The sequence below is a fragment of the Sphingomonas echinoides genome (assembly GCF_029623395.1).
Taxonomy (GTDB): domain Bacteria; phylum Pseudomonadota; class Alphaproteobacteria; order Sphingomonadales; family Sphingomonadaceae; genus Sphingomonas; species Sphingomonas echinoides_A.
In genome coordinates, this window is record NZ_JAPYKK010000012.1 from 1 (window position 1) to 57,507 (window position 57,507).

The 57,507-nt window shown below is 65.3% G+C and carries 52 protein-coding genes, 1 tRNA gene and 1 pseudogene (1 of these 54 only partly in view); 32 read left to right on the top strand and 22 right to left on the bottom strand.

Annotated elements, in window-relative coordinates:
• Positions 1–363, top strand: a 363-nt coding sequence (locus QBJ92_RS09180) for a GcrA family cell cycle regulator (RefSeq protein WP_277969388.1), incomplete at its 5' end; no start/stop codon positions are given.
• Between the two features lie 179 nt (positions 364–542).
• On the opposite strand, the gene QBJ92_RS09185 is transcribed toward QBJ92_RS09180, so the two are convergent.
• Complete coding sequence (locus QBJ92_RS09185) at positions 543–1,379, bottom strand: outer membrane protein (RefSeq protein ID WP_277969389.1); 837 nt, start codon at positions 1,377–1,379, stop codon at positions 543–545.
• 162 nt (positions 1,380–1,541) lie between these two features.
• On the opposite strand from QBJ92_RS09185, the gene QBJ92_RS09190 reads away from it, so the two are divergent.
• Positions 1,542–3,524 (top strand): DNA topoisomerase IV subunit B, encoded by a 1,983-nt coding sequence (locus tag QBJ92_RS09190; protein WP_277969390.1) that lies wholly within the window; start codon positions 1,542–1,544, stop codon positions 3,522–3,524.
• Between the two features lie 29 nt (positions 3,525–3,553).
• Complete coding sequence (locus QBJ92_RS09195; protein ID WP_277969391.1) at positions 3,554–4,789, top strand: hypothetical protein; 1,236 nt, start codon at positions 3,554–3,556, stop codon at positions 4,787–4,789.
• 47 nt (positions 4,790–4,836) lie between these two features.
• Here QBJ92_RS09195 and QBJ92_RS09200 read toward each other — a convergent pair whose 3' ends face one another.
• From QBJ92_RS09200 to metZ, 6 genes are all read right to left on the bottom strand, one after another.
• Positions 4,837–7,287: a PhoX family protein gene (locus tag QBJ92_RS09200; RefSeq protein WP_277969392.1), complete on the bottom strand. Its 2,451-nt coding sequence runs from the start codon at positions 7,285–7,287 to the stop codon at positions 4,837–4,839.
• 148 nt (positions 7,288–7,435) lie between these two features.
• Positions 7,436–7,699 (bottom strand): hypothetical protein, encoded by a 264-nt coding sequence (locus tag QBJ92_RS09205; RefSeq protein WP_277969393.1) that lies wholly within the window; start codon positions 7,697–7,699, stop codon positions 7,436–7,438.
• Positions 7,696–8,226 (bottom strand): GNAT family N-acetyltransferase, encoded by a 531-nt coding sequence (locus tag QBJ92_RS09210; RefSeq protein WP_277969394.1) that lies wholly within the window; start codon positions 8,224–8,226, stop codon positions 7,696–7,698. Before QBJ92_RS09210 ends, QBJ92_RS09205 begins: the two co-directional genes overlap by 4 nt.
• Positions 8,223–9,029 (bottom strand): LysR family transcriptional regulator, encoded by an 807-nt coding sequence (locus tag QBJ92_RS09215; protein WP_277969395.1) that lies wholly within the window; start codon positions 9,027–9,029, stop codon positions 8,223–8,225. Before QBJ92_RS09215 ends, QBJ92_RS09210 begins: the two co-directional genes overlap by 4 nt.
• A 25-nt stretch (positions 9,030–9,054) precedes the next feature.
• Positions 9,055–9,453 carry a Co2+/Mg2+ efflux protein ApaG gene (gene apaG, locus QBJ92_RS09220; protein ID WP_277969396.1) on the bottom strand — a complete coding sequence of 133 codons (399 nt, stop codon included), beginning with the start codon at positions 9,451–9,453 and terminating at the stop codon, positions 9,055–9,057.
• Between the two features lie 40 nt (positions 9,454–9,493).
• A complete protein-coding gene (gene metZ / locus QBJ92_RS09225) occupies positions 9,494–10,699 on the bottom strand; it encodes an O-succinylhomoserine sulfhydrylase (RefSeq protein ID WP_277969397.1) in 1,206 nt (401 codons plus the stop codon).
• Positions 10,700–10,758: 59 nt separating this feature from the next.
• Between metZ and QBJ92_RS09230 the strand changes: the two genes are divergently transcribed.
• Positions 10,759–12,078 (top strand): phospholipid carrier-dependent glycosyltransferase, encoded by a 1,320-nt coding sequence (locus QBJ92_RS09230; protein ID WP_431358383.1) that lies wholly within the window; start codon positions 10,759–10,761, stop codon positions 12,076–12,078.
• A 330-nt stretch (positions 12,079–12,408) separates the two neighbouring features.
• On the opposite strand, the gene QBJ92_RS09235 is transcribed toward QBJ92_RS09230, so the two are convergent.
• Positions 12,409–12,678, bottom strand: a complete 270-nt coding sequence (locus QBJ92_RS09235) for a hypothetical protein (protein ID WP_277969399.1) — start codon at positions 12,676–12,678, stop codon at positions 12,409–12,411.
• Between the two features lie 173 nt (positions 12,679–12,851).
• Complete coding sequence (locus QBJ92_RS09240) at positions 12,852–13,853, bottom strand: NAD(P)H-quinone oxidoreductase (RefSeq protein WP_277969481.1); 1,002 nt, start codon at positions 13,851–13,853, stop codon at positions 12,852–12,854.
• A gap of 96 nt (positions 13,854–13,949) precedes the next feature.
• On the opposite strand from QBJ92_RS09240, the gene QBJ92_RS09245 reads away from it, so the two are divergent.
• The 13 genes from QBJ92_RS09245 (at position 13,950) to QBJ92_RS09305 (ending at position 29,937) form a co-directional block, all read left to right on the top strand.
• Positions 13,950–14,147: a DUF1192 domain-containing protein gene (locus QBJ92_RS09245; RefSeq protein WP_277969400.1), complete on the top strand. Its 198-nt coding sequence runs from the start codon at positions 13,950–13,952 to the stop codon at positions 14,145–14,147.
• Positions 14,148–14,272: 125 nt separating this feature from the next.
• Complete coding sequence (gene clpA / locus QBJ92_RS09250; protein ID WP_277969401.1) at positions 14,273–16,588, top strand: ATP-dependent Clp protease ATP-binding subunit ClpA; 2,316 nt, start codon at positions 14,273–14,275, stop codon at positions 16,586–16,588.
• Between the two features lie 672 nt (positions 16,589–17,260).
• Positions 17,261–18,607: a GGDEF domain-containing protein gene (locus QBJ92_RS09255; protein ID WP_277969402.1), complete on the top strand. Its 1,347-nt coding sequence runs from the start codon at positions 17,261–17,263 to the stop codon at positions 18,605–18,607.
• 31 nt (positions 18,608–18,638) lie between these two features.
• Complete coding sequence (locus QBJ92_RS09260; protein ID WP_277969403.1) at positions 18,639–18,839, top strand: hypothetical protein; 201 nt, start codon at positions 18,639–18,641, stop codon at positions 18,837–18,839.
• A gap of 82 nt (positions 18,840–18,921) precedes the next feature.
• Positions 18,922–20,628: a long-chain-fatty-acid--CoA ligase gene (locus QBJ92_RS09265; RefSeq protein ID WP_277969404.1), complete on the top strand. Its 1,707-nt coding sequence runs from the start codon at positions 18,922–18,924 to the stop codon at positions 20,626–20,628.
• 134 nt (positions 20,629–20,762) lie between these two features.
• On the top strand, positions 20,763–21,374 hold the full coding sequence (locus tag QBJ92_RS09270; protein ID WP_277969405.1) for a glutathione S-transferase family protein: 612 nt from the start codon (positions 20,763–20,765) through the stop codon (positions 21,372–21,374).
• An 87-nt stretch (positions 21,375–21,461) separates the two neighbouring features.
• A complete protein-coding gene (locus QBJ92_RS09275; RefSeq protein WP_277969406.1) occupies positions 21,462–22,364 on the top strand; it encodes a UDP-2,3-diacylglucosamine diphosphatase in 903 nt (300 codons plus the stop codon).
• Between the two features lie 5 nt (positions 22,365–22,369).
• Complete coding sequence (locus tag QBJ92_RS09280) at positions 22,370–23,407, top strand: glycosyltransferase family 4 protein (RefSeq protein WP_277969482.1); 1,038 nt, start codon at positions 22,370–22,372, stop codon at positions 23,405–23,407.
• 183 nt (positions 23,408–23,590) lie between these two features.
• Positions 23,591–24,271 (top strand): DUF1013 domain-containing protein, encoded by a 681-nt coding sequence (locus QBJ92_RS09285; protein WP_277969407.1) that lies wholly within the window; start codon positions 23,591–23,593, stop codon positions 24,269–24,271.
• Positions 24,272–24,390: 119 nt separating this feature from the next.
• Positions 24,391–25,536, top strand: a complete 1,146-nt coding sequence (gene tgt, locus QBJ92_RS09290; protein WP_277969408.1) for a tRNA guanosine(34) transglycosylase Tgt — start codon at positions 24,391–24,393, stop codon at positions 25,534–25,536.
• A 15-nt stretch (positions 25,537–25,551) separates the two neighbouring features.
• The gene (locus tag QBJ92_RS09295) at positions 25,552–25,740 is read left to right on the top strand and encodes a hypothetical protein (protein ID WP_277969409.1); all 189 of its coding nucleotides are present in this window, start codon (positions 25,552–25,554) and stop codon (positions 25,738–25,740) included.
• Between the two features lie 219 nt (positions 25,741–25,959).
• On the top strand, positions 25,960–28,785 hold the full coding sequence (locus QBJ92_RS09300) for a M16 family metallopeptidase (protein WP_277969410.1): 2,826 nt from the start codon (positions 25,960–25,962) through the stop codon (positions 28,783–28,785).
• A gap of 258 nt (positions 28,786–29,043) precedes the next feature.
• A complete protein-coding gene (locus QBJ92_RS09305) occupies positions 29,044–29,937 on the top strand; it encodes a cell wall hydrolase (protein WP_277969411.1) in 894 nt (297 codons plus the stop codon).
• A 117-nt stretch (positions 29,938–30,054) separates the two neighbouring features.
• Here the strand turns inward: QBJ92_RS09305 and QBJ92_RS09310 are convergent, their stop codons facing one another.
• The 3 genes from QBJ92_RS09310 to QBJ92_RS09320 all read right to left on the bottom strand — a co-directional run bounded on the left by QBJ92_RS09310 (position 30,055) and on the right by QBJ92_RS09320 (position 33,002).
• The gene (locus tag QBJ92_RS09310) at positions 30,055–31,968 is read right to left on the bottom strand and encodes a S9 family peptidase (protein WP_277969412.1); all 1,914 of its coding nucleotides are present in this window, start codon (positions 31,966–31,968) and stop codon (positions 30,055–30,057) included.
• 63 nt (positions 31,969–32,031) lie between these two features.
• Positions 32,032–32,445: a holin family protein gene (locus QBJ92_RS09315; protein WP_277969413.1), complete on the bottom strand. Its 414-nt coding sequence runs from the start codon at positions 32,443–32,445 to the stop codon at positions 32,032–32,034.
• A gap of 17 nt (positions 32,446–32,462) precedes the next feature.
• Positions 32,463–33,002 carry a glycoside hydrolase family 108 protein gene (locus tag QBJ92_RS09320; protein WP_277969414.1) on the bottom strand — a complete coding sequence of 180 codons (540 nt, stop codon included), beginning with the start codon at positions 33,000–33,002 and terminating at the stop codon, positions 32,463–32,465.
• Between the two features lie 216 nt (positions 33,003–33,218).
• Between QBJ92_RS09320 and QBJ92_RS09325 the strand changes: the two genes are divergently transcribed.
• Positions 33,219–37,052 carry a PAS domain S-box protein gene (locus QBJ92_RS09325; protein ID WP_277969415.1) on the top strand — a complete coding sequence of 1,278 codons (3,834 nt, stop codon included), beginning with the start codon at positions 33,219–33,221 and terminating at the stop codon, positions 37,050–37,052.
• A gap of 3 nt (positions 37,053–37,055) precedes the next feature.
• Positions 37,056–37,778 (top strand): response regulator, encoded by a 723-nt coding sequence (locus QBJ92_RS09330; protein WP_277969416.1) that lies wholly within the window; start codon positions 37,056–37,058, stop codon positions 37,776–37,778.
• A gap of 44 nt (positions 37,779–37,822) precedes the next feature.
• Here QBJ92_RS09330 and QBJ92_RS09335 read toward each other — a convergent pair whose 3' ends face one another.
• Complete coding sequence (locus QBJ92_RS09335; RefSeq protein WP_347342789.1) at positions 37,823–38,449, bottom strand: response regulator transcription factor; 627 nt, start codon at positions 38,447–38,449, stop codon at positions 37,823–37,825.
• 113 nt (positions 38,450–38,562) lie between these two features.
• Here QBJ92_RS09335 and QBJ92_RS09340 point away from each other — a divergent pair, with 113 nt between their 5' ends.
• A complete protein-coding gene (locus QBJ92_RS09340) occupies positions 38,563–39,960 on the top strand; it encodes a hypothetical protein (protein WP_277969417.1) in 1,398 nt (465 codons plus the stop codon).
• A gap of 3 nt (positions 39,961–39,963) precedes the next feature.
• On the opposite strand, the gene QBJ92_RS09345 is transcribed toward QBJ92_RS09340, so the two are convergent.
• From QBJ92_RS09345 to QBJ92_RS09360, 4 genes are all read right to left on the bottom strand, one after another.
• Positions 39,964–40,338 (bottom strand): hypothetical protein, encoded by a 375-nt coding sequence (locus QBJ92_RS09345; RefSeq protein ID WP_277969418.1) that lies wholly within the window; start codon positions 40,336–40,338, stop codon positions 39,964–39,966.
• Between the two features lie 359 nt (positions 40,339–40,697).
• Positions 40,698–40,774: transfer RNA gene (locus QBJ92_RS09350), tRNA-Pro, on the bottom strand.
• Between the two features lie 42 nt (positions 40,775–40,816).
• Positions 40,817–41,524, bottom strand: coding sequence for a hypothetical protein (locus QBJ92_RS09355; protein ID WP_277969419.1), 708 nt, complete (start codon positions 41,522–41,524; stop codon positions 40,817–40,819).
• Between the two features lie 43 nt (positions 41,525–41,567).
• Positions 41,568–41,879, bottom strand: a complete 312-nt coding sequence (locus QBJ92_RS09360) for a putative quinol monooxygenase (protein ID WP_277969420.1) — start codon at positions 41,877–41,879, stop codon at positions 41,568–41,570.
• 139 nt (positions 41,880–42,018) lie between these two features.
• Between QBJ92_RS09360 and yajC the strand changes: the two genes are divergently transcribed.
• From yajC to QBJ92_RS09385, 5 genes are all read left to right on the top strand, one after another.
• Positions 42,019–42,360: a preprotein translocase subunit YajC gene (gene yajC / locus QBJ92_RS09365; protein WP_277969421.1), complete on the top strand. Its 342-nt coding sequence runs from the start codon at positions 42,019–42,021 to the stop codon at positions 42,358–42,360.
• A 4-nt stretch (positions 42,361–42,364) separates the two neighbouring features.
• A complete protein-coding gene (gene secD / locus QBJ92_RS09370) occupies positions 42,365–43,951 on the top strand; it encodes a protein translocase subunit SecD (RefSeq protein WP_277969422.1) in 1,587 nt (528 codons plus the stop codon).
• Positions 43,952–43,964: 13 nt separating this feature from the next.
• Complete coding sequence (gene secF, locus QBJ92_RS09375; RefSeq protein ID WP_277969423.1) at positions 43,965–44,918, top strand: protein translocase subunit SecF; 954 nt, start codon at positions 43,965–43,967, stop codon at positions 44,916–44,918.
• Positions 44,918–45,298, top strand: a complete 381-nt coding sequence (locus QBJ92_RS09380) for an Mth938-like domain-containing protein (RefSeq protein WP_277969424.1) — start codon at positions 44,918–44,920, stop codon at positions 45,296–45,298. Before secF ends, QBJ92_RS09380 begins: the two co-directional genes overlap by 1 nt.
• 92 nt (positions 45,299–45,390) lie before the next feature.
• Positions 45,391–46,572: a DUF3089 domain-containing protein gene (locus QBJ92_RS09385; protein ID WP_277969425.1), complete on the top strand. Its 1,182-nt coding sequence runs from the start codon at positions 45,391–45,393 to the stop codon at positions 46,570–46,572.
• Here QBJ92_RS09385 and QBJ92_RS09390 read toward each other — a convergent pair.
• From QBJ92_RS09390 to mutM, 4 genes are all read right to left on the bottom strand, one after another.
• Positions 46,558–47,730, bottom strand: coding sequence for a glycosyltransferase (locus QBJ92_RS09390; RefSeq protein WP_277969426.1), 1,173 nt, complete (start codon positions 47,728–47,730; stop codon positions 46,558–46,560). The two genes, QBJ92_RS09385 and QBJ92_RS09390, sit on opposite strands and share 15 nt — an antisense overlap.
• Positions 47,731–47,823: 93 nt before the next feature.
• Positions 47,824–49,227 carry a chromosomal replication initiator protein DnaA gene (gene dnaA, locus QBJ92_RS09395; protein ID WP_277969484.1) on the bottom strand — a complete coding sequence of 468 codons (1,404 nt, stop codon included), beginning with the start codon at positions 49,225–49,227 and terminating at the stop codon, positions 47,824–47,826.
• Positions 49,228–49,695: 468 nt separating this feature from the next.
• Positions 49,696–49,959, bottom strand: a complete 264-nt coding sequence (gene rpsT, locus QBJ92_RS09400; RefSeq protein WP_277969427.1) for a 30S ribosomal protein S20 — start codon at positions 49,957–49,959, stop codon at positions 49,696–49,698.
• A gap of 107 nt (positions 49,960–50,066) precedes the next feature.
• Complete coding sequence (mutM, locus tag QBJ92_RS09405) at positions 50,067–50,876, bottom strand: bifunctional DNA-formamidopyrimidine glycosylase/DNA-(apurinic or apyrimidinic site) lyase (protein ID WP_277969428.1); 810 nt, start codon at positions 50,874–50,876, stop codon at positions 50,067–50,069.
• Between the two features lie 56 nt (positions 50,877–50,932).
• On the opposite strand from mutM, the gene QBJ92_RS09410 reads away from it, so the two are divergent.
• The 4 genes and pseudogenes from QBJ92_RS09410 to coaBC all read left to right on the top strand — a co-directional run bounded on the left by QBJ92_RS09410 (position 50,933) and on the right by coaBC (position 55,641).
• Entirely contained in the window at positions 50,933–51,664 is a 732-nt protein-coding gene (locus QBJ92_RS09410) for a class I SAM-dependent methyltransferase (RefSeq protein WP_277969429.1), read from the top strand.
• A gap of 139 nt (positions 51,665–51,803) precedes the next feature.
• On the top strand, positions 51,804–53,336 hold the full coding sequence (ubiB, locus tag QBJ92_RS09415; RefSeq protein WP_277969430.1) for a 2-polyprenylphenol 6-hydroxylase: 1,533 nt from the start codon (positions 51,804–51,806) through the stop codon (positions 53,334–53,336).
• On the top strand, positions 53,327–54,463 hold the full coding sequence (locus tag QBJ92_RS09420; RefSeq protein WP_277969431.1) for a hypothetical protein: 1,137 nt from the start codon (positions 53,327–53,329) through the stop codon (positions 54,461–54,463). The genes ubiB and QBJ92_RS09420 overlap by 10 nt, the downstream gene beginning before the upstream one ends.
• Positions 54,460–55,641, top strand: a pseudogene (gene coaBC, locus QBJ92_RS09425) (bifunctional phosphopantothenoylcysteine decarboxylase/phosphopantothenate--cysteine ligase CoaBC). The gene QBJ92_RS09420 and the pseudogene coaBC overlap by 4 nt, the downstream one beginning before the upstream one ends.
• 52 nt (positions 55,642–55,693) lie before the next feature.
• On the opposite strand, the gene QBJ92_RS09430 reads toward coaBC, so the two are convergent.
• Positions 55,694–55,921, bottom strand: a complete 228-nt coding sequence (locus tag QBJ92_RS09430; RefSeq protein ID WP_277969432.1) for a DUF3072 domain-containing protein — start codon at positions 55,919–55,921, stop codon at positions 55,694–55,696.
• 144 nt (positions 55,922–56,065) lie between these two features.
• Here QBJ92_RS09430 and dut point away from each other — a divergent pair, with 144 nt between their 5' ends.
• The 3 genes in view from dut to QBJ92_RS09445 are tightly spaced (at most 11 nt apart) and all read left to right on the top strand, a layout consistent with a single transcriptional unit that may run on beyond the window.
• Entirely contained in the window at positions 56,066–56,515 is a 450-nt protein-coding gene (dut, locus tag QBJ92_RS09435; protein WP_277969433.1) for a dUTP diphosphatase, read from the top strand.
• Positions 56,512–56,904, top strand: a complete 393-nt coding sequence (locus tag QBJ92_RS09440) for a hypothetical protein (RefSeq protein ID WP_277969434.1) — start codon at positions 56,512–56,514, stop codon at positions 56,902–56,904. The genes dut and QBJ92_RS09440 overlap by 4 nt, the downstream gene beginning before the upstream one ends.
• Before the next feature lie 11 nt (positions 56,905–56,915).
• Positions 56,916–57,507, top strand: partial view of a HesA/MoeB/ThiF family protein gene (locus QBJ92_RS09445; protein ID WP_277969435.1) — the 5' portion only. 161 nt of this gene lie beyond the right edge of the window; the window shows 592 of its 753 coding nt (coding positions 1–592); its start codon is at positions 56,916–56,918; the stop codon falls past the right edge of the window.

The window sequence follows — 57,507 nt, forward strand, 5'->3', positions numbered from 1 at the left end:
CCCGCAGCCCCGCCACGTCCGGCCCCGCCGATCCTGCGCTCGGTCGGCCCAGGTGGGTTCCTTCGCCAGGCGCCCGGCGAACAGCAGGCACCGATCACGCCCGCCCCGCCGCGTCGCCTCGTCCCGGCCAAGCCGTCCGCCGACATGGTCGGCAAGACGACGTTGCTCGATCTGAGCGACAAGATCTGCAAATGGCCGATCGGCCATCCGGGCGAACCCGACTTCCACTTCTGCGGCGAGAAGGTGAACCCCGGCTTCCCGTATTGCGTCGGGCATTGCGGCCACGCCTATCAGGCGCAGCTCCCGCGCCGCGATCGTCGCCCGGCGCCGCCGCTGCCGTTTGGTGGCCCGCGCGCACGCTGAGCCACGACGGCAGGCACGAAAAAGGGGCCGCGCACCATTAGGTGCGCGGCCCCTTTTTGTTGTCTGTTGCCGCATAACGGCACCGTTCTCCCGCGAAAGCGGGAGCCCAGGGTTCCAGACGCTCCGCCCGTAACCCTGGGTCCCCGCCTACGCGGGGAAACAGAGGTGCCCGACCTACCTTAGAAGCGGAACTGCGCGGTCGCGCGGACGCTGTGCCAGCGGAACTTGTCGTCGCTGCGGCGGAAGTCGGTGCCGACCGTGTTGGGCGCGAGGACGAACGGGTTGGTCGCCGGCGCGGACCCCTGCGTCACGCGAACCCGCGCGCCATCGTCCTTATACTGGTTGTACAGATACTCGAGCCCGATCGAGAAATGCTTGCCGAGCTTCTGCTCGACACCACCGCCCGCGACGAAACCCCAGGCATCGTCGTCGCCACCCGCGGCAAAGGCATTCGCGCCATTGCTCGTCTGGAAAGTCGAGTCGATCTTGGCATAAGCGACGCCGCCGGTGCCGTAGAACAACGTGCGGTCGAGCGCATAGCCAGCGCGCGCGCGGACGTTGGCGTTATAGTCGACCTTGCGCGTCATCGTGTACGACGCGGGCGTCGTGCTGAACCCCGACACGCTGTCGCGGACTTCGCTCTTGCCGAATTCCCCGACCACGCCGACGACGATGTTGCTGAACTGCTTGTCGAACCCGACGCGGCCCGAATAGCTGATGTTGTCCTTGTCGTTCCGGCAGTTGGCATTCGCGCTCGATCGCGCTGCGCCGTTGCAGAAGCCCGGCGAGAACGCATTGCCGCCCGCCGCGGTCGTCACCGTGTCGCCGAAGCGGCCATCCAGGTTGCGATCGAACAGAATCGAGGACCCAACGTCGTTCGGTTGCGCATCGAAGCCCACCGTGCCGCCGACATAGACGCCGTCGAATGGCTTTTCGTCCATGTCCTGCGCGAACGCGGGCGCGGCAAAGGATGCCAGCGCGACGCCAGCGGCCGCGAGCAAATAGGTCTTACGCATTGAAAACTCCCTGTTGTGCTTACACAAAGCAGCACAGGAACGTCCCGAAACGGGGATAGAAGCAGCGGACACATTACCTTACAGCAATCGTCCAAACGGGCAAAAGTCGGCGGGCCGCGATGCCGCTTGGCAGTCCTGCCTTGCGCGCCGTATAGCGGTTGCATGTCCGAAGACCTGTTCGCTGCCCCCCCCAAACATATCCCGACCGACTATGACGCAGCGTCGATCGAAGTCCTCGAAGGGCTGGAGCCGGTTCGGCGGCGGCCGGGCATGTATATCGGCGGCACCGACGAGCGCGCGTACCACCATCTCGCCGCCGAAGTGCTCGACAATGCGATGGATGAAGCGGTTGCGGGGCATGCCACGCGGATTGAGATCGAGCTCGCGCCGGGCAACCGGCTAACCGTCTCGGACAATGGCCGCGGCATCCCGGTCGACCCGCATCCGAAGTTCCCTGGCAAGTCCGCGCTCGAGGTGATCCTGTCGACGCTCCATTCGGGCGGCAAGTTCGATGGCAAGGCCTATGCGACCAGCGGCGGGCTTCACGGCGTCGGGGTCAGCGTCGTCAACGCGCTGTCCTCGGACACGGTGGTCGAGGTGGCGCGCGGTCGCGAATTGTACCGCCAGAAGTTCGCGCGTGGTGAGACGCTCGGCCCGCTCGAGCATGTCGGTGCCGCCCCCAACCGGCGCGGGACGACCGTCGCCTTCACGCCCGATACCGAAATCTTCGGCCCCGACATGGGGTTCAAGCCAGCGCGGCTCCACCGGCTGGCGCGGTCGAAGGCGTATCTGTTCGCCGGCGTCGAGATCCGCTGGAAATGCGCGCCCGAGCTGATCAGCGACGACACGCCCGCCGAAGCGGTGTTCCAGTTCCCCGGCGGCCTCGCCGATCACTTGCGCGAGCAACTGGGAACGCGCGAATGCGCGACGACCGAACTGTTCGTCGCGCGACAGGACTTCCCCGGCACCGCGGGCCGCGTCGAGTGCGCGGTCGCCTGGCCGCTGTGGAGCGACGGGTCGTACAGCTGGTATTGCAACACCATCCCCACCCCCGACGGCGGCACCCACGAAACGGGCCTGCGCGCCGCGCTGGTCAAGGGGATCCGCGCGTTCGGCGATCTGGTCGGCAACAAGAAGGCGAAGGACATTTCCGCCGAGGACGTGATGACGGGCAGCGAGCTGATGCTCAGCGTCTTCATCCGTGATCCGCAATTCCAGAGCCAGACCAAGGACCGCCTCACCTCGCCCGAAGCAGCGACCTTGGTCGAGCGCGCGGTGCGCGATCACTTCGATCATTTCCTCAGCGACAATATGGACCGCGGCAAGGCGCTGCTAAGCTACGTCGTCGAGCGGATGGACGAACGCCTCGCGCGGAAAGCCGAGCGCGAGGTCAAGCGCAAGACTGCCACCTCCGCGCGCAAGCTGCGGCTCCCGGGCAAGCTGACCGATTGCTCCTCCAACGGACCCGAGGGCACCGAGATCTTTATCGTCGAGGGCGACTCGGCCGGTGGCTCCGCCAAGCAGGCGCGCGACCGCAAGACGCAGGCGATCCTCCCCATTCGCGGCAAGATCCTCAACGTCGCGTCGGCGACCTCGGCCAAGATCCACGCCAACCAGGAAATCGCCGACCTGATCCTCGCGCTTGGGTGCGGAACGCGCAAGGACTGCAACCCCGAGCATCTCCGCTACCAGCGCGTCGTCATCATGACCGACGCAGACGTCGACGGCGCGCATATCGCGACGCTGCTGATGACCTTCTTCTTCCAGGAAATGCCCGAGATCGTCCGCGCCGGAAACGTCTTCCTCGCGCAGCCGCCGCTATACCGGCTGACCGCGGGGACGAAGAGCCTCTACGCAATGGACGATGCGCACCGCGCCCAGCTCGAGGCTACCGAGTTCAAGGGCAAGAAGGTCGAGATCGGGCGATTCAAGGGCCTCGGCGAGATGAACCCGATGCAGCTGCGCGAAACCACGATGGACCCCAAGACCCGCTCGATGCTGCGGATCACGCTGCCGCAGGAATATGAGGCGCGTGCGGGGGTGAAGGATCTGGTCGACCGGCTGATGGGCACCAACCCAGCGCATCGCTATGCTTTCATTCAGGAAAATGCCGCACGGATGGACGAGGACGCGATCGACGCCTAGCCTTCCTCCCGAATCAGGGAGTCCGGGCGATGGTGGCAACGCGGTGGTCGATAGTCGGGGTCCTGCTCGCGGCGACGCCGCTGACGGCACAAACCACCCCGCCCCCGGCCTTGCGGGGCGCCGCCACCACCGGGCGCGACATCGTCGTCGTCGCCAGCCGTGCGCCCGACCTGCGCAAGCGCCTCGACACCTGCATCGCGCAAGGCTGTCGCCCCGATCAGGACATTGCGATCACGCTCGATCTTGCGCAGGCGCAGTTTGAGGCGGGGCATTATGAAGACGCGGAAGCATCCCTGCACGCCGCGCGCCAGCGCACCGCGCGCTTTGCCAAGGACTATCCGGTCGCGGTCGCCAACCTGTTCCACGCGAGCAGCGTGATCTCCGCGCACCTCGGCTATCCCGAGCCGGAATGGTCGAACGCGCTCAACATGGTGAGCGCGATGAAGGCGGGCATGTCCGAAACGGATCCGCGCGTGTTCATCGAGCGGATCCAGCTGGGCGACGCCTATGCCCGCGCCGGACGGTTCGACGAAGCCAGCGTGCAATATCGCGAGGTCGCTGGCCGCGCGCACAAGCTCGGGATGATCGAGACCGAGGGGTTGGCGCGCGTGCGCTACGCAACGCTCAAGACTCGCCTCGCCGAACAGGTCTATGCCCATTACGCACCGGTCGCGCGCAGGGCGATCGACGCGATCCTCGAACGGCGCGAACCCGCAATGCAGCCGATGGTCGAAAGCGCGCGCCAGCTGAAGATCCAGCTCGACGCGATGACCGCGAGTGACGCCGAGCGCGACCAGCTGATCGCGCACTATCCGACGCAGGCGGAGGGCGCACCGTCGGTCTTATTGTACGCGCCACCGGTGCTGATGACTCCGACCGGGCAGCGCCGCCCCAATGGTACCGCCGCCGACAGGTACACGCTGTTCAAATTGAACCCGACGACGCTCTTCCTGGAGTATCTGGACTATCTCTGGATCGACGTCGCCTACACGATCGGCACGGACGGTCGGGTCCACGACGCGCACGTCGCGCGTCGTGGCAAACATGTTCCCGAAACCGGGGACTGGCCGGACAAGATCGTGGAGTCGATCGCCGCGCGCCGGTACGCAACCCAGGCGAGCTCCACGAACGGACTCGAGCGCTACACCTTCACGTCGAACATGGCGGTCAAGAAAGCGACGCGCATTCCCAGCCGCAGCGGCGTGCCCCGGCTGCTGCGCGCCGATCTCGACCCCGACACACCGCCGCCCGAACCCCAGTCGTGAATCGCGCGGGATCGGCGACGCGCGCGTCGCCGATCCCGCGCGGTGCCTTACAGCGCGACCACGCCGCCGTCGTTCTTGGTGATCACCACCGTGGCCGAGCGCGGGCGGATCGTCGCCGCGGCGGTGCCGGTCGCCTGCGTGTCGGGCCAGTGGCTGGTGATGTTCGACGGGTTCCCGTTCTCGCCCGGATGCTGGATGTTGACGAACAGCGTCTTGCCGTCCGGGGTCGAATCCACGCCGGTGATCTCCGCCTCGATCGGGCCGACGAGGAAGCGGCGGAGCGTGGTGCCCGGTGCCTTGCCGACGCGCGTTGCCTGCGTGCGCCCGGCGTTGGTGACGGTCTTGACGCCGCCGTCGTTGACCGGCCCCGGCATCGCGGCGAGCATCATGCAGTTGGTGACGTCGGTATAGGCGCTGTCGTCGGTCTGGATCCACAGCACCGGCGTCACCTTGCCCGATGCGTTGGACGATCGCCCGAACCACAAGCCGTCGGGGCTCGAGAAATCGTTGGTCGCATCCAGCCCCGACAGGTTGATGTTGGTCGGGTCGAGATCCGACCCCGCGCCGAACGCGTAGATATCCCAGGCGAAAGCGAGGGCCTCGGACGTGTCCCCCGTCTCGCGCAGACGGATGATATGCCCGTTGCGGTTCGACACCGACGTGCTGGGCGGATCGAGATAGGCGCGCGGGTTGGCCGCGTCGGTGTTCGCCGCGGTGCGCGAGCTGTTGTTGGTCAGCGTCAGATAGACTTCGCCGCTGACCGGGTTGACCGCGGTCCATTCCGGACGGTCCATCTTGGTCGCGCCGAGCGCATCGCCCGCAAGGCGAGCGTTGGCGAGCACGTCGGCCTGGTCCGCGAACGCATAGGTCGCATTCCCAGCCGTCAGCGGCCCGCTGCCGAAGGTCAGCGGCGACCAGCTGCCCGATCCGTCGGCGTTGAACTTGGCGACGTAGAGCGTGCCGTTGTCGAGATACTTGTCGCCGATCGACAGCCGGTCGGCGGCGGTTGCATCGGCTTCGGCCCAGGGCGTGGCGGACACGAACTTGTAGAGATATTCGTTCTGCGCATCGTCGCCCATGTACCAGGCGGGCTTGCGGCCGACGACGAAGTTGGACGGCCAGCAGCCCTCATGGTTGAACCGGCCAAGCGCGGTGCGTTTGCGCGGCACGCTCGCCTTGTCATACGGATCGATCTCGACCACCCAGCCGAACTGATACGGCTCGTTGCGGAAATCGTCGGTCGCGGTCGCGCCGGAAACGCGCGCGTCCCAGCGGCGGTAAAGCGTGTTGGTGCTGTCCGCGGGCACGACCGTTGACCAGCCGTAATTGCCGCTCGCGCTCGTCACACCGAAGCGCGTCAGCGCCACGACTTCGCGCGGGGTACGCAGCGCATTGTCGGTCGCGGTCGGGCGGCGGAAATAACCTGCCCAGTTTTCCTCGCACGTCAGGTTGGTCGCCCATGGCGTATAGCCGTTGGCGCAATTGTTGATCGTGCCGCGCCCCGCCACGCCGGTCGGCGAGAAGGCGGTCTTGAGCAGGTTGCTCCCCTTGACCGGGCCGTTGAACACCGTCGGCGTCAGCGGCGTGATGCGGCGATTGAGCGCGCCCGCCTGGACGTAGCTCCACGCGCCTGCGCTGCTGCGCGTGACTTCGACGACGCTGAGGCCGTGGCACTCCATTTCCTTGAGCGCCTCGGCCTCGGGGCGAACGCCGCCCGCATTGGTTGCGCCGCCGACATGGAGATACGGCTGGTTGATGTTCTCATGGTTCATCACGAGCAGCCCGCGCGTGCTGCTGGTGTCGTCGCGGGTCGATCCGGCGGCGGCGAGGCCGAACCAGTGCAGCGCATCGCCATGATCGCCCGCACGAGTCGCGTAGCTCGTGTCGGTCCCGTCGTTCTTGTACGCGGGCGTCGCCGCATCGATCGGGTCACCGAGCCGGTAGAGGACCGAGACGGTATAGCCCGCGGGAACCGTGACGACGTCGAGCTTGTTCTTCGACACCGCGGCGAAGCCGAGCGTGGCGGGGGTGATCGAGACCGACGTGTCGGTCGAGAAGGTCAAGCCTTTGCTATCGGTGGCGGTGTAGCGGAACACCAGCATCGTCGCCGCCGCCACGCTTGGGGCGATGAAGGTGGTCCCCGTCGCGCCTTGCGTCAGCGCGACCGGCGGGCCGGACACCTGGCTGAAGGCGCCTTGCGCAGTCCCGGCGGTATTGCTGGTCGAACCGGTCAGCGTGACGACCCGGCCCGAGCTGGTCTCGCCAGAGGATCCGGCGGTGATGGTCGGCCCGGCATCTTTGGACTCGTCTTCGCCGCATGCCGCCAGCACCGCGCCGCCGAACACCGCGAACGCCGCCGCCTTGGTCCCGCCCAGCAACGCCGCACGCCGCGAATAGCGCCGGTCGATCAGCGCGTTGAGCGAATTGCCGCCGGTGCTGGCGTTGGTGTCGATATCGCCGTCGTCATAGCCCATCGTGATGCTGGTCGAGTCGGTCATGTTGCTACCCCCGTCGAACGCGCTGTTCGCGTCGCTTCGGGACATGCCATGCAGCGCTAAACTGACGGGGAAATGTCATCCCGGCGACAGAATGGAGACGGCGCCGTGACGAAACGATGACGGACGCACCGTTTCAGGGGGGAAAGCGTCACCCTTCGGGGTGCATCCGCTTCTGATGATATTTCACCCGGACGACCACCGCGGCGATCATGTGCAATGCGGCCACGCCCAGCAAAAACAACGGCAGCACCATCGGGATCTGCGGCGCATAGCGCGCGCGCACCAGCGCCAGCACCGCCGCAAGCACCGCGATCACCACGCCCAGCCATCGTACTGGCCGCGCGACCATCCGCAACTCGCGCTGATACGCGGCGCGCTCGACCGGGTCGGTGAGATTGGGCGGAGGGGTCATCGGTCGTTCCATTCGGTCGCGAGCAACCCCCATAGGAAGGTGTCGCGCACGCCGATATGCGTCTCCCACTCTGCCCGCAAGCGTCCCTCCAGCGTGAAGCCGAGCGATTCGAGCAGTGCGTTGGAGCGGATATTGTCCGGATCGGTATCGGCGAAGACGCGGCGCTGGCGCTCCGTAACGAACAGATGCCGGATCACGCCCGCCACCGCCTCGCGCGCCAGTCCCGTGCCCCAGTGCGAGCGCGCGAGCATATAACCGATTTCGGATACGGCCCCTTCCCGCTTCTCGCCGACCGAGACGAAACCGATCGCGGTATCGTCGTCCGGAAGCGTCATCGACCAGGCACGCCAGGTCCCGGACGGCTCGGCGAAGTACGCGCGGACCGCGTCGACCGATTCGAACGGTGCATGCGACCAATAGGTCATGGCGTCGGGATCGGAGAGCGTCGGAAGCAGCGCTTTGGCGTCGTCGACCGTCCGGGGGCGCAGCCGCAGCCGCGCGGTCGCAAGCACTGGGACCGGTGTCATCCGGTCAACGCGGCGACGAGCGTCTTGACCTTCTTCTGCCGCCATTGCGGGAGCGGTGCGACCAGCCAATAGCCGAGCCGATTCGCCTTCGCGTCCCCCACCGCGACGATCCGCCCCGACGCGAGATCCGCCGCCGCGAGCAGTTCGGGCACCGTCGCCCGGCCAAGCCCCTGCGCCGCCGCATCGATCGCAAGGCCAGCGTCACCGACCCGGACGAGCGAGCTGGTATCGTCCTCGACGCACCCCGGCCACGCGATCCACGTATCCGCGCCGCCGCCCGGCCGCTCGACCGTGACCATCCCGGCGGACGCGATCGCTTCGCCTTCATGCTCGCCCGGGCCATCGCCCCAGCGGATCGCGAGATCGAGGTTGGCCTCGGTAAAATCGATCGCAGCGCTGGCGTTGGACGCGTCGGCGGAGATCAGCACGAAGCGCATTTCGGGATCGTCGCGCGCGATGTCCGCAAGGCGCGGCATCAGCCACTTCTCGGTCAGGTCGCGCGGGGCGGCGATCGTCAGCGACTTGCTCGTCTGCCCCGCCTGCATCGCGCGGACCGCTTCCTCGAACTGGAGGAAGCCGTGCCGCAGTGCCGCGAGCCCGCCCTCGCCTTCCGGCGTCAGTTCGAGCCCCTTGGTGGTCCGGCGGAACAGCACGACGCCGAGCGTATCCTCCAGCGCGCGGATCTGCTGCCCGACCGCGGCGGGCGTCACCGCGAGTTCGTCCGCTGCGCGCGTGAAGCTCAGGTGGCGCGCGGCGGCATCCAGCACGCGCAGTCCGTTGAGGGGCAAATGCGTGCGCTTCATCGGCGGTATGTCCCGGTGCCGGGTGTCATGCGCCCACCGCCGGCGCGATCAGCGAGAAGCGCGGGATATCGACGTCGAACCCCGCCCCGTCCTCGCCGAGCATGTGATAGCTGCCGACCATCGCCCCGGTCGGCGTCGCGAGCGGGCAGCCCGAGACATAGTCGAAGCTTTCCCCGGGGGCGATCATCGGTTGCTCGCCGATGACGCCCTCGCCCTCGACCGAATGCCGCGCGCCGCGCCCGTCGGTGATGATCCAGTGGCGCGTGAGCAACTGGACCGTCCGCTCCGAGTCGTTCTCGATCCGGATGTGATACGCCCAGAACCACCGTCCCCGCTCGGGCTCGGACTGTTCGGGCAGGAAGCTGACCGACACGCGAACCACCACCCCAAGCGTTTCCGCGACATAGGGGAACAGCGCCTTCACGACGCGATCCTTCGATCCCGTGCGCCGCCGCACCGCACGCTCAAAGCCCCGCCGCCGTCAGCGCCTGGTCGATGTCCGCGATCACGTCGTCCGCGTCCTCCAGCCCGACGTTGAGGCGGAGCAGCCCCTCGGTCACGCCCATTTCGAGCCGCTTGTCCTCGGCGACGCCGGAATGCGTGGTCGACGCGGGATGCGTCATCAGCGAGCGCGAATCGCCGATGTTGTTCGAGATATCGACCAGTTCGAGCGCATCGAGCAACGCATGCGCCTGCGTGCGCCCCGCCACTTCGAACGCGAAGATCGGCCCGCAGGCGTCCATCTGGCGCATCGCCAGTTCGTGTTGCGGGTGGCTCGGCAGGAACGGATGGAGGATCCGGGGCACGCGCCCTTCGATGAATTTCCCGACCTTGAGCGCATTCTCCGACTGGCGGCGAATGCGCAGGTCGAGCGTCTCGAGCCCCTTGAGCACGACCCAGGCGTTGAACGCGCTGAGCGTCGGCCCGGTGTTGCGCGTGAAGGGCAGCAACGTATCGTTGATGAACGCTTCCGTCCCGCACACCGCGCCGGCGAGCACGCGCCCCTGCCCGTCCATCATCTTGGTCGCGCTGTATGCGGTGACATCCGCGCCGAATTCCATCGGCCGCTGGAGCGCGGGCGTGGCGAAGGCGTTGTCGACCACCGACGTGATCCCGCGCGCGCGCGCGATGTCGCACACCGCCTTCAGGTCGACGACGTCCATCGTCGGGTTGGCGGGGGTCTCGAAGAAGAACACCTTGGTGTTGGGGCGGCACGCATCCTCGAACTGCTGCGGGTCTCGCGCGTCGATCGTGGTCGTCTCGATCCCGAACTTGGGGAGCAGCGTATCGACCAGCCAGCGGCACGATCCGAACGCCGCGCGCCCCGCGACGACATGGTCGCCCGCCTGGAGCTGGCACAGCAGCACCGCGGTCATCGCCGCCATGCCCGTCGCCATCGTGCGGCACGCTTCCGCGCCCTCCAGAAGGGCGATGCGGTGCTCCAGCATCTCGACCGTCGGGTTCTGCAACCGCGAATAGGTCATGCCGGTCTGTTCGCCGGCAAAGCGCGCGGCGGCGTCTGCGGCGCAGTCATAGGCATAGCCCGAGGTGAGGAACAACGCCTCCGACGTCTCCCCCCATTCGCTGCGCGCGGTGCCGCCGCGCACGGCTTGGGTTGCGGGGCGCCACTGGCGGGTGATGCTCTGGTCTTGTCCGGTGCGGCGTTTCATGCGGCACGCTTTGCCGGTTGGCGGCGGGGCACGTCAATGCCCGTTCCCTGCGACAGCGCTTGAAAGCGGTTCCTTTCGGCTGGATAGAGGCGGACGTGAGCCACGCGCGCCCCCACCCTTACCGTGCAGCGGCGGCGCTCGCGCTGCTCGCGCAGACGCTGTTCAGCTATCGGCTGACGATCCCGACCAAGCCGATGTTCGACGAAACGCATTACGTGCCCGCCGCCCGCACGCTGCTCGCGCTCGCCGGGCCGACCAACATCGAACATCCGCTGCTCGCGAAGGAGATCATCGCCGCGGGCATCCTGTTGCTCGGCGATACGAGCCTCGGGTGGCGGTTCTTCTCGACGCTGGCGGGGACGGGCGTCGTGCTTGGCGTATTCGCGATCGTCTGGCTGATGCTCGGCCGCGTCCGCCCGGCAGTGTTCGGCGCGCTGTTCGCGCTGTTCAATGGGACGGTGTTCGTCCAGGCGCGGATCGGGATGCTCGATGGCTTCATGGCCGCGTTCGCGATCCTCGGCCTCGCCGCGTTGCTGTGGGCGATGCGCGCCGAACGCGGGCGCGAAGCATGGTCCCGCTGGATCCTCGGCGCGGTCCTGCTGGGGCTGTCGGTCGCGGCGAAATGGGCGGCGGCGCCGCTGATCGGCTTCGCCGCGCTTGGCTTCGTCGCATTGCGGCTGGAGGACGCACGCCGGAGCGGACGTTCGGTCTTCGGTGCGCTCAACGCCGGCGGGCAGCGCCATTGGCCGCAGATGGCGGCGATCCCCGCGATGCTGGTGCTGGGCGGGGTCAGCGTCACGGCCTATTTCGCCACCTTCGCCCCGGCGTTCTTCTACACGCACGATCCGCTGACCTTCGGCACGCTCTTCTCGTTCCAGCAGCGCATGTACGACCGCCAGACGCTGCCGTTGCCGTCGCATCCCTATCAGTCGGCCTGGTGGTCCTGGCCCGTGATGGTGCGACCGATCTGGTATCTGTACGAGCGCGTCGACGGGGCGCAGCGCGGCGTGTTGCTGATCGGCAATCTCGCGATCCTGTGGGGCGGGCTGATCGCGGTGGCGGCGTGTGGCTATGGCGCGATCCGCGACCGCTCGCCGCCGCTGCTCGCCGCGGCGGCGCTGTGGGTGGCGAGCTATGCGGTGTGGATCGTGATCCCCAAGAAAATCGGCTTCTTCTATTATTATTATCTGCCGAGCATCGCGCTCTGCATCGCGCTGGCGGTGGCGTTCGACCGCTTCCCGGCGGCGCGGCGGCGTGACACCGCGTTTCTGGCAGGGGTGATCGTGCTGTTCGCGGTGTTCTATCCGGTGCTGTCGGCAGCCCCGCTCCCCGGGCCCGGGGCGTTCCACTATTGGACGTGGCTTCCCAGCTGGGTGTGAGCGGCAACGTGCGCGGTCCCCCTTGCCTCATCCCCGCCCCCACCCGTTCGTCCTGAGTAGCGACCGAGTAGGCGGAGCCGTATCGAGGGCGCGTATCGAAGGACAGGTTGTCGCGTGCGGTTCTTCGATACGCCCCCTCGATACACCCTGAAGAAGGGCTACTCGGTCGCTACTCAGGACGAACGGAAAGAGAGAGAGAGAGGGAGAGAGAGAGAGAGAGAGAGAAGGAGCTGCATCACCCCGCCCCCCAAAAACAAAAGGGCGCCCGGGTTTCCCCGGACGCCCCACCAGTTCGAGCTGCGCTTGGGAACAGCCCGATCTGTTCCGTGATTACATGCCGTTCGACAGGTTCGTGTCGGCATCGTTGGTGCGCATGTCGGTTGCCTGGTTCTGGCCCGTTGCGCGCACTGCGTCCGCCTTGTTCTCGAGCATTGCTTCGCCTGCCGGGGTCGCTGCGTTGTCTGCTGCTTCCTCGAGGTTGTCTGCAACGGCTTCGGTGTTGGCTTCGATATTGTCAGCAGCCTGCTCGCGCGGGGTCGAGTTGCAGGCAGCCAAAGAAACGAGGCCAGCAGCGGCTGCGAGAACGAACATCTTCTTCATCGTGATATACCCTTTTCGAACGGCTCGAAGGCCGAAGGCAGATAAGACATAACGCCGTGATTTGTTCCGAAAACCACGAAAACTTTCTTACTATTTCACAAATGTCATTGTAAACAAAGAATAAGTATTTGGCGCGACCCTGCCGCAGTTGACTCTGCGGCGGGATCGAACGCTCAGTCGAGCGTCAGCACGATCTTGCCGACATGGTCGCCTGCCTCCATCCGGCGGTGCGCCGCGGGCGCCTCCTCCAGCGAGAAGGTGCGGTCGAGCACCGGCTTGAGCTTCCCGGCCTCGACATGCGGCCAGACGGTGCGATGCAATTCGTCCGCGACCAGCGTCTTGAACGCGGTGTCGCGCGCGCGCAGCGTCGACCCCGTCAGCGTCAGGCGCCGCCGCATGATCTCGAACAACGGCACCGTCGCGGTCGCACCGCCCTGCACCGCGATCGAAACGTGGCGCCCGTCCTCGGCGAGGCATTGCAGGTTGCGCGCGACATAATCGCCCCCAACCATGTCGAGCACGACCGCGCATCCCGCGCCGCCGGTAATGTCCTTGACCCGCGCCACGAAGTCCTCGGTCTTGTAATTGATCGCGTGCGCCGCGCCGAGCGCCTTGGCGGAAGCGCATTTGTCGTCCGACCCGGCGGTGACGATGACCGTCAACCCGAAGATTGCGCCCAGCGCGATCGCCATGGTTCCAATGCCGCTGGTGCCGCCGTGGACCAGCACGGTGTCGCCCTCGGTCGCGTACCCACGCTCGAACAGGTTGGTCCACACCGTGAACAGCGTTTCCGGGAGCGCTGCCGCCTCGACCATCGACAGCGCGTTCGGCACGGGCAGCACTTGCCCCGCGGCAACTGCGACATATTCGGCATATCCCCCGCCGGCGACCAGCGCGCAGACTGGTTGGCCGAGCAGGTTCCCGCCGACGTCGGCCCCTTGCAACACGACGGTGCCCGAAACTTCCAGCCCGAGGATCGACGGCGCGCCCGGTGGTGGCGGATAGCCGCCCTTGCGCTGGAGCACGTCCGGGCGGTTGACGCCGGCCGCGACCACCCGGATCAGCACTTCATGCGGCGCAATCGTGGGCACAGGCCGTTCGACGACCACCAGAACCTCCGGCCCACCCGCCTCGCTGGGGTCGATCGCGCGCATCGTTACCGGCAGATCCTGCATCGCTTCCAAGCCCCGTTTTACGCGGCGTTCGGACAAGTCCCGTTTCGCCAGCGCGCCTTATTGACATCCCCTGCGCGTGGGTCAACGATCCTCCCCATGGACATCGACGAGATTCTCCCGAACAAAGCGGGCGATCCGCTCGCTGCGGTCATCGCACAGGACCTGGACCCGCTTTCGGTCAAGGAACTCGACGATCGCGTCGCCGCGCTCGAGCGCGAAATCGTTCGGACTAGGGAAAAACGGGATAGTGCCGTTAACCACCGCGCAACCGCAGATATGCTCTTTAAGTCGTAAAGTGACTGGTTCCGGAACACAGGAACACCGAGAGTCGTTTTCAAGAGGTTGATGCGGGCGACCTGCCTTCCGACATAGCTGGAAAGGGTCGCTCGTCTTACGTGGCCCGCATGGAGTAACTACAGATGCCATCCTTCGCCTCCGCGCTGGAAACCACGTTGCACAAAGCCCTTGAGGCTGCGTCTTCGCGCCGGCACGAATATGCTACGCTAGAACATCTGCTGCTCGCCTTAATTGATGACGAGCATGCATCGAAGGTGATGCAGTCCTGCGGCGTCGATACCGCCGAGCTGACCTCGACCGTCAAACACTATCTCGATACCGAACTGGAAGCGTTGAAAGTCGACGCGGCGACCGATCCGTCGCCGACCTCGGGGTTCCAGCGTGTCGTCCAGCGCGCGATCCTGCACGTCCAATCGTCCGGACGCGACGAAGTGACTGGCGCAAACGTGCTGGTCGCGCTGTTCAGCGAGCGGGAAAGCTATGCCGTCTACTTCCTGCAACAGCAGGATATGAGCCGGCTCGACGCGGTCAGCTTCATCAGCCACGGTGTCGGCAAGGGTGGCGCTGCCCCCGAGGCGACCTCGCCCAAGGGTGCCGAGGAAGAGAAGCCGCAGAAGCCCGGCGAGAAGGGCAAGGAAAGCGCGCTCAAGCAGTTCTGCGTCGACCTCAACGAGAAGGCCAAGAAGGGAAAGGTCGATCCGCTGATCGGTCGTGGCCCCGAGGTCGATCGTACGGTCCAGATCCTGTGCCGCCGTTCGAAGAACAACCCGCTGTATGTGGGTGATCCCGGCGTCGGCAAGACCGCGATCGCCGAAGGTCTCGCGCGCAAGATCGTCGAGGGCGACGTGCCGGAAGTGCTGCTGCCGGCGGTAATCTACTCGCTGGACATGGGCGCGTTGCTCGCAGGCACCCGGTATCGCGGTGACTTCGAGGAGCGGCTGAAGGCGGTCGTTACCGAGCTGGAGAAGATGCCCGACGCGATCCTGTTCATCGACGAGATCCACACCGTGATCGGTGCCGGCGCGACCAGCGGCGGCGCGATGGATGCGTCGAACCTGCTGAAGCCGGCGCTGTCGGGCGGGACGATCCGCTGCATCGGCTCGACCACCTACAAGGAGTTCCGCAACCACTTCGAGAAGGACCGCGCGTTGCTGCGGCGCTTCCAGAAGATCGACGTCAACGAACCCACGATCGAGGACACGATCAAGATTCTGGCCGGTCTCCGGACCGCGTTCGAAGACCATCACAAGGTGAAATATACCCCCGACGCGATCAAGTCGGCGGTGGAGCTGTCGGCGCGCTACATCAACGACCGCAAGTTGCCGGACAAGGCGATCGACGTGATCGACGAAGTCGGTGCGATGCAGATGTTGGTGCCGCTCGCGAAGCGCAAGAAGACGATCACCAGCCGCGAGATCGAGCAGGTCATCGCGACGATGGCGCGCATTCCGCCGAAAAGCGTGTCTACGGACGACACAAAAGCGCTCGAATCGCTCGAAACCGACCTCAAACGGGTAGTGTTTGGACAAAATGCGGCGATCGAAAAGCTCGCTTCCGCGATCAAGCTGTCGCGCGCGGGTCTGCGCGATCCCGAGAAGCCGATCGGCAACTATCTGTTCACCGGCCCCACCGGCGTCGGGAAAACCGAGGTTGCAAAGCAGCTTGCGACGATCATGGGGATCCCGCTCCAGCGCTTCGACATGTCCGAATACATGGAACGCCACTCGGTCTCGCGACTGATCGGCGCGCCCCCGGGCTACGTCGGATTCGACCAGGGCGGCCTCCTCACCGACGCAATCGACCAGCAGCCGCACTCGGTACTGCTGCTCGACGAGATCGAGAAGGCGCATCCCGACCTGTTCAACATCCTGCTGCAAGTCATGGATAACGGGCGCCTTACCGACCAGCACGGCAAGACGGTCGACTTCCGCAACGTCATCCTGATCATGACGACGAACGCAGGTGCCGCCGATATGGCACGCGAGACTCTGGGCTTCGGCAACCTCACCCGCGAGGGCGAGGACGAGCAGGCCGTCCAGAAGATGTTCACGCCGGAGTTCCGTAACCGTCTCGATGCGATCGTACCGTTCGGCTATTTGCCGACCGAGGTGGTGGCACGGGTCGTGGACAAGTTCATCCTTCAGCTCGAATTGCAGCTGGCGGACCGCAACGTTCACATCAACTTGGACGACGAAGCTAAGACATGGCTGACCGCCAAGGGGTATGACAAGCTGTACGGTGCCCGCCCGATGGGCCGTTTGATCCAGGAAAAGATCAAGCAGCCGCTCGCCGAGGAACTGCTGTTCGGCAAGCTGGTCCATGGCGGTGAAGTGACGGTGAAGATGAAGGAAGGTGCGCTGTCGTTCGAAATCACCTCTGCCCCACCGAAGAAGCCGCGGCGCAAGACGACGAACAAGGTCGACAGCACCGCAAAATAAGTGGGCCAGTCGGTTACAAAATCAGCGCGGGTTCGGCGATGCCGGACCCGCGCTTTTTTTGTTCTTCGAAGTCGCGACCTTGCGCCCATGCCGTTGGTCGCTCGCCTCGCTTTCGGGCAAAATCAACCGATTCGCTCGCATGGCCAAGGCATCGCTTGCGGCACACCAATTGCCGTACGTCGCGTGTGCTACCACCCCGTTAACCACCGTGTGCGTGGACAATCCGCCACAATCAGTCCTTGAAAAGCAAATCGAACGCCAAATTTTACTTTCCGTTCGTCATCATGGAGCTAGGAATCGAGCATGCGTCCAACGCCCCGCTCTCGCCTGTGCGCCCTTCTCCTGATGTGGTGCGCCATGTTTCTCGCGGGCGAGTCGGCTGGGGCAGCCATCACAAGCGCTGGGGAGCCGATCAGGGCGTGTATCACACGCGACCGCGTGGGGCTTACTGCGCACGCGCTTTTGCTCCCCTCGGCGCCTTTTAGGTGCGAAACCGATCAGCGCACGCTCGGTCCCGGCAGTTACTGGCTTCGCTCGGCGCCGTTGCGTCGCAGCGGAGCGGTCAACGTCCGAAGCGCAAGCCTTTGGCAAGGAACGGTAACGCTCTATGCCGTGTACGCGGACGGCGTAATCCTTCGTCAAAGTGTGGACCAACAGGGCGCTTCGCGTCGTATGCAGTTGGGTGCGATGGTCGAAGTCGCCTTGCCGCACCGTCCGGCCCCGCTGGTCCGGCTGCTGTGGCACGTTGCCGGGGCCGCCAACCTGCGTGGCATCCTGCGCGACGTTGAGCTTACGACCGTAGACGAGAGCAGGCAGGCCAATCTCGTGCTTGGAGGGCTTTATGCCGCCTTTGCCGGGCTGTGCATGGCGCTGCTGTGCTATAACTTCGCGCTTTGGGTGGCACTGCGGCACCGCTTTCAGCTCGCCTATTGCGCGATGGTTCTGAGCCTGCTGGCGTACGCCATATCGTCCTCGGGCTATCTCTCCTGGATGTACCCGGACATCGCCAACAATGATCGGATCCGGTGTAACTACCTGTCCCTGGGCATCGCCACCGTTTCCGCCTTCGCCTTCGCCCGAGCATTTTTCGAAGAACGCGTTTTTGCCGGCTGGATGGGCCGATCCGTGCGGATCGTCAGCGCAATCACCGTTTTGGCGTCGCTTGCCTTTTTCCTGTTTGCGCCATGGAACGTCTGGTTCTTCGATCGGCTATATTCGGTTGCCTTCGTCGCTCAAATGGCAATGGTCCTTCCGCTGTTGTGGCGCGCCTGGGCGCTGCGGAGCAACTACCTGTGGGTGTTCGCCCTTGCCTGGGCCGTGCCGATCATCATGGCCACCGTGCGCGTCGTCAGCGCGTTCGGCTTGATCGGGTGGAACTTCTGGCTCGACAATTCGACGATCGTATCGATGACGGTCGAAGCGCTGCTGTCGAGCGTCGCCATCGCGTATCGCATGCGTTTGTTGAGCAACGAACGCGACGAAGCCCGCGAACGGGAGATCGCCGCGCGGTTGCTGGCCGATACCGATCCGCTGACCGGATTGCTCAATCGCCGCGCTTTCCTGCACCATGCGATCGGACGCGAGGGCGAGCAAATCCTGATGATTGCCGATCTCGACCACTTCAAGCAGGTCAACGAAACCATCGGTCACGACGGCGGAGACGAAGTCCTGCGCGTCTTCGCCCGAACGCTGTGCCAGTCCGTCCCAGCCGAGGCGCTGGTCGCGCGCATGGGTGGAGAGGAATTTGCGGTCGTTACGGCGGCGGAGACCGCGTTCGACCCTGAAAACATTTTGGCGAGTCTGCGAGCCGAACGGATGCCGTTCGACGTGACCATCACCGCGAGCATCGGGGTTTGTATTGGTGCACTCGAACGCGAGCAGGATTGGAAGGCGCTCTACGGATGCGCCGATCGCGCCCTGTTCGAAGCCAAGTCCGCCGGTCGCGATCGCGCGCGGGTACGCCTCTTGAGCCATCACCATCCGGTTCAGGCGCCCACGCTTGCTGCCCTTCGCCAGTAAGGCTATAACGGTTGCGTAAGGAGACGGCCTGGTGCGCAATCGGAATATGGTCATCGCGATCTGTGCTCTGTTGGTCGTAACAGCAACGGTGAAGAACCATCCGACCGCGGACATTCGTGTCCTGACGCACGACGCGTCCGATCCGATGCCGCATCAGATCAAGGCAGCGCTCGATCTGGGTTTGCTGGGCATCTCCGTCCTGTACACCTGGACGGCACGCCCGATCGGCTGAACGGCGGTTCCGTCGCAAGCGCGCGACGGACGCGGTTTGCAACGGCTTGCAGGCAACGGATGCCTTGCTTACACCTTTGTCAATGAACAGACCCGAAGCGCTCTGGCGCGAATCGTATCGTCATCCCGCTGCCTGGGACAGCGCCTTCCCGCCCCTATCGATGGCGACGCTATTCGACGAAGCCGCCGCCCGGAGCGGGCAGTCGCCGCTGATCGATTTCCTCGGTCGCCATTACTCGTTCGCCGAAACACTGGACGGTGCGAACCGCGTCGCCGCCGGCCTGTCCGCGCTTGGATATGGCCCGGGAGACCGGATCGGTTTGTTCCTGCCCAACGTGCCCCATTATGTCGCGGCGTATTACGGGATTCTCAAGCTCGGCGCGACGGTGGTGAATTTCTCGCCGCTCTACACCGCAGCCGAACTCGCGCATCAGGTCGAGGATTCGGGTACACGACTACTGTTCACGCTCTCCGCCAACCAACTGCTCCCAACGGCGCTCGACGTGCTGGACCATAGCGGTCTGGAACGGTTGGTCGTCGGGTCAATCGCCGGCGCCTTGCCGACGGCAAAGTCGCTCCTGTACCGGATGTTCAAGGGCGGCGAAGTGACGAAGCGGCCGGACGATCCCCGGATCCTGGCATTTTCCAAGTTGATCGCAAACGATGGTGCCTTTCCGCGTCCCACCCTGTCGCCCGAAACCGACGTCGCCCTGATCCAATATACCGGGGGCACCACAGGAACCCCGAAAGGCGCGATGCTGACGCACCAGAACCTTGCCGCCAACGCGCGGCAGGTGATGGCGATCGACCCGCATCCAGCCGCGCCAGACCGGATTCTCGGGGTGCTGCCGATGTTCCACGTCTTCGCCAACACCTGCGTGCTCAACCGAACGGTGCTTAACGGCGGCTGCATCGTGATGCTCCCGCGGTTCGAGGCGGGGGCGGTGCTGGCGGCAATCGCGCGGACCAAGGCGACCGCGCTCCCCGGCGTGCCGACGATGTATCAGGCCCTGCTCGACCATCCCAAGATCGGTGCGACCGACTTCTCTTCGCTGAGAATCTGCATTTCGGGCGGCGCGCCGCTCGCACCCGAATTGAAGGCGAAGTTCGAGAAGCTGACGGGTGCGACCGTGGTGGAGGGCTATGGCCTGTCCGAGAGCTCGGGCGTACTCTCCGCCAACCCTTATGAGGCCGAGGGAAAGACCGGGACGATCGGCCAACCGCTTCCCGCCACGCAGCTTCGACTGGTCGACAAGGCCGACCCGACACTGGATGCGCCCGATGGTGAACCCGGCGAGATTGTCGCCCGGGGGCCGCAGATCATGAAGGGCTATTGGAACCGCCCCGACGCCGACGAAGACGTCTTTGTGACCACCGCGGATGGCAAATGGCTGCGCACCGGCGATGTCGGGACGATCGATGCGGACGGCTTCGTCAAGATCGTCGACCGGCTGAAGGACATGATTTCGGTCTCGGGCTTCAAGGTCTTCCCAAGCCAGATCGAAGCAGTCCTGTATCATCATCCCGCGATCAAGGAGGCGCTCGTAGTTGGTCTGCCCGATCCGTATCGCGGCGAGCATCCCCGCGCCTATGTCACGCTCAACGACACGACGGACATCAGCGGCGAAGCGCTGCGCGACTGGCTCAACCCGCAAATCGGCCGGCATGAACGCGTGGACGAAGTAGTGGTGCGGTTGACCATGCCCAAGACGATGATCGGCAAGCTCAGCCGCAAGGACCTGATTGCGGAAGTAATGGCGGAAGGTACCCGGGCGACCCGAGAAAAGTAAGCTTCAGACGCCGTTTCGCGCAGCTGCGGCGGAGGGACGAAAAGACGGCGGATGTGTGCGCCGTCTCGATCTCTAGGTGAAATTGCGTTTCTTTCGCGGCATATCTTGTAGACCGACTGTCTGGGAAACGCCGCATGACCGACCTGATCCTGCACGAATATGCCGCGTCCGGGAATTGCTACAAGATCCGCCTGACCGCAGCTCATGCCGGCATCCCGTTGGAACGGCGGGAATATGACATCACGGCGGGCGCGACGCGGACACCTGCCTTTCTCGAACGAATCAACCCCAATGGGCGAATCCCGGTTCTGCAGGTCGGCGACGACTTTCTGCCCGAAAGCGGTGCCGCCTGCCTGTACCTGGCGGACGGGTCGCCTTTGATCCCGCAGGATCGGTTCGATCGCGCCGACATGCTCCATTGGATGTTCTGGGAACAATATCATCACGAGCCGAACATCGCGACGCTACGCTTCTGGCGCACGACGATCGGCGAGGCGGGCCTCGACGATGTGCAGCGTGCCCTGCTTCCGGTGAAGCGCGCTGCCGGGGAGGCCGCGCTGGCAGTGATGGACACACATCTCGCGCGGACCCCATTCCTGGCGGCGGGCCGCTTCACCGTCGCCGACATCGCGCTCTATGCCTACACCCATGTTGCGGAAGACGGCGGTTTCGCGCTGCGTCTTTACCCTGCAATCCAGGCGTGGTTGCGCCGTGTCGCGGCGCTCCCCGGGCATATTGCCATGTGACAGTTGGATGAAGGTCGATCCGTGCGATTGTAACATTGGCGAGGCATAGAACACAGTCATCCACAGGCTTTGCGGGATGGCGGAACGATGGACGCAATTACCAGGATCGCTCTCGATGGTCTGGTTGGCCAAGGCACGGTCGCCGACTTCGCGGATTTCGCGCATTCGAACCCGGTCATTCCGGAACGGCCGATCGATTTCCGCCGGAAGTATCGCACGATCTGGATTTCCGACATTCATCTCGGCACGCGTGGCTGCAACGCTCGAATGCTGATCGACTTCCTCGACCATGTCGACAGCGAGCGGATGTACCTGGTCGGTGACATCATCGACGGCTGGCGGCTCAAGAAGAAATTCTACTGGCCGGTCGAACACAATGACGTGGTGTGGCGGCTGCTGAAGCGCGCCAAGCGCGGCACCGACGTGATCTACATTCCCGGCAATCACGACGAGGTGATGCGGCAGTTCACCGGGCTCGACTTCGGCGGCGTCGCGATCCGGCGCAAGGCGATCCACGAAACCGCGGACGGTCGCCGGCTGCTCGTTCTCCACGGCGACGAATTCGACGCGATCACGCTCGCGCACCGCTGGCTCGCGCATGTCGGCGACGTTGCGTACACCGTGCTGATGGCGCTCAACCGCTGGGTTAATGCGTATCGCCGCTATTTCAACTTGCCGTATTGGTCGCTGTCCAAGCACGCCAAGGCGAAGGTCAAGAACGCGGTCGAGTTCATTTCCAATTACGAGGAAGTGATCGCGCAGGCGGCTGGATCGCGTGGGGTCGACGGGGTTGTCTGCGGGCATATCCACACTGCGGAATTCCGCGACATCGATGGCATAGCCTATTATAACGACGGCGACTGGGTGGAGGGCTGCACCGCTTTGGTCGAGCATTTCGACGGTCGCATGGAGTTGCTGCATTGGGCGGACGAGATTGCGGCGCGGGAGAAGGCACAGGCGAGCGCGAAGATCGCGCAGCTGGCGGCCTGACGCCGGTGCGCATCGCGATCGTCACCGACGCGTGGAGCCCGCAAGTGAATGGCGTGGTGCGTACGCTCCAGGCGGTCCGCGCGGAGCTCGAGCGGCAGGGGCACGATGTCCTGATCGTCTCGCCCGACCTGTTCTATTCGATGCCGTGCCCGACCTATCCCGAGATCCGCCTCGCCTTCGCCCGCACCGCCGCAGTCGGCAAGATGCTTGCGGACTTCGTGCCGAACGCGATTCACCTGGCGACCGAGGGGCCGGTGTGCCTCGCTGCGCGGCGCTGGTGCCTGTCGCGAGGCTTTCCCTTCACCACGGCGTATCACACGCAATTCCCGGATTATGTGTCAGCGCGGACCGGGGTGAACCCGGAGTGGGTGTGGCGCTATATCCGCTGGTTCCACTGGCCCGCGCAGTCGATCCTTGCGTCCACGCCGTCGATCGCTGCCACGCTGAAGGCACATGATCTGACCCGGGTGCGGCACTGGGGCCGCGGGGTCGACCTGTCGACGTTCGGCCCGGACATCCCGCCAGCCCCGACGATCCGCGCACTCGCTGACGGGGGCATGGGTCCGATCCAGCTTTATGTCGGGCGCGTGGCGGTCGAGAAGAACATCGAGGCGTTCCTTGCCGCGCACACGCCGGGGGTAAAGGTGATCGTCGGCGACGGACCGGCCCGCGCTACGCTCTCCGCAAAATACCCGGACGCGCATTTTCTCGGCCCGCTCTTCGGGGACGACCTCGCGTCTGCCTATACCGCCGCCGACGTGTTCGTCTTCCCCAGCAAGACGGACACGTTCGGTCTGGTGATGATTGAAGCGATGGCGTGCGGCGTACCGGTCGCGGCCTATCCAGTTACGGGGCCGATCGACGTCCTTACCGCGAAGGTCGGCGCGATGGACCCGGACCTGAACGTCGCGATCGCCACCGCGCTGACGTTGGACCCTGCGGATTGTGCTGCCTATGGGCAAAGCTTCACCTGGTCGGCGAGCGCGCGACAATTTCTGGGCGCGCTGGTACCGGTCAATCATCCCGAAGCGATCGCGGCCTAGAAGCTGGTCGCGACGGCAGGCCCACTGCTGTAAGCAAAACTTCCCGATCAGCGGCTTCGACAGCCCCCAAAAGCGCGTCTGAACCGCGCTTGCCACTTCCCCCCATCCGTTCTACACCTAAGGTCAGCACAAGTGGCCGCTCCGAAAGGGGCGGCCCTTTCCGTTTCTGAAGGAGTTCACCGCATGGCTCAGCCGCTTATGCCCCATGCCACCGCATCGTGGCTCGTCGACAATACCGCGCTCAGTTTCGAGCAGATCGCGGATTTCTGCGGTCTCCATATCCTTGAAATTCAGGCGATTGCGGATGATACCGCCGCGACCAAGCTGACCGGACGCGACCCGATCCGCGCGCATGAGCTGACGCAGGTCGAGATCGACAAGGGTCAGGCCAATCCGGACTACCGGCTGCAGATCCTGAAAGGGCCGGAGCAGGTTCGCCGCACCAAGGGCCCGCGCTACACGCCGGTATCGAAGCGGTCGGACAAGCCCGACGGCATTTCGTGGATCATCCGCAACCATCCCGAGATCACCGACGGTGCGATCAGCGCACTGATCGGCACGACCCGCACGACGATCGCGGCGATCCGCGACCGCAGCCACTGGAATATCGCGAACATCACGCCGAAGGATCCGGTGACGCTCGGCCTGACGACGCAGCGCGAGCTCGACGCCGCGGTTGGAAAGGCCGCCAAGGCCGCCGGGATCGAAGCGCCGGTCGACACGCGGCTCGAGGGGGATCGCGAGGCGCTCATCACCGAGTTGCGCGCCAACCGCGATCAGCTCGCGCGTGACACCGAAGCCGCCGAGCACGGCGAGCCAGCGCCGCGCGCCGAGCCGACGGCCGAGACGCTGTTCAAGCGCTAATGCCTGCTCCCCTCTCTGGAAGGGAGGGGCTGGGGGTGGATCGCTCTGAAACCGGCACCACGCCCGCCACGGGCCAACCCACCCCCGACCCATCCCTTCCAGGGAGGGGAGGAACTAAGATGACCAATTCCCCCCGTTTCGCCTTCACCATCGCCGCGACCGACGGCAAGGCGCGCACCGGCGAAATCGCGATGCGCCGCGGCACGATCCGCACCCCCGCCTTCATGCCGGTCGGCACCGCCGCGACCGTCAAGGCGGTGAAGCCCGCCGACGTCCGCGCGGCGGGCGCGGACATCATCCTCGGCAATACGTACCACCTGATGCTCCGCCCGGGCGCGGAACGCGTCGCGCGGCTCGGGGGCCTGCACGATTTCATGGGCTGGGACCGCCCGATCCTCACCGACAGCGGTGGCTATCAGGTGATGAGCCTGAGCGACCTGACCAAGCGCGACGAAAATGGCGTGACCTTCAAGTCGCACCTCGACGGCACGCGCCGCACATTGAGCCCCGAACGCTCGATCGAGATCCAGCGCCTGCTCGGGTCGGACATCGTGATGGCGTTCGACGAGCTCGTCCCCACCACCTCCACCCCCGAAGTCCAGGCCGCCGCGATGGCGCGATCGATGCGCTGGGCGAAGCGGTCGCGCGATGCGTTCGACGGCGGCGGCACGCATGCCGAGGGTGCCGCGATCTTCGGCATCCAGCAAGGCGCGCTCGACCAGACGCTCCGCGGCGACAGCGCGGGCGCGCTGATCGAGATCGGGTTCGACGGCTATGCGGTCGGCGGGCTTGCGGTCGGCGAGGGGCAGGAAGCGATGTTCGGCTGCCTCGATTTCGCGCCCGACCAGTTGCCGGTCGACAAGCCGCGCTATCTGATGGGGGTCGGCAAGCCCGACGACATCGTCGGCGCGGTCGAACGCGGGATCGACATGTTCGATTGCGTGATGCCGACGCGGTCCGGGCGCACCGGCCAGGCCTTTACGCGGCAGGGCCCGATCAACCTGCGCAACGCGAAGTTCGGCGAGGATCAGGGCCCGCTCGATCCCGTCTGCGGTTGCCCGGTGTGCGGCACCTGGTCGCGCGCGTACATCCATCATCTCGTGCGATCGCAGGAAATCCTTGGCGCGATGCTGATGACCGAACATAATCTGTGGTTCTATCAGGGGTTGATGGCGGACCTTCGCGCGGCGATAGCGGAAGCACGCCTTAAAAGTTTCGCGGATGCGTTCCGACAGGCGTACAAGGCGGGGAACGCGCAAGCGTAAAGTCGAGAGGGAAACATGGCTGAAATCAACGAAATCGAAGCGGCAGCCCGCGATCACAAGCGAGTCCGCGACGCCGCAGAGGCCGCCCGCGGCGCGGTTAAGGACAGCTGGCCGATCGTTCCGATCGCGATCGGCGTTGGAGTTGGTTCGGCCGCGCTCGCGGCAGTGCTAATGTACACCAACCGGGATCGCGAAAAACCCTGATAGGGGATTGACGGAACGGCGTACACTGCCCTTCCCGTCAAACCGGACTACTCTTGGTATCCACCGCGCCGCATGTCCTGCTAGCCGCAGGACGGAAGCCGGTGGATCCGGCCCGGATGACGCCGTGGCAAACCACATGCTGTCCTCCCTGTCCGATTGACATACCACACCTCCCGGCAACACAGTGCAGCATCAGCCTGCACCGCCGGAGTCTCCCCCATGCGTTTGTCCCGTGCCGCCCTCCTGTTGGGCGCCGCCCTGCTGCCCGCGACTCTCGCGCAGGCGCAACCGACCGCCCCCGCCCCAGCCGTCAAGCCGATCGCCTTCACCGAACGCACGCTCGCCAACGGCCTACGCGTCTATGCGATCCGCGACACCAGCACCCCCAACGTCTCGGTCCAGATGTGGTACGACGTCGGCTCGAAGGACGATCCCGCCGGCCGCTCGGGCTTCGCGCACATGTTCGAACATCTCATGTTCAAGGCGACGCGCAACCTGGTGTCCGAACAGATGGACCGGCTGACCGAAGACGTCGGCGGCAACAACAATGCGTCCACCAACGACGACTACACCGAATATCACGAGACGATCCCCGCCAACCACCTTCAGCGCCTGCTGTTCGCCGAAGCCGACCGGATGGCAAGCCTGGTGGTCGAGCCCAAGAGCTTCGCCTCCGAGCGCGACGTGGTGAAGGAGGAACTCCGCCAGAACACCAACGCCCGCCCCTACGGCAAGCTGTTCTCGCAATATTTCCCCGCGATCAGCTACACCCGCCACCCCTATGCGCGCGGGACGATCGGCAGCATCGACAATCTCGACAGCGCGCAGATCGACGACGTCCGCGCGTTCCACGCGACCTTCTACCGGCCAGACAATGCGGTGCTGGTGGTGTCCGGCAATTTCGATCCCGCGCAACTCAACCAGTGGGTCGACCAGTATTTCGCGAAGATCAAACGCCCCGACCGTCCGATCCCGCGCGTCACCACGACCGAGCCGCCGCGCACGCAAGCCGTCAGCCGCACGGTCTATGAAGCCAACACCCCGCTCCCCGCGGTCCTGATCAGCTACCCGATCCCCGCCGATCGCGATCCCGACAGCGCAGCGCTCGCGGTGCTCAACACGATCCTGTCGCAGGGCGAAAGCTCGCGGCTGTACGAGAGCCTCGTCTATCGCGACCAGCTTGCGCAGTCGGCGGAGACCTATCTCGACGTCAAGCAAGGCCCCGGCAACTTCGCGGTGATCGCGATCATGGCCGGCGGTAAGGACGTCGCAATCGGCGAGGCCGCGCTGCGGCGCGAGATTGCGCGGATGCGCGACACCGCGGTCAGCCCGGCTGAGCTGGCGAAGGCGAAGAACCAGATCGTCACCGCCGAACTGCTCGGTCGCGAAACCGCCGAGGGCAAGGGCCGCACGATCGCGCAAGCGACGATCATCGACGGCGACCCGCACGCCGCCGACCGGCAACTCGCAGCAATCGGCCGTGTCACCGCCGCCGACGTCCAGCGCGTTGCGCGCAAATATCTGCAGGACAATCGTGCCGCGACGATCCGTTACCTCCCCGCCGAAAGCGCGAACGGCGCGAAAGGCGATACGATTGCAGTCGCGGACAGCGTGATCGCGCAGAAGCTCGTCACCCCGCCAGACGTCCAGATCGTCACCCCTGCCAGCGTCGCCGACCGTATCGCGCCTCCCGCCCCCGCCGCGACGGTTCAGGCGAGCAGCCCGAAGCCGGTAGAATTCGCGCTTGCCAACGGAATGCGGGTCGTGGTGGTCGAAAAGCATGACCTGCCGCTGATCACGGCATTGCTGGTTGGCCAGGGTGGCGGCTCGAATGATCCCGCCACGCTGCCCGGCGTCAACAGCTTGGCCGCGACGCTATTGACCAAAGGCACCAAGACCCGCAGCGCGACCGACATCGCGCAACAGATCGAGACGCTCGGCGGCGCTATTTCGAGCGACGCAAGCTGGGATGGCGCGAGCGTCGACATCACCGTCAAATCTGACCAGGCGGCCCCCGCACTTGGCATTCTCGCCGACGTCGCGCGCAACCCGGCCTTCCAGCCCGACGAGATCGAACGCGCGCGGGCGCAGGCGATTGATGGCGTACAAGTCGCGATGAAGAACCCAAGCCAACTCGCTGGCCTCGTTGCCGCGCGCGCGGCGCTCGGCACAACATCGTACGGCCATCCGCTGGAGGGGACGCCGACGTCGCTCAAGGCAATCGGCGCAAGCGACATCCGCCACGCCTACGCTGCAACCTGGACACCAAAACAGGCAACGTTGGTCATGGTGGGCGACGTCACCCCGGTACGCGCACGGCAATTGGCGGAGACAAGCTTTGCGGGCTGGCGTGCGGTCGCGGCACCGCAGGCGCGCGTTGCGGCCGGCAATTACCCCAAACCAAGCGTCGTCGTCATCGACATGCCGGGTGCGGGCCAAGCCGGCGTCGTGGTCGCGCGCCCCGGATTGGCCCGCAACGACCCTCGCTATTATCCGACGGCGGTCGCCAATACGGTTCTGGGCGGCGGCTTCTCTTCGCGGCTCAACCAGGAAATCCGTATCAAGCGCGGACTCGCTTACGGCGCTGGCAGTTCGCTTCAGGCAGGGCGTCAGCCCGGGATGATCGCGGGTCGAACGTCGACGAAAAATCCGTCCGCCCCCGAGACGGTGTCGATCATTCTCGCCGAGATGAAGCGCCTCGGCGTCGAAGCGGTGACGCCTGCCGAACTGGAAACACGCAAGGCGGTCCTGATCGGCAATTTCGGCCGCGCGACCGAAACGACTGGTGGTATCGCCGGGACCGTCGGCGGCTACGTCGTGCAGGGCGTGCCGCTGAGTGAGCTCGGCACCTATGTCGACAAGGTCACGGCAGTCGAACCCTCAGCGGTCCAAGCAGCGGCGGCGGCGCTCCTCGATCCAGCAGCAGCGAGCATCGTCGTGGTCGGGGATGCGAAGGATTTCGTCGACCCGCTCCGCAAGACCTATCCCCGCCTTGAGGTGATCCCAGCGGGCGCCCTCAAGTTGGAGGCGCAAGCGCTGCGCTGATGGCCAGCCGAGTTCTTGTAGAAGGCTGAGCCCGGAGTCTCCAACGCGTGCGGCGACGCGATGTGGACTTTCGGGTTCCTTCCTAGCGTCAATGCGGCGCAAGGATTGCCGGGATCGGATTGGCCTCCCTCCTGGGAACGAGCGTCAGCAACCTGGTAACCCCGACGCGCTATTCGCGGGGGAATGGATCTTGCGCGCCGCCTTTACGATTATCGTTTCGCCCCAACGCCTGTTAGCCTGCTGAGTGTTGGATGTGCGATGGTGGTCGTCGCGCTGTGCGGCATTCCGGCAATGCGGGCGATCGTCGACCAGACCGCCGAGGCCGAACAAAGCGATTCGGACAAGAACGGCTTCGACACAGAAGATCATTTCCCCGGTGCCGCCTATTTTTACGCCGAGGACACCGCAACGCCTACAGCGATCAGAACAATTGGCGCGCTGCCGTTACTGGCGCGACTGCTGGGTGGGGACGGAACGGTGCGTGCCGCGGCGCCTTTCTCCACCGCCCGCGCCAGTCCGACCGATCGCGGCCGCGCACTCCAGTGCTTGAGCGCGGCGATCTATTATGAAGCAGGTGGGGAACCGGTCGCGGGTCAACGCGCGGTCGCCCAAGTCATTCTGAACAGGGTGCGCCATCCGGCCTTCCCCGCGACCATTTGCGGCGTCATCTATCAGGGTTCGACGGAGGGGCATTGCCAGTTCAGCTTTGCGTGCGACGGTGCGATCACACGCGGCATGCCCGATCAGGCCGCATGGTCGCGGGCTGTGGGTGTGGCGGCGGCGGCGCTTGATGGCGGCGTGATGCGCGATGTCGGCCTAGCGACTCATTACCATACGTTTGCGGTGACGCCCGACTGGAACCGAAGCCTCGTGATGACCGCCGTAGTAGGCGCGCATTTCTTCCACCGCTGGCAAGGGCGTTCAGGAACGTTCGCTGCGTTCCGCCAAGTCTATCGGGGTGGCGAACCCGTGCCCAGGCCGCTCCAAGTCGCCACGACCCGAAGCGCGCCCATAGCCATTCGGCCCGCTCAGGCGCCGGTTGCGAAAGAAGCCAGCGTCCTGAAAACCGCGCTTACGCCGCCGGAACCAAAGTTGCCCGACACTTCCGAAATCCTAGATAAGTGGAAAGAGTCCGGTCAGCCTTTGTCGTAGCATTACGCGATTACGGCGACGTGAAAGGCTGGTGACGCGGTTCGCCGCACGCGCGCCCCTCGCCCACCCCCCGGCACACGGCCGGGACGTTGCATCACGACGATACGCCTAGCGGACCTACTGTACGGGCTTCAGATACCGGTCAAACCAGGCCAGCGTCCGTTTCCGCAGATCGGCAGAATTGGCTGGTGCGCGAATGCCGTGCCCCTCTTCCGGATAGATCACCAGGCTCGTCGGAACACCCTGGTCCTTCAGGCCATGCCAATATTCGACCGACTGGGTCGGCGGAACCTCAATGTCCCGCTCGCCGACGTAGATGAAGGTCGGGGTCTTCGCACGAGTGATGAAATTCACGGCGGAAACGTCTTCATACGCCTTGCGGTCCTCGTACAGGGTCTTCCCGAAGAACGGCAGCATCCACTGGTCAATCCCGTTGGTGCCATAATAGCTGACCCAATTGGACAGCCCCGCGCCCGCGACGATCGCCTTGAAGCGGTTGGTCTGGGTATTGGCCCACATCGCCATGAACCCGCCGTAGCTGCCTCCCGTCAGCCCCAATCGCGCGCCATCGATCGGCGCGACCTTTTCGGCTGCATCGATCCCGGTGAGAATGTCGCGCAAATCACCGCCGCCAAAATCACGCTTGTTTGCGGCCGTGAACGCCTCGCCCTGACCGTAGCTTCCGCGTGGATTAGGCAGAAAGACATAATAGCCCGCGTCGAGCAGATCATTGTAGCCACCACCGAAATACGGCGTGTTCGCCGCCGAAGGACCGCCATGGACGATCGTGATCATCGGCGCCTTCTTCGTCGGATCCGCGCCCAGCGGGGCGAGCAGCCAGCCCTGCGCAGTGAACCCTTCGTTCTTCCAACTGATCGAACGCGCCGTCATCGTAGGCGAAATTGCGTCGTTCTCGTGCGTGATCTGCACCGGTGCGGACACCGGCCCCGCAAAAATCGCGGGAGCATGGGTAAAGTCCTGTGCGACGGTCGCAACCGTCTGACCGTTCGTGCTCCACGCCGCCTTGGCATCGCCCGCGCTGATACTGGCAGGGCGCGACCAGCCGAACCCGTCCGCGCGGTCGCTCGATGCAGAAAACAGACCGGCCTGCTCGCCCCGCAACGCTGTCCCGCGGATTGTCCCATCCGTCCACACCAGCGACGTAACAGTCAACCGCGCCCTCGGCGTGATATTCTGTGGCTCGCCCCCCGCAAAAGGTACCGTCCAGACATCGCCCCCGACCGAGCCGAAATCGCTCATCAAACCGCCGATGAACGCGACGGTCTTGCCGTCGGGTGACACGCGCGGAAAATTGAGCTGTGTCTTGGGCTTGGCGATCGTCCGGACCACACCACTGGTTGCGTCGATGGCATCGAGCGTAGCAACCCACCAATTGTTGTCGCCGTTCCCTAGGGCTGACGTGACAACGAAGCCGGAGCCGTCCGGCGTCCAGTCATATTCGTAAATGTAGCGGTCTGCCGGCGAGACCGGCTTGACCGCATCGGCTGCAATTGGCCCCGCCGCGAGATCGAACACGGCGATCCGCTGTTCGTCGCTCTTTTCGCCGATCTCGCCGACCTGACGGACACCGGCTTGCGCGGCGCCCGCTTCCTTCGCGGCGCCAATCGTCACCAATAGCGCGATCCGCTTGCCATCAGGACTGAAGCGCGGCGTCTGGGCGATGCCCTTGACCGTCGCGATGGTACGCACCTTGCCGTTCTTATCGACCGCAAGCATCATCGTTCCCGCAGTCCGGTCGCGTTCGAGCCAAGCAAGCGTGCCGTCGGATGCGAAGGTCAATCCCGACAGCGAGCAGGCGCTGCGACACGGATCGAAGCTTCGCAATACCTTGCCGCCACGTACGCTGCGGAGCGCGATCGTGCTGTTGCCTGGCGACCCGGTGCTTTCGACCGACGCAACCTGATCTCCCTGCGGGGACAGGGCAAGGCTGGCAAACCCATGGACCTGCGGCGGTGCGGCAAAGGCGGGGGTGGCGGTCGCAGCAAGCAGGAAGGCGAAAGCAGGGCGCATCGGGCAACTCCAGGGGTGGTGGAGCGGGATAGCACAGTGATGCAGCCAGGCAATTCTCCACGATCATTTGTCGAGGCCACGCGCCTTTCCCCAGGACCGCGCCGCCGTGTACCCGAGATACCCTGTGCCGAAGAGCGCATAGAGTGGTTCCGGAATGCCCGACAGATAGGCGTTCATTCCCGCGGCAATGTCGTTTGCCATCTTCGGCTCGACTGCGGCGATCAGCCCCATCGGGATGGACCACAGCAGCATCGTGTACATCACGTAGAGGAAGCTGGGCCGCGCTCGGCTCGTCCAGGGGTCGGTCGATTGCGCCTCTGCTAGGATCGCTGCGATCTGCGTCTTGACCTGTTCCAGATCTTGGCTGCCTTGCAACGCAAGCAGTTTCAGCTTCGCCTCGTCACGCGCTTTCGGGTCGGGAATGATCTTGTCGATGATCCCGGCGATCGGCCCGATTATTCCGTCCAGCAATGTCATATTCCCACTCCTCTCGGTTAACCGATCCGGTTGGCTAGCCAACCGTACAGGAACGTCTCATCCGTTGGCCGAGATTCCGCCAAGGCGACATAGCGTTCTCCGCGTAACGCCTCGATCGCCTTGACGAGAACACGCTCGCCTCGCTTCCCCCGCCGTGCGACGAAGCCCGACAAGGCGGCAAGGGTCGCGCTTCCGATGGCGCCGTCCGGCACGACGTCGGGATAATCTCTCGCCCCGCGATTCAAAGCGTTGAGCGATCGTTGGAGGAAGGTCGCCGCCACCGACGGCCCCATGTTTACAGCCGTGTCGAAGAGGATGCCCCCGACCTCTGGCGCGTATTCCGCCACCGCATCCAGTCTCGGTCGCTCCCAATATGTACTTCGGTAGATCTCCCGGGCGGTGGCGATCGGAAAGCGCCGCATTGGCCCAACATACCCATGCGCGCGCGCCACCGCAGCGGTGATGCCGTACCGTGTCTCTCCCCCCGCATCGGCGCGATCATTCGCGTAATCGCCTTCTTGCTCGAGAACTCGGTCGATCAGTCCGTCAATCGTCATGGCAGCCTCCTTAGGAAGGCAATTAACCGTTCTGGTTCCTGTAGGACAGCCGTGGAGTTACCTCATCTGGTCCACGACAGCGTTCGCATGATTTGCTATCAATTCGGGCATTCCCCCTTCTTCAGTGAGAACAGAGCATTGCCACAGCGATCCGATCAGCAGAGGCGGTGGCTCGATCGGGGAGTTTGGTTGCTGGGCCGATGCGCGTTCGGCGCCATGATCTTCGGGCTGGCCTGGGTTGGAATCGTCCTGTCGGTGGGCAGCGACTCGATCGCAGCGTTGTGGCTTCCCAATGCCTTACTCACGGCCGCCATTCTGCGGAGCGGATGGACGCGGTCCGGCGGTTGGATCGTGGCGACGCTGATCGGCCTTGCGCTCGCCAGTTTTGCTGTCGGTGGCCTCACTAAAACGGACCTGACGTACCCGTTCATCAACGTCACCGAGGCCGTATTTGGCTGCGCCCTGTTCTTTCAGTCTAAATCCCGCCAACCCGATATGCGCGAGATTTCGGACGTCGTGCGATACGGGCTGTGCTGCGCCGTCGCGGCACCGCTGGTTTCGGGCTTTGTCATCGCATTGCATATGGCCAGCCCCGGGGAATGGATCGCTTGGCGAGCATGGCTGTCCTGGTCGCTCGCAAACGGGTTGGGCATGCTGATCACGGGTCCCGTTGCGTTGATCGCGATCGATGCCTGGCCCAGACGGCACGAGATCGACCGCAACCGCATTCCGGAAATTGCGGGTATCCTGCTCGGCAGTGCAGCGCTTGCCGTCGCGGTGTTTGGCCAGACACGCTATCCGCTCGCCTTCCTGTGCTTGCCGATGATGATCGTGTCGGCGCTCCGTCTCGGGATCATCGGCACGGCGGCGACCATCCTGGTGGTGTCCGTCGTCGCGACCGTGGAGACGCTACGCGGGTCCGGACCGATGTGGCTGATAGACGCGACGTTCAGTATGCGTATCCATGTCCTGCAGGTGCTGCTCGCAACTGCGTTCGGCATCGGGCTTCCGTTCGCCTCGATCTTGAGCACGCGAGACCGGACTCGCGCCGAACTGAAATATGCCCGGGATTTTTCGGACACGTTGCTGGCAGCGATGCAGGAAGCGGTGTTCCGTACCGATGCCGAGGGTCGCTGGATTTTCCTCAACCGGGCGTGGGAAACGCTGACGGGCTATTCAATCGAGGGGAGCCTCGGGTGGAGCACTGCGCGGCTGTTGCATCCTGAGGATCGCACCCATGCCGCCACGCATTATCCCCGGATCGTTTCGGGCGAAATCGAGGAAACCACGCTCAAGCAACGCTTCTACACCGCGTCCGGCGAGTGTCGCCATATCGAGGTCACGCTCCGCCGCCTTGCGCAACCGAATGGCGATTTTGACGGTACGATCGGCACGATCCGCGACATCACCGCAGCCGTCGCGACCCAGCGCGCACTGGAAGACAGCGAGGGCCGTTTCCGCCGCTTGGCGGAGGCGGCACCGGTCGGCATTTTCCGCGCCGGCCCTGATGGAGGATTGACCTACGTAAACCGCGCATGGGCGAACAAGATCGGCCTCACGGTTGAGGAATCGCTCGGAACCGGCTGGATGAAAGCGCTGGCCGACCCCGAGACCTTCATTCGCGAACCTGCTTGGAAAGACCTGAAACCGGGGGTCGTCAAAGTCCGCGACTTTGCCTTCCGCGATACAGGCGGAGGCGAATTATGGGTGCAGAGCGTCAACGGCGCTGAATTCGACAATGAAGGCGTTCTCACCGGCTTCGTCGGCGCGGTCGTCGACATTACGGAACAGCGGCGATCCCGGATCGCGCTTGCCGAGAGCAAACGGTTGTTTGAAACGCTGGCGGCGTTGTCGCCCGCGGGCATCTATCGCTCCAACGCTCAGGGCGGCATCATCTATGCCAATCCCGCTTGGCTGGATGTCGCTGGAATGACTCTCGAACAGGCATTAGGGGACGGCTGGATCCCGGCGGTTCACCCGGACGATTTGGCTCGATTGCGGCAGGAGTGGCGGGATACCGTTCTACATTCGCATCAATTGCGGACCGAATTCCGCTTCGTTCGACCGGACGGATCAATCCGCTGGGTGGAGACGATCACCGCAAGCGAATATGACGATTCCAACCGTCAGGTCGGCTTCATCGGCGTTAACGTCGACATCACGCGCCGCAAGGCGACCGAGGCGGCGCTGCGCGAGCGCACCGAACAGTTGAAGCTTTTGGCGGAAAACGCGACCGATGCGGTGTTCCGCACGACCATCGACGGCGTCTGCCTCTATGTATCACCGTCGGTCTTCGATCTTGTCGGCCTCACGCCGGACCAACTGGTCGGGCGGAACATGTTGCGGGGATACCATCCGGACGACGTCGACCGAGTGCTCAGCGCTCACACGGCCCTTGGCACGGGCCTGATCGATCGAAAAGTCGTCGCTTACCGCATGAAACGCGTCGATCAGCCTGACACGTGGCGCTGGCTCGAATCGAACAGCGGGTTGGTGCGTGACCCCGTGACGGGGGAGCCGCGCGAAATTATTTCGTCAGTGCGCGACATCACGGAACGCAAACGGCTTGAATTCGAACTCGATTCAGCACGCCGCCATGCCGAAGTCGCAGCGCAGGCGAAATCGAGTTTTCTTGCCAACATGAGCCACGAGATTCGCACGCCAATGAACGGCGTCCTTGGGTTCACCGAATTGTTGCTCGCTGAAAACCCTCGCGCGGACCAACAGCAGAAGCTCCAGATGATCGCCGATTCCGGAAAGGCGATGATGCGGCTGCTCAACGACATTCTGGACTTGTCCAAGATCGAGGCAGGCCATGTCACGCTCGCGCAGGACCGGGTCGACTGGCACCATCTTGCGCGCAGCTGTGCACGGCTGATCATGCCCCTGACCACCACCGCGGGTATCGCCCTCGAGGTAGAGGTTGCCGACACGGTCCCTCCAGCGGTGCTTGGCGATGGTCTGAGGCTGCGGCAAATCGTGCTCAACCTGCTCGGCAACGCGGCGAAGTTCACCGAACGTGGGTCGATTCGGCTCAGTGTGACGTGCGAAGACGGCATGATCGTCGTTGCGATCGCCGATACGGGTGTCGGGATCGCGGCAGACCGCCAGGGAGCGATTTTCCACGAGTTCGTTCAGGAAGATCCCAGCACTTCGCGGCGGCACGGTGGCACAGGGCTTGGGCTCGCGATTTCGAACGAGCTCGCGCAATTGATGGACGGCTCCATCTCCTTGTCCAGCACCGTTGGCGTCGGAACGACGGTCACGGTTCGCCTTCCGCTGATCGTTGCGCCGGCGGAGCCATCGGCGCCCCTTTCCGCGCCCGCAGAGGTGCCGATGCTACCTGCGGTCCCCGGCGCCCGCGTGCTGGTCGCGGAAGACCATGAGGTCAATCAGACCCTTATTAAGGCTATGCTAACGCGGCTTGGCTACCGTCCGGAGATTGCCCGCACAGGGTTGGATGCGATCGCGATGGTCGAAAGCGCGAACAGCGCGGGCACGCCTTTCGCGCTGATATTGATGGACATGCAAATGCCAGAACTGGACGGGATCGAAGCCACCAAACGGATTCGGGAATCCGGTATTTCAGCCGAAACGCTCCCGATCGTTGCGCTGACCGCGAACGCCTATGCCAGCGACGTAGAAAGCTGTGTCGCGGCGGGGATGCAGGGACATCTCGCGAAACCGGTCCAAATGGGTGCGCTCGACGAGATCGTGCGGCGTTGGGCGGTTCCCAGGCGTTCGCTCATCGTTCCGCCGGCAACCAATGACGACGAAGAACTTCAGGGGCAGTTCGACGCGCGTGTCCGTAAGTTGTTCGCATTGTACGACACGACGATCGCGCTGGAAACAATCGATACCGCGGCAATCGATGCGCTTCGCCATGCGCTCCACCAGGTTGCCGGAACTGCGGCGTTCTTCGGGCATGGCGAACTCGGGACGGTCGCGCGCGAAATCGATGACCAACTTGACGATCCGACCACGGCGCAGCGCGAAAGCGCGCTTCGCTCTGGTCATGCGCAGTTGCAGCGCATCAAGCGAACGGGGTAGCCGATGGCTCGCATCGTCATTGTCGACGACGACGAATTGATCTGCGCAATCGTTGCCCGGACGCTGACCCCGCTGGGACACACGGTGGTGTCGGTCCGCGACGGTGCCGATGCGCTCGACAGCCTGTGGGAAAGCGGGCCGGACCTTGTAATCCTCGACTGCGCGCTGCCCGGGAAGACCGGCCTGACGATCCTCGGCGAAATGCGGGCGTCGGCGATGTTCCGCGACTTGCCGGTGCTGATCCTTACCGCGCGGCGCAGTGACTGGCACGTTAAGATGGCGCTGGATGCCGGTGCGAACGCGTACGTTCGCAAGCCGTTCGCGCCCGAGGAACTGATCGCCAACGTCACCACGCTGCTGGCTGGCGCAAACGGTGCGGCGAAGGCGGCGCCGGCGCCCGTCGCGCTGCTCGATTGCGAGCGGCTGGTCGATCTGCGGGGTGCGGTTGGGGAAGCGGATGCGAACCGGCTGCTCGAAATGATGGTGCGCGACATCGCGGCGCGAAGCGAGGCGATCGCCGGGGCGCTCGGCGGGGGCGATTATGTGCGGGCCGAGCGCGAAGCGCATGCGCTGCGCGGGGCGTGCAATGGGATCGGCGCGCTCGAACTCGGGCTGGCGTGCCTTGCGATCGAACGTGGCGAATGTCGCACGAGCGAGAAGCTGCAAGACCTGGCGGTGCGGACCATGGCGGCGATCGAGGAAGCGCGCAGGACGCCCGCCCCCTGATAGGGCTCCAGATTTAAACCTTAAAAAACAGTATTATACGACACTCAGGCAGCGACATCCAGCGCCTGGAGCGCAAGGATTGCCTGCGTTCGGTTGGTCACGCCGAGCTTGCGGAAGATTTGCGCGAAATGCGTCTTTACGGTCGTTTCGGCGATCCCGAGTTCGTAGGCGATCTGCTTGTTCTGGCTGCCATCCGCCGCCGCACGCAGGACGCGGAACTGTGCCGGAGACAATTCGCCGATCCGCGACGGAACCACCGTCCCGGCGGGGTCCGGGTCGAGCATTTCGGCCGGGAACGCGTTGACTCCCGCAAGCAGCGAACGGATCGACTCGACCATCGCGCTCATCGGGGCGCTCTTGGGGATGTAGCCGCTCGCGCCCTCGCGCGCCGCGCGGCGCATGACCGCGGGTTCGTCGGTGCTGCTGACGATCGCGATGGTCGCGCGCGGCTGGAGCCGGCGCAGCATCAACAACCCGGCAAAGCCCTGCACGTCCGGGAGCATCAAATCGAGCAGGATCAAGTCAAACCGGCGTTGCTCCGCAACCGACACCGCTTCCGCGATCGTTCCAACCTTGACCGTGTCTGCGCCCGGCGCGACCTGTTCTGTCGCCATCGCAAGCGCCGTTGCGCACATCGGATGATCATCCGCAATCAATACAGCCTGAGCCAAAATGAAACTCCCCCGGATATATTACCCCTTATAGTCAATCCTTCCGCGCAAAATTGCAATCCTCTGCAATTGTTGCGTGACGACCCTCCGGTTGAACATGCTAACCGCGATCCATGCGAAGTGCCATCCGCCCGGTCCCCCGCGTCGCGCTGCTGATCACGCTTGCGACGCTTGTCGAACTGGCGGCGTTCTGGCCCGGAATCATGACGTGGGATGCGATCCGCCAATATGGCCAGGCGGTTAGCGGACGCTATGACGATTGGCACCCGCCCGCGATGAATTGGTTGTGGCACCAGCTGCGGCATGGCGCGGCGGGACCAGCGCCGATGCTCGTGCTGCAAGCCATGCTGTACGCAAGCGGGACCGGCTTGCTCGCAGTCGCCGCGCTGCGCCGGGGACAGCGCTGGGGGAGCGTCGCGATCCTGCTGCTCGCAGCGTCGCCGATCGCGCTGGTGTTGCTCGGCACGATCCTCAAGGACAGCCTGTTCGCGGGGACGCTGCTGCTGGCCGCAGGGTTGATCGCGGTGCCGTCCGAGCACCACCGACGGCCGAAATTCGCCGCCATAATCCTGCTGATTGCCGCCGCAACGCTGCGGTTCAACGCGGTTCCGGCCTGTCTGCCGCTGCTTGTTGCGCTCACACCACCGGCGTGGCGCCGATCGCCCGCGCGATTCACCGCGACGGCGGTGCTGGCGGTGGTGCCGTTGGTCCTCGCCCTCCCCCTCGCGAACGCGGCCTTGCGCGCACAGCGCAGCGGGGTGGAGCTGTCGCTGGTGATCTACGATCTTGGCGGGATCGGGCGATTCGCGAACGCGAACGTCTTCCCACCGACCGAGGTCGCCAACCCGATGGCGGTCAATCGCGCCTGTTACTCGCCCGTGTCCTGGGATCGCTACGCCTGGTGGGGAGAGGAGCCGTGCGCGATCGGATTCGAGACCGTGCAAGCGCCGTTACGCGCGCATCATGCCGCATATCGCTGGTGGTTTGCCGCGATTGTGGCGCATCCGCTGGCATATCTCGATCATCGGCTGGCGCATTTTGATCGCAATACGCGCTTTCTGGTGCGGGACGGTGACCTTCCCGGCCTGTCGCTCGCCTCGGATCCCAACCGCTGGGGCTATGCTGTCGCGCCCAACGCGCTGAACCGGGGGATCACCACGGTCGCGACGATGGCGCTCGCAACCCCGCTCGGCTGGCCGGCATGCTGGATCGCGCTGGCGTTCGGACTCGTCGTGCTGCGACCGACTATAAGCCAGCCGGGCGGCCAGCAGGGCGACGTCGCGTCCGCGCTGGCGTGGTCCGCGCTGCTCTATGCGTTGAGCTACCTGCCGCTCAGCGTCGCCTCGGAAGTTCGGTACCATTTCTGGACGATCACCGCGACGGGCGCGGCGGCGGCGCTGATGCTCGGTCAACGCGAGGTCTGGGCGGTCCCGCGCTGGCGGCGGGTCCTCGCGGTCGGCCCAGTCGCCGCGATCCTGCTCGGCAGCATCGCGGCGCGGGTCATGGGATAGAGCTTACTTTTTGGCGGCGGCAGGCTGCTGGCTCTTGGCGACGCCCTGAATCAGCTCCGCAGTCGCGATCTGCTTGGCTTGAAGCCCGCGCGCACAATTGGTCATCGTCTGGGCGATTTCCTTGCCCATCGGCTCCTTGCCGACCGCGATCACCGAGCTGCGGAACTGCGCGGGCGACAGCTTGGCGTCGATCCGGCCAAGATAATAGGCGACCGAAATAATCGCGACCTGCTTCTTCTTGGGGTCGGCTTCCTTCTCCGCGAAGACGTTGCTGACCAGCATGCAGCGCACGTCCGGATCGGCGGCCTGCGCGGTGGCGACGGCAGGAAGCAGCGACAGGCCAACGGCCAGCGACATAAGAATGGTTTGACGACGCAAGAATGTTCTCCGGACAAGCACATGGCGCAAACGCCATGCGAGCGTCGCGCTCTAGACTTGGACGGGAGGCACCGCAACGGCGCGACCGGCATCCGGTCCGGAACCAGCCAAGTCCAGCGACCGCGCGATCCCGGCATAAGACGAGCCGCATTCCGCCAAGGCGAGTGTCCGGAAGAATGCGGGGTCTATGCTGTCCCACGAGCCCCCAGATCCGTGGCGCAACACCAGAGTAAGAGGCGGATAGGCCGTTGACCGTCGCGGCCTACAGCGATCCTGCTGCAGTCGACGGTCCTGATCACGGATTTCCGATGTGTCATGGATTGACCGGCGGGCGCGCCGCCCGGACCGATCTTGATCTCTGGTCGGGGCGACAGGATTCGAACCTGCGACCCCCACACCCCCAGTGTGATGCGCTACCAGGCTGCGCTACGCCCCGACCGAGGGAGGCGCGTTAGTCCGAGAATGCGGCGGATGCAAGTCACTTGAACTGACCGAGCGGCAATAAGCGGTTCGCCAACGCCTGAACCGCGCGCGGATCGCGGTTCTTGAGGGGACCGATCAACTGTGCCGCGCGGCGTTGCAGGATGCGATCGAGTGCGGTCGGAGTCGAGCCACGTGCCGCGGCCTCGGCCAGCGAGGCACCGACCGGGTCGCCGGGGTCGATCGCCAGCCGCAACAGCGCGGCCAGCCCCGGAAACAGCGCACGCGGCCCGCCGAGCGCGACCGCGCGGTCGAGCGCGTCGAGCCCCGCCACCTTGCGCGCGCCAAGCGCACCGCGCGCGACCAGCCCACCGAGCGATTTCACCGCGCTCAGATGCCATGCGCCGAGCGCAGCCTGCGCTTCCGCATCGCGGGGGTTGCGCGCGGTGATCGCCTCGAACTGCGCCTTGGCGGCGAGCGCGTCGGACCGGCTGTTGGTAAGCTTCGCCCGGTAGCTCGTTGCCATCGCGCGCGTGAGCTGCGCCTCGACATCCCCCGGGCTTCGCATCAGCGTTGCAATCGCGGTGGCCTCGACGGTCGCGATCTGTCGCAGCGCTCTGTCCCGATCTGACGCAACGAACGCGGTTTGCGTCAGCGTCTCGCGACTGCTTTCGGCCGCGCTCGCCGGGATTGCCGCCGCGATCGCGCCGATCGCGACCACGGTTGCGAGAATCGCGACGGAGCGTGTCTTGATACGTTTCGCCAAAGCTTTTTCCGACCGTTACGAGCCAAACCGCCCGGTCAACGGATCAATCGCCCATCAGGGTCCGAGAAAAGCTGCCTTCCCAGGTCTTTACGCTCATATCCACGATACCGAGATCGCGCAGCGCGCGACCGAATGCCTTTTGGTGCTCGGCATGGCCATGCGCGGCCAAAGCATCCTCCGTGGTCCACCGTTCGGCAATGCGGATCACGTCGGGGTCGGCGACGTCGAACGAGAAGGCGTAGAGTTCGCAACCCTCCTCCTGTTCCACCCGCGCGACGTGGGCGACGAGCAAGTCCTTGATCCGGGCGGCATCCCCGGGAGCGGTCTTGATGTGTCCGAGGACGAGGATGGTCATGGTCGCGTCTCCTGAAGTCATGATCCGTTGCACCGGCGCGCGTGAGATGATAGCGCGCGCTGCTTGTAGCGGGACGTCTTCGTCCCGCAATCCCGCATGTCCCTTGTGTACAGGCGGGCCAGCTTTACCAAGGTAGCCCATGTTCGCCACCCCAGCATTCGCCCAGACCACCGGTGCCGCCGCCGGCCCCGATGGCTTTCTTTCGCTGCTCGTCAATTTCGGCCCGCTGCTGCTGGTCTTCGTTGCGTTCTACTTCATGATCCTGCGCCCGCAGCAGTTGCGCGCGCGCAACCAGGCGGCGGCGATCAACGCGGTCAAGAAGGGTGATTCGGTCGTGACCGCGGGCGGCATCGTCGGCAAGGTGACCAAGGTCGAGGAACGCTTCGTCGAGGTCGAGATCGCGCCGACCACGCGCATCCGCGTCGTCAAAGCGACGCTCGCCGAAGTGACGCCGCTCGGCTCCAAGCCCGCGAACGACTGATCCGATGCTCGATTTTCCCCGCTGGAAGGTCATTTCGATCTTCGCTTTCCTCGCCGCGCTGATGGCGCTGGCGATCCCGAGCTTCCTGCCCGAGTCGGTCACCGACAAATGGGGCGCGTTCCCGCATCCGCGGGTCAACAAGGGGCTCGATCTGGCGGGGGGCAGCTATCTGCTGCTCGAGGCGAATACCGACGAGCTGGTGAAGAACCGGCTCGAGGCGATGCGCGAGCAGATCGTCTCGCAGATGGCGGTCGGCCCGGTCATTCCGATCGGCGACATCGCCACCGACAACGGCAAGCTGAGCTTCATGCTGCGCAACGTGACGCAGCTCGATGCCGCGCGGGAACGGCTTAACAAGCTGACCGGCGGGGTCGGGCTGACCGGCCAGCGTGACTGGGACTTGCAGGTCGTCGATTCGTCGCGGATCGTGATGACCCCGACCGAGGCGGGCATCAACGCGTCGATCAAGGAAGCGATGGCGACCGCAACCGACGTGGTGCGGACCCGTATCGACAAGCTCGGCACCAAGGAGCCGACGATCGTCGGCCAGGGCACCAACCGCATCGTCGTGCAGGTGCCGGGGTTGAAGGACCCGCAGGCGCTGAAGGAGTTGCTCGGCAAGACCGCCAAGCTCGAGTTCAAGATGGTCGCGGACCAGACCTATGTGCCGGGCGGGATCATCCCCGCGGGCACGCAGGTCCTGCCCTATCCCGAGGGTGGACCCGGCGCGAAGATCCTCGTCAAACGCCAGGCGATCATCACCGGCGACCAGCTGCTGACCGCGAAACAGTCGTTCAAGCAGGAGGACAACGCCCCGATCGTCGACTTCAGCTTCAACTCCGAGGGTGGTCGCAAGTTCGCGGAAATCACGCAGGCGAATACCGGCAAGCGGTTCGCGGTGATCGTCGATGACGCGGTCATCTCGGCGCCGCGGATCAATACGGCGATCCTTGGCGGCGCTGGCTATATCGAAGGGTCGTTCACGGTCGAATCCGCGAACAACCTCGCGATCGCGCTGAGCTCGGGCAAGTTGCCGATCTCGCTGAAGGTGGTCGAGGAACGCACCGTCGGTCCGGATCTGGGTCAGGAATCGATCAACGCGGGCGTCCGCGCCTCGGCGATCGCGGTGATCCTCGTGATCGTGTTCATGGTGCTGACCTACGGTCGGTTCGGCTTCTATGCCGACTATGCGGTCATCATCAACGTCGTCGTCATCATGGGCGTGCTGGCGCTGCTCAACGGGACGCTGACGCTGCCGGGGATCGCGGGCTTCGTGCTGACGATCGGTACCGCGGTCGACGCGAACGTGCTGATCAACGAGCGTATCCGCGAGGAACGCCGGCGCGGTCGCAGCGTGATCCAGTCGGTGGAGCTCGGGTATAAGGAAGCCAGCCGCACGATCTTCGAGGCGAATGCGACGCATGCGATCTCGGGCGTCATCATGCTGATGCTGGGCTCGGGTCCGGTGAAGGGCTTCGCGGTCGTGCTGCTGATCGGCATCGCCACCTCGGTGTTCACCGCCGTCACCTTCACGCGGATGCTCGTGGTGTTGTGGATTCGCCGCAACCGCCCGACCGACATCAACATTTGATCGGCCAGACACCATGCGCCTGCTGAAAATCGTTCCGGACAACACCAACCTTCCCTTCGTTTCCCTGCGCAAATGGGCGTTCGGGTTGACGCTGCTGCTGTCGATCGCCGCGCTTGCGCTGGTGTTCACCAAGGGGCTCAACCTCGGCGTCGATTTTGTCGGCGGGCTGATGATCGAGGAGAAGTTCGCCTCCCCGCCGTCGCTCGACAAGCTGCGGACGACGATCGATAATCTCGAGCTGGGCGAAGCGCGGCTCCAAACGGTCGGCAACGACAATACCATCTCGATCAAGCTTCCCCCGCCCAAGAGCAGCGACGAAGGTGCGGCCAACCGCATCGTCCAGCAGGTCCAGGTGGCGATCTCGCGCGATTTCCCAGATGCGCGCTTCTCGCGGCAGGATTCGGTCAGCGGCAAGGTCTCGGGCGAGCTGATCTGGAAGGGTATCCTCGCGGTCGTGCTCGCGGTCGTCGGGATCGGGCTGTTCGCGATCTTCCGGTTCGAATGGCAGTTCGGCGTCTCGACGGTCGTCGCGATCGTCCACGACGTGCTGATGACGCTCGGTTTCTTCGCGCTCAGCGGGTTTGAGTTCGACCTCAACATCGTCGCCGCGGTGCTGACGATCATCGGCTATTCGATCAACGACAAGATCGTCATCGATGATCGCATCCGCGAGAACATGCGCCGCTATCGCAAGATGGACATGTCCGCGATCGTCGATCTGTCGGTCAACGAGACGCTGCCGCGTACGGTCATGACCTCGGTGACGATCCTGCTCGCACTGTTCGCGCTGCTGATCTTCGGTGGGCCGGTGCTGCGCGGGTTTACCGCGGCGATGATCCTCGGCATCTTCGTCGGCACCTATTCGTCGATCTACGTGTCGTCGTCGCTGCTGATCTCGCTCGGGCTGCGGCCCGATCCGAGCCAAGCCGAGCCGGTCGCCCCCGTGAACCAGCCCAAGACGCGCTGATGCAGATCGACCGCGCCAGCGGGACTGGTCCGGCGATCACCGGCTTCTCGCCCAACGGCTACAAGGTCGAGGCGGGGACGTTTCGGGGCGTGTACCGCGCGCTGACGATCACGCCCGAGGCGGTTGCGGAATGGGATGCACCCGCGCTCGAAACGCTGACGCCGGAGTCGCTCGCGGGCCTGCTGCACGTCGAGCCACGGCCCGAGTTCCTGCTGCTCGGCACCGGCGCGACGATGCGGCGCCCCGCCCCCGCCTTCGTCCGCGCGCTCGAGGCGCAGGGCATCGGCGTGGAGGCGATGGACAGCCGTGCGGCGGCCCGTGCCTGGGCCGTGCTGCGCGGAGAGGGGCGCTGGGTGGTCGGCGCGCTCTATCCGCTTTGATCGACTGACTCGCCGCGCTATTGGTTTCGCAGGACATGCGTTTGCCGGACGGTAGCTCCCTGGCGAGGCGCGAGAAGGTCGGGACCGTATCGATGAAATCGCTTGCCGCCATCCTGCTGGCTACTGCCGCCCCGACCGTCGCGACGGCGCAGTCCCCAGCCCCGGCCACCACGCAAGCCGCCCCCACATACACCAACCCGGACGAGTGGCTGTGCCGCCCCGGCCGCACCGACGCCTGCTCGGCGAACCAGGACGCGACGATCATCCGCGCCGACGGGACTCGCACGATCGAACGCTTCGACGCCGACGAGCACCCCAAGTTCGATTGTTTCTACGTCTATCCGACGGTTTCGGCCGACCCGACCCCCAATAGCGACATGGCCGCCGGCCCCGAGGAAGTCGCCGTCGCAACCAGCCAGGCGGCGCGCTTCACCAAGCATTGCCGCGTGTTCGCGCCGTTATACCGCCAGATGACGCTGGTTGCGCTGCGCGAGGCGCTGCAGGGCAAGCCGATGCCCGACATCCGCGCGCGCGCCTTCGCCGATGTGAAGGCCGCGTGGGAAGAATATCTCGCCTATGACAATCACGGCCGCGGCGTCGTCCTGATCGGCCACAGTCAGGGTGCGGGGCTGCTCAAGGACCTGATGGCGCGCGAGATCGAAGGCAAGCCGGTCCAGCGCCAGATCATCTCGCTGATCATCCCCGGCACCAATGTCGCGGTTCCGATCGGCAAGGATGTCGGGGGCGATCTCAAGTCGACGCCCATGTGCCGCAGCAACAAGCAAAGCGGCTGCCTGGTCAGTTACGTCAGCTTCCGCGCCGATTCCCCGCCGCCCGAGTTCAGCCGCTTCGGGTCAGTCGACCAGCCCGGAATGACCGCCGCTTGCGTCGATCCCGCCGCGCTCGACGGGCAGTCCAAGCCGACCGACGCATATCTTGGTGCCGCGGGGGCCGGAATGGGCAGCGCGCGGCAAGGCCCCTGGAGCCAGGACGGGGCACCGGTCACCACCCCCTTCGTCAAGGTCCCCGGCCTGATCAGCACGCGCTGCGTCACCGCCGGGCGGTTCCGCTATCTCGCGGTGACGACCAATGCCAACCCTGCCGACAAACGCACCGACACGATCGTCGGCGAGATCGTCCGCGACGGACGCCCGCTCGCGGCCTGGGGGCTCCACCTCATCGACATGCCGGTCGTGATGGGCGATCTGGTCGAACTGACCGAGGATCAGGCGAAAGCGTGGCTGGCGAAGAACCCGCCCTCACCCGCGGGCTGACACGATCCCCGCGAGATGCGCGTGGAGCGCGGCGGCGTTCGCCGCCCAGGTGAAACGCGCCGCGCCACGCCGGACCGCGATCGGATCGATCGCTTCCGTCAGGACGGTCGATAGGCCGGAAGCGAACCCCTCCGGGGTGCGCGCGACGATTCGCCCATAGGCGCGATCGGTCATCACTTCGTGCGCGCCGCCAGCGTCGGCGATGACGATCGGTGTCCCGCACGCGAGCGCCTCTACCCAGGCGTTCGCCAACCCTTCCGATTCGGACGCGAGCGCCATCACATCCGCCGCCGCGAGCAATGCGGGGAGGTCCGCGTGCGGGACGGCGCCGAGCAACCGGACGCGGTTGCCAAGCTTCCGCGCCGCAGCCCGCGCGGCGAGCGCCGCCCGCTCCGGGCCGTCGCCCACGATGATCAGCGTGGCGTTGGGCAAGTGGGCGAGCGCGTCGATCACGATGTCATGACGTTTGCGCGGGATGAGCGCGCCAAGCGAGACGATCAGCGGACCGGAGACGCCGAGCGCAGCCTTTGCCGACGCTCGTGGCCGTGGCGCGAATCGGTCGAGGTCGACGCCGGTGTGGTGAACGCGAATCCGGTCGCCCGGCATGCCGAGCGCGATCATGTCGTCGCGCATCGCCTGCGAGACCGCGAGCATCCCGTCCGCCGCGCAGCCTGCGGCAAGCACGCGCTGTGCGGTGGACCGACTGCGCCCCCAATGATGGATATCCGCGCCGCGCGCCTTGATCGACACCGGCACCCCGAAATGCCTGCCGAGCGCGATCGCGGCGGGGCCGTCCGGGAAGAAGAATTCGGTGTCGATCACGTCGAACGCGAAGTCGCGGCGGATCGCCCGCAGGACCGGGATCAACGCGCGCGTTAGCGCGGCGGCATGAAACCGACCGCCGGTCCCCGGGATCGTCAGGAAGCGCGGGCGGCGCACGTCGAGCCCGCGCCACGTCTCCTGCCGCGGCAAGTCGACCAGCCCGCCGAAACGCGCATGTACCGACAGTGGCCACGGCGGCAAGCCGACGGGGGCAACGACGCGGAGGTCGACATCGTCGCGCGCCGCCAGCCCGATCGTCTGGCGTTCGACGAACACCCCGAAATTGGGGCGCGTCGCATCGGGGAAGAGGGTCGACAGGGTCAGGACGCGCAGCATGCACCGTCGCTAGCGCGCTTTCGATAACGAAAGGTGTGCTGCCTGCCCCTTTGGCGATCGCCTGGCGGTCCCGGTCGCGCCGGGACCGCTGGCTTAGCCTTCCAGCTGCCGCAGCAACGTGCGGACCGAGCTGTCGATCTCATGGTCCTTGTCGCGCAGATCCTCGATCCGGCGGACCGCATGGATCACGGTCGAATGATCCCGCCCGCCGAATTTGCGCCCGATCTCGGGGAGCGACCGCGTGGTCAGCCGCTTCGCGAGGTACATGGCGATCTGGCGTGGCCGTGCGACGACAACCGCACGGCGTGCCGAGACCAAATCGATCGGCTTGATTTCGAAGTGCGCGGAGACCGCCTTCTGGATCTCGTCGATCGTGACCCGGCGTTCGGCCCCGCGCAGCACGTCGCCGAGGGTGGCGACCGCGAAATCGAGGTCGATCTCAACGTTGCTGAGCTGCGCATATGCGACGACGCGGTTGAGCGCGCCTTCGAGATCGCGGATGTTGGCGGTGATCCGCGATGCGAGCAGGTCGAGCACCGGCGCGGGCACGCGTGCATTGGGCATGTCGACAAGCTTGCGGTCGAGCACGCGCCGCCGCAGCGCCAGATCCGGCGCCTTGATGTCGGCGACGAGACCGCACGACAGCCGCGAGGTGATCCGCTGCTCGACACCGTCGAGGCCCTGCGGGCAGCGATCGGCCGAGATGACGAGCCGCTTACCGGCACCCATCACTTCGTTCATCGTGTGGAAGAATTCTTCCTGCGTCGCATCCTTGCCCGCGATGAACTGGAGATCGTCGATCAGCAGCAGATCGGCGGCGCGCAACCGCGTCTTGAACGCATGCGTCTCGCGCGTGCGGAGCGCCTGGACGAATTCGTACATGAACCGCTCGGCCGACATCAGCAGCGCGCGCGCGCCGGGGACCGCCATGAGATAGGCGGCACCGATCGCGTGCATCAGGTGGGTCTTGCCCTGCCCCGTGCCGCTGTGGAGGAACAGCGGGCTGAACCGCGGTGCCCCCGGCTGCGCCAGTGCGACCGCCGCATTGTACGCGACGAGGTTCGACGGATCGACCACGAACCGGTCGAAGGTGAACCGCGGATCGAGCGACGGGCGCTCGATCGTCGGCACCGGGTCCGCCGGTGCGATATTGGCGGGTGCGGGGAGCGTCTCCACCGTCACCACCTGTGCCGAGCGTGCGAGCGTTTCGATCGAGACGCTGCGCACCGCCGGGATGAGCACGCGGAATTCGTGCAACAACCGGTCGGCGTAATGATTCCGTACCCAATTTGTCATGAATGCCGACGGCAACCCCAGACGCACCGCGTCCAGATCGCTTCCGGGAATCAAAACGATCGGCTTCAGCCACTGGTCGAACAACCGTACGCCCGAAGACTCGCGGAGATTCGTACGGACCGTGGCCCATGCCTGCGCAACCATGTCGTCCTGCGTCTCGCTGGCGCTATGGTTGTTCGCGATCGCTACCCCCTGCCCCAAAGATGCCACGACAAAACCCTTCCTTCGCCCCCCGGCCAAACCAGCGGGGCGTTACTGTAAAACGGACAAAAACCCCCACAGCCGGAATCAAGTCCGCCTGAACGTGCCATTCGAATTGAGTCGCGAGACGATCGTCTGCGCGGTGAGGGACCAGTTATGAAGAAGCACCCGAGTCTATCAATCCCTGCCCCAGTCAGATTTCTGAAATAATCAGGATTGACTCGGATTCAGCCAAGGATTCACGTCAGAAATCTTACAATCCTTTGAGATTGCTCAATTTTTGATCGTTACACTTCCGTGAAGGTTATGCGAATCGCGGTAAATGCGGGCTTTCCCAGAACGGGACGGCGCAGGTTCTTGCGATGTTCTTCCGGGCTGGAAAATACACCTTTCGGACGATGCCGAAAGCACGACAAAAAGCCCGCCGGACAGGGTCCGGCGGGCGAATTGATTACGCGAACGAAGGGTTCAGGCGAGCGCGGTAAGGCGCTTCGTCAACCGTGCGAACTTCCGCGACGCGGTGTTCTTGTGCAGTACGCCCTTGGCGACGCCGCGCATCAGCTCGGGCTGAACCTGCAGCATCGCAGCAGACGCTGCTGCCTTGTCGCCGGACTCGAGTGCCGCTTCGGCCTTCTTGACGAAGGTGCGAATGCGGCCAACGCGGTTGCCGTTTACCAGTGCCCGTGCAGCGTTGCGACGGATACGCTTTTTCGCCTGTGGCGTGTTCGCCATGAAGCCCTCTGACTTTAGAAATAAGAAAGGGCGGGAGATGTCTCCCGGCCCCGGAAGCCGCTGCCCTTACCGAGAAGGATATCGTCGGTCAATCACTTTGCGCAGGATTAGCGCTGACAGGTGGGGCACCAGAAGGTCGACCGCCCCCCTTCGGCATAGCGCTGGACCAGCCCGCCACAGGCGCAGGGCTGCCCTTCGCGGCCATAGACCGCGAACTGCTTCGAAAAATATCCGAGCTCGCCATCGGGCTTGGCGTAATCGCGCAACGTCGATCCCCCCGCCTCGATTGCCGCCAGGAGAACGGTGCGAATCGCGGGCACGAGTCGCTCGAGCTTCGCGCGCGAGACCTTCCCCGCGGCGCGCTTGGGCGAGATGCCAGCGAGGAACAGCGCCTCGCACACATAGATGTTGCCCAGCCCCGCGACGATCCGCTGGTCGAGCAGCATCAGCTTGATCGACGCGATCCGGTCTTTGAGCATCCTGTGCAGATACGCAGCGGTGAGATCCGGCCCAAGCGGTTCGGGTCCGAGCGCGAGGAACGCCGGAAACGCCGCGAGCGCCGCGGTCGGGACGAGATCGACCGAACCGAACCGTCGCGCATCGTTGAGCGCAAGCCGGTGCCGGGCGGTTTCGAGAATGAGATGATCGTGCGTCAACAGCTCGACCGGATCGACTCGCCAGCGCCCCGACATGCCGAGGTGGAAGATCATCGTGTCGCCGCGATCGGTATCGATCAGCCCGTATTTCGCGCGGCGACCGAGCGCGGTGACGGTCGCGCCGGTCAGGCGTTGCCCGAGATCCTCGGGGAAGGCGCGGCGCAGGTCGGGGCGGCGGAGCTGCACCGCGGTAATGCGCTGCCCCTCGAGTACCGGGCGCAGGCCCCGCACGGTGGTTTCGACTTCGGGCAATTCTGGCATCGCAATCAGCTAGGTTGCGTTTGCCCGCGCCACAAGCACTGGCTAGAGCGGGCGGCATGAACGATACAGTCTCCTTCGGCTACGAAGACATCCCCGCCTCCGAAAAGACCGCCCGCGTCGGCGGCGTCTTCTCCAGCGTCGCCTCACGCTACGACATCATGAACGATGCGATGTCGGGGGGCATGCACCGCGTGTGGAAGGACCGCTTCGTCCGCCGTCTCAAACCGCGTGAGGGCGAGCAGATCCTCGACATGGCGGGCGGCACCGGCGACATCGCCTTCCGTATCGCCGAGTCCGGCGCGAGCGTGACGGTTGCGGACATCAACCCGCAGATGCTCGAAGTGGGCATGGAGCGCGCGGCCAAGCGCGGGATCGACGGGTTGGTGTGGACCGAGGCGAACGCCGAGACGCTGACCTTCCCCGACCGTTTCTTCGATGCGTACACGATCGCGTTCGGGATCCGGAACGTGACCGACATCCCCAAGGCGCTCCGCGAGGCGCACCGCGTGCTGCGGCGGGGCGGGCGGTTCTTCTGCCTCGAATTCTCGACGACCGTGTGGCCGGGGTTCGCGGACGTGTATGACGCCTATTCGCACAAGGTCGTGCCGCAGCTCGGCAAGCTGCTCGCGCAGGATGCGGACAGTTATCGCTATCTGATCGAATCGATCCGGCGCTTCCCCGACATGCCGACCTTCGAGCGGATGATCCGCGATGCGGGGTTCATCCAGACCGGCGTAGAGCCGATGCTCGGCGGGTTGGTCGCGATTCACCACGGCTGGAAGATTTGATGGGGCCGACTCTCAAAGCCCCTCCCCTTCAGGGGAGGGGTTGGGGTGGGGCCGTAGCGGGCGCAGCCGCCCAATTCGGCGCGACCACCCAGCACTGCCCCACCCCCGGCCCCTCCCCTGAAGGGGAGGGGAGCAAAGCATGACCGCGCCTGCTGTTCATCTGTGGCGCTTGCTTCGCTGGGGTCGCACGCTTGCGCGCCATGGCGCGTTGCAAGGGATCGAACGTGATCCCAACACCCCTGCCCCCGTCCGTCGTCTCGCCCGGATCGCGCGGTTCGGGGCGCGCGTGCCAAAGGTGCCGCGCTATGCCGATGCGCTCCAGGCGATCGGCCCCGCCGCGATCAAGCTCGGGCAGACGCTCGCGACTCGTCCTGACATGGTCGGCGATGCCGCCGCGCTCGACCTGATGCGGTTGCAGGATGCGCTGCCCCCCGTCCCGTACGAGACGATCCACGCCGCGCTGACCCGCGCGTTCCAGCGCGACCCCGCCGAGCTGTTCCAGTCGATCGAGCCGGTGCCCGTCGGCGCCGCGTCGATCGCGCAGGTCCACCGCGCGGTGACGACCGACGGCCGCACCGTCGCGATCAAGGTGCTGCGCCCGGGCGTCGAAGAAGACTTCACCCGCGCGATCGACACTTACGAATGGGCCGCAGCGCAAGTCGAGGCGATGGGCGGCGAACTTTCGCGCCTGCGCCCGCGCCTGACGATCGAGACGTTCAAGCGCTGGACCGCGCGCGAGCTCGATTTGCGGCGCGAGGCCGCGTCGGCGTCCGAACTCGCCGATTCGATGCAGGCGGAGCCAGACTTCACAGTTCCCAAGATCGACTGGCAGCGCACCACCGGCAAGGTGCTGACGCTCGAATGGATCGACGGTATCAAGCTGTCGAACCGGCCTGCGCTGATCGCGGCGGGCTATGACCTGCCCAAACTTGCCGACACGCTCGTCCACGCGTTCCTGCGGCAGGCGATCGCGGAAGGATTCTTCCATGCCGACATGCACCAGGGCAATCTGTTCGCTTTGCCCGGCAACAAGATCGCGGCGATCGACTTCGGCATCATGGGCCGGATCGACCGGCGCGCGCGCGTCTGGCTGGCGGAGATCCTCTACGGGCTGATCACCGGCAATTACAAACGCGTCGCCGAAATCCATTTCGAAGCAGGCTATGTGCCGTCGCATCACAACGTCGCCGAGTTCGCGACGGCGCTGCGCGCGGTCGGCGAGCCGATGCGCGGGATGGCGGTGAAGGACATGTCGATCGGGATGATGCTCGACGGGCTGTTCAACATCACGCGTGACTTCGACATGCAGACCCAGCCGCATTTGCTGCTGCTGCAGAAGACGATGGTGATGGTCGAGGGCGTCGCGACCAGCCTCGATCCCGAGATCAACCTGTGGGATGCCGCCGCGCCGTTCGTGCGCGAATGGATCCGGACCGAACTCGGGCCGGAAGCCGCCGTCGCAGACCGGATCGTCACCGATCTGCGCACCTTCGCCCGCCTGCCCGACCTGATCCGCAACATCGAGCGGCGGTTCCCGGATCCGCCCGGCGCGCCGCCCGAGCCGCCCTTGCGGCATATCGAGATCGTCCGCTTTGGCGGGTGGCGGTACGCGGTCGTCGCGATCGTCAGTGCCGCCGCGAGTCTCGGCGCCGGGTGGATGCTGTGGGCGTAGCCACGCCCCCGCCGGTCACGACTCGCACACCGCTGTGGCTCACGCTGCCGTCGCGCTTCAACGCGCTGACGCGGGTACAGGCGCTGTGGACGCTGGGCCTGCTCGCGCTGTTGCTGACGGCGACGCTGCTCGCGCTCGCGGCGCCCGGCCCCGGGGCGGGACATGACGGCGCATCGGTCGCCGACGTGCAGGGCGAGGTCGTCCCGTACGAAACGATCGTATCGGGCATTCGCGGCGGCGGGGATTATTACACCGTCACCGCCAACGCCTTGCGGCGCGGCGCCTATCCGCTGCGGCCGTTCCTCACCTTCCGCCTGCCGGGGCTCGCGGTGATCGAGGCGCATGTTCCGCCGCTGGGGATGCAGGCGATCCTGTGGGCGCTGATCGCGGGGACCGCCGCGGCGCTGTTTCTGCGGTTGCGCCCAGCCTTTATCGGACCGATCCCGCTCGCCTCCGCGATGCTGTTGCTCGCCGCCGGGATGGTGGCGTTCGTCCAGAACGGGTTGATCGCGGTTCACGAAGTCTGGGCCGGGCTGCTGATCGCGCTGTCGCTCGCGCTGCGGCGCGACGATCGCTGGGTTGGCGCAATTTCGTTCGGGCTGATCGCGATGCTGATCCACGAAACCGCGGCATTGTATGTCGCGATCATGGCGATCCTCGCGCTGCTGGAAGGCAACCGGCGTGAAGCGTTCGGTTGGGGCGCGACGCTGTTGGTGCTGGCGGCCTCGCTCGCCTTCCACGCGCACGCCGTGTCCGAGGTGGTTCGGGTGACCGATCCAATGGCGTCCGAGGGGGCGGGATTGCTCGGCTTCGGGTTCTTCGTGCGCGCGATGACAGTGTCGACCGCGCTGGCCGCCCTGCCCGTCGCGCTGGCCGCGCCGCTGGTGGGGCTTGCGCTGTTCGGCTGGGCCAGTTGGGCGGAGCCGCTGGCGCTCCGCGCGCTGACGGTGTTCTGTGGTTATGCTGCGTTGCTCGGGGTGTTCGGGCGCACCGACACCTATTATTGGGGGTTGATGATCGCGCCCCTGCTTCCGATCGGCCTCGCCTTCGCGCCGGATGGTCTTCGCGATCTGGCGGCGCGCGCGCGGGACCGTCGCCGGATCATCGTCAAAAGGCTGGTGCGATGAAGATCCTGCTGATCATCGGGGGCGGCATCGCGGCCTATAAGGCGAGCGAACTGATCCGGCTGTGCCGCAAGGCCGGGATTTCGGTCAAATGCGTGCTGACCGCGGGGGGCGCGCATTTCGTGACGCCGATGACGCTAGCCGCATTGTCCGAAAATCAGGTGCATACCAGCCTGTGGGACCTGAAGGACGAGGTCGAGATGGGGCACATTCAGCTCAGCCGCGAAGCCGATCTGGTCGTCGTCGCGCCCGCGACTGCGGACTTGATGGCCAAGATGGCGGCGGGCATCGCCGACGATCTCGCGACGACGCTGCTGCTCGCAACCGACAAGCGCGTACTCGCCGCGCCTGCGATGAACGTACGCATGTGGCAGCATCCCGCGACCGTGCGCAACGTCGCCACGCTGCGCGGCGACGGCGTGACGGTGCTGGACCCCGACGAGGGTGCGATGGCGTGTGGCGAGTTCGGCCCCGGACGCCTGCCCGAACCCCCTGCGATCCTGGCTGCAATCCAGCGGATGCTTGGCACCTGAATGGCGGACGGAATGACCCTTGCGGGACGGCACGTGCTTGTCACCGCCGGGCCGACGCATGAGCCGATCGACCCGGTGCGGTATCTGGCCAACCGCTCGTCCGGAAAGCAGGGGTTCGCGATTGCGGCGGCGCTGGCGGCGCTCGGTGCGCGCGTGACGCTGGTGGCTGGCCCGGTCACCCTGCCGACTCCCGAGGGTGTCGACCGGATCGACGTGGAAACCGCGCTGGAGATGGCGGCGGCGGTCGAGGCGGCACTGCCGGTCGACGTCGCGGCGATGGTGGCCGCGGTGGCGGACTGGCGCGTCGAGGGCTCTGCACAGAAGATAAAGAAGGGCGGTGAAACGCCTGTCCTGCGATTGGTCGAGAATCCGGACATTCTTGCGACGCTGGCGCGCAGTGCGCAGCGCCCGACGTTGCTGATCGGCTTCGCGGCGGAGACCGAACGCGTCCTCGAACACGCCTCGGCGAAGCGGGAGCGCAAGGCCGTCGACTGGATTGTTGCGAACGACGTATCGGGGGACGTGATGGGGGGTGCCGCGAACACGGTGCACCTGATCACGCAGACCGGTGTCGAGAGTTGGGAGCGCATGCCCAAGGATGCGGTTGCTTCCCGGCTAGCAGAGCGGATCGCCGCAGCCCTGGTATAAGACTCGCGCTGCCGCCGTCCCCGGTCCGGGACGACGGCAGCATGCGATCGGCTTAGTGGCCGACCTTCTTCTTCAGTTCGTCGATCATGATCGACGCATCGGCCTTGCTCAGGTCCGCGCTCGGCGCGTCGACCTTGGCTTCTTCGGCCAGCGTGGTGAGGTAGGACGCCTGCGCGCCCGTCATTGGATCGCCGCCCGAGACCCAATCGGCTGGATCCTTCTCGGTGTTCGAATCGGGATGTTCGTCCAGTTTCGGGTTGTGGAGCGTCTCTTCGGCCATGATGGGTCTTCCTGTGTTTCTCGTATGTTCTCAACCCGCAAGCGCGTTTCAGGTTCCGCACATCGTGCCTAGAACGCCGGACTTTAGGCGAGGAAAGATCGACGCGGGTTCGCGCGGCGGCGAACGCGCGCTAAGGGTGACCGCATGACGACACTTCCGATCACAATCCAGTTGAAGACCCTTCCCCACGGCGAAGGGCTCCCCCCGCCCGCCTATGCAACTGAGGGCGCCGCCGGCATGGATGTCGTCGCGGCCGAAGCGGCGACGCTGCAACCTGGCGCGCGCGCGGCAATCGCGACGGGCTTTTCGATTGCGATCCCGCCGGGGTTCGAGGTGCAGGTTCGTCCGCGCTCGGGGCTTGCGCTGAAGCATGGCGTGACCTGCCTCAATACGCCGGGAACGATCGATTCGGACTATCGCGGGGAGGTGAAGGTGATCCTGATCAACCACGGACAGGACGCGTTCGAGATCGCGCGGGGTGACCGGATCGCCCAACTCGTCCCCGCCCCGGTCCAGCGCGCGAGGCTGGAAGCGGTCGACGTTCTGGACGATACCCAACGCGGCACTGGGGGTTTTGGATCGACGGGACGATGATCGCTGCACTTCTCCTCCAGGTTGCGGAGGCGCCTTCGGGGCCCCCGCCGCTGCCCTCGGATTGGTCGGCGCTGCCGACGCTGCCCTATGTCGCGCCGCGTCAGGCGACCCCGCAAGTCACCGCCTTTGTCTCGCGCGAAATTGCTGCCGGGCGCTGTGTCGCGCAACGGCCGGCCGACGGGCATTATGTCCTGCCGGTCGAGGTCGCGACGCTGGTCGGCGTCGATGGTAGCGTCCGGCGCGTCGTGCCGCATGCGATCGCCTGCCCGACGATCGAACAATATGCCGCTGGTCTCGTATCCGGTTTCGCGCGCGGCAACGTCGCGCAGTTCAAGCCGGCCGCCGACACTTGGTATCGCACCACCATCGTGTTCGACTGGCACGGATGACACAGGCAGGGATGACGCCCCTCGAAGACGCCGAACTCGACCGCTACGCCCGCCACATCGTCCTGCGTGAGGTCGGCGGCGCGGGTCAGATGCGGTTGAAGGCAGCCAGCGTCGCGATCGTCGGCGCCGGCGGCATCGGCAGTCCGGCGATCCAGTATCTCGCTGCGGCGGGCGTCGGTCGGCTGGTGATCATCGACGACGATCATGTCGATGTGTCGAACCTGCAACGCCAGACGCTGTTCGGCGACGCGGATGTCGGCGTAGCGAAGGTCGCCGCCGCCCGCGCCGCTGCGCTGCGGATCACGCCGCACGTCGCGGTGGAAACGCGCGGGGAACGGCTCGACGCCGGGAATGCGGCGACGCTGCTCGCGGGCGTCGACGTGGTGCTCGACGGGACCGACAGTTTCGCGACGCGCCTCGCGGTGGCTGATGCCGCGCACGCCTTGCGCATCCCGCTCGTTTCCTCGGCGGTCGGGCAGTTCGAAGGGCAACTCGGCGTGTTCCGCGGCTGGGAGCCGGACAAGCCGTGTTACCGCTGCTTCGTCGGCAGCGCGCAGGACGCTGCGGGCGACACCTGCGCCGAACAGGGCGTGATCGGCGCGA

Bases quoted from the DNA above. Each gene is read 5' to 3' on its own strand.
- QBJ92_RS09185 (WP_277969389.1), bottom strand. From the start codon at position 1,379: ATGCGTAAGACCTATTTGCTCGCGGCCGCTGGCGTCGCGCTGGCATCC.
- QBJ92_RS09190 (WP_277969390.1), top strand. From the start codon at position 1,542: ATGTCCGAAGACCTGTTCGCTGCCCCCCCCAAACATATCCCGACCGAC.
- QBJ92_RS09195 (WP_277969391.1), top strand. From the start codon at position 3,554: ATGGTGGCAACGCGGTGGTCGATAGTCGGGGTCCTGCTCGCGGCGACG.
- QBJ92_RS09200 (WP_277969392.1), bottom strand. From the start codon at position 7,287: ATGACCGACTCGACCAGCATCACGATGGGCTATGACGACGGCGATATC.
- QBJ92_RS09205 (WP_277969393.1), bottom strand. From the start codon at position 7,699: ATGACCCCTCCGCCCAATCTCACCGACCCGGTCGAGCGCGCCGCGTAT.
- QBJ92_RS09210 (WP_277969394.1), bottom strand. From the start codon at position 8,226: ATGACACCGGTCCCAGTGCTTGCGACCGCGCGGCTGCGGCTGCGCCCC.
- QBJ92_RS09215 (WP_277969395.1), bottom strand. From the start codon at position 9,029: ATGAAGCGCACGCATTTGCCCCTCAACGGACTGCGCGTGCTGGATGCC.
- metZ (WP_277969397.1), bottom strand. From the start codon at position 10,699: ATGAAACGCCGCACCGGACAAGACCAGAGCATCACCCGCCAGTGGCGC.
- QBJ92_RS09235 (WP_277969399.1), bottom strand. From the start codon at position 12,678: ATGAAGAAGATGTTCGTTCTCGCAGCCGCTGCTGGCCTCGTTTCTTTG.
- QBJ92_RS09240 (WP_277969481.1), bottom strand. From the start codon at position 13,853: ATGCAGGATCTGCCGGTAACGATGCGCGCGATCGACCCCAGCGAGGCG.
- QBJ92_RS09245 (WP_277969400.1), top strand. From the start codon at position 13,950: ATGGACATCGACGAGATTCTCCCGAACAAAGCGGGCGATCCGCTCGCT.
- clpA (WP_277969401.1), top strand. From the start codon at position 14,273: ATGCCATCCTTCGCCTCCGCGCTGGAAACCACGTTGCACAAAGCCCTT.
- QBJ92_RS09255 (WP_277969402.1), top strand. From the start codon at position 17,261: ATGCAGTTGGGTGCGATGGTCGAAGTCGCCTTGCCGCACCGTCCGGCC.
- QBJ92_RS09265 (WP_277969404.1), top strand. From the start codon at position 18,922: ATGAACAGACCCGAAGCGCTCTGGCGCGAATCGTATCGTCATCCCGCT.
- QBJ92_RS09270 (WP_277969405.1), top strand. From the start codon at position 20,763: ATGACCGACCTGATCCTGCACGAATATGCCGCGTCCGGGAATTGCTAC.
- QBJ92_RS09275 (WP_277969406.1), top strand. From the start codon at position 21,462: ATGGACGCAATTACCAGGATCGCTCTCGATGGTCTGGTTGGCCAAGGC.
- QBJ92_RS09285 (WP_277969407.1), top strand. From the start codon at position 23,591: ATGGCTCAGCCGCTTATGCCCCATGCCACCGCATCGTGGCTCGTCGAC.
- tgt (WP_277969408.1), top strand. From the start codon at position 24,391: ATGACCAATTCCCCCCGTTTCGCCTTCACCATCGCCGCGACCGACGGC.
- QBJ92_RS09295 (WP_277969409.1), top strand. From the start codon at position 25,552: ATGGCTGAAATCAACGAAATCGAAGCGGCAGCCCGCGATCACAAGCGA.
- QBJ92_RS09300 (WP_277969410.1), top strand. From the start codon at position 25,960: ATGCGTTTGTCCCGTGCCGCCCTCCTGTTGGGCGCCGCCCTGCTGCCC.
- QBJ92_RS09305 (WP_277969411.1), top strand. From the start codon at position 29,044: ATGGTGGTCGTCGCGCTGTGCGGCATTCCGGCAATGCGGGCGATCGTC.
- QBJ92_RS09310 (WP_277969412.1), bottom strand. From the start codon at position 31,968: ATGCGCCCTGCTTTCGCCTTCCTGCTTGCTGCGACCGCCACCCCCGCC.
- QBJ92_RS09315 (WP_277969413.1), bottom strand. From the start codon at position 32,445: ATGACATTGCTGGACGGAATAATCGGGCCGATCGCCGGGATCATCGAC.
- QBJ92_RS09320 (WP_277969414.1), bottom strand. From the start codon at position 33,002: ATGACGATTGACGGACTGATCGACCGAGTTCTCGAGCAAGAAGGCGAT.
- QBJ92_RS09325 (WP_277969415.1), top strand. From the start codon at position 33,219: ATGATCTTCGGGCTGGCCTGGGTTGGAATCGTCCTGTCGGTGGGCAGC.
- QBJ92_RS09330 (WP_277969416.1), top strand. From the start codon at position 37,056: ATGGCTCGCATCGTCATTGTCGACGACGACGAATTGATCTGCGCAATC.
- QBJ92_RS09340 (WP_277969417.1), top strand. From the start codon at position 38,563: ATGCGAAGTGCCATCCGCCCGGTCCCCCGCGTCGCGCTGCTGATCACG.
- QBJ92_RS09360 (WP_277969420.1), bottom strand. From the start codon at position 41,879: ATGACCATCCTCGTCCTCGGACACATCAAGACCGCTCCCGGGGATGCC.
- yajC (WP_277969421.1), top strand. From the start codon at position 42,019: ATGTTCGCCACCCCAGCATTCGCCCAGACCACCGGTGCCGCCGCCGGC.
- secD (WP_277969422.1), top strand. From the start codon at position 42,365: ATGCTCGATTTTCCCCGCTGGAAGGTCATTTCGATCTTCGCTTTCCTC.
- secF (WP_277969423.1), top strand. From the start codon at position 43,965: ATGCGCCTGCTGAAAATCGTTCCGGACAACACCAACCTTCCCTTCGTT.
- QBJ92_RS09380 (WP_277969424.1), top strand. From the start codon at position 44,918: ATGCAGATCGACCGCGCCAGCGGGACTGGTCCGGCGATCACCGGCTTC.
- QBJ92_RS09385 (WP_277969425.1), top strand. From the start codon at position 45,391: ATGAAATCGCTTGCCGCCATCCTGCTGGCTACTGCCGCCCCGACCGTC.
- QBJ92_RS09390 (WP_277969426.1), bottom strand. From the start codon at position 47,730: ATGCTGCGCGTCCTGACCCTGTCGACCCTCTTCCCCGATGCGACGCGC.
- rpsT (WP_277969427.1), bottom strand. From the start codon at position 49,959: ATGGCGAACACGCCACAGGCGAAAAAGCGTATCCGTCGCAACGCTGCA.
- mutM (WP_277969428.1), bottom strand. From the start codon at position 50,876: ATGCCAGAATTGCCCGAAGTCGAAACCACCGTGCGGGGCCTGCGCCCG.
- QBJ92_RS09410 (WP_277969429.1), top strand. From the start codon at position 50,933: ATGAACGATACAGTCTCCTTCGGCTACGAAGACATCCCCGCCTCCGAA.
- ubiB (WP_277969430.1), top strand. From the start codon at position 51,804: ATGACCGCGCCTGCTGTTCATCTGTGGCGCTTGCTTCGCTGGGGTCGC.
- QBJ92_RS09430 (WP_277969432.1), bottom strand. From the start codon at position 55,921: ATGGCCGAAGAGACGCTCCACAACCCGAAACTGGACGAACATCCCGAT.
- dut (WP_277969433.1), top strand. From the start codon at position 56,066: ATGACGACACTTCCGATCACAATCCAGTTGAAGACCCTTCCCCACGGC.
- QBJ92_RS09440 (WP_277969434.1), top strand. From the start codon at position 56,512: ATGATCGCTGCACTTCTCCTCCAGGTTGCGGAGGCGCCTTCGGGGCCC.